Raw genomic sequence first — 53,249 nt, 5'->3', positions numbered from 1 at the left:
CCCCTGCCGCTGCTCCGGCGCCTGCCGCCAGCGCACCCGCTGCTGCCCCTGCCAAGGCTGAAGCCGCGGCTCCTGCCGCCCCTGCCCCCAAGGCAGAAGCGGCACCTGCGCCGGCTGCTCCAGCGGCTCCGGCCAAAGACGGCGCCAAGGTTCATGCAGGCCCGGCCGTTCGTCAGCTGGCCCGCGAATTCGGCGTCGAGCTGAGCGCGGTCAGTTCCACCGGCCCGCACGGCCGTGTGCTGAAAGAAGACGTTCAGGCTTACGTCAAAACCATGATGCAGAAGGCCAAGGAAGCGCCAGCTGGCGGCGCAAGCGGCGGCTCGGGCATCCCGCCAATTCCGGAAGTCGATTTCAGCCGTTTCGGCGAGATCGAAGAGGTGCCGATGACGCGTCTGATGCAACTCGGCGCTTCCGGTCTGCACCGCAGTTGGCTGAACATCCCGCACGTCACGCAATTCGACCAGGCCGACATTACCGACCTGGAAGCTTTCCGTGTGGCGCAGAAAGGCGCTGCCGAGAAAGCTGGCGTCAAGCTGACCGTTCTGCCACTGCTGCTCAAATCCTGCGCCCACCTGCTCAAGGAGCTGCCGGACTTCAACGCTTCGCTGGCACCTAGCGGCAAGGCCGTGATTCGCAAGAAGTACGTGCACATCGGCTTTGCCGTGGACACCCCGGACGGCCTGCTGGTCCCGGTCATCCGCGACGTCGACCAGAAGAGCCTGTTGCAACTGGCTGCCGAAGCCGCCGCACTGGCGGAAAAGGCGCGCAACAAGAAACTGACTGCGAACGACATGCAGGGCGCGTGCTTCACCATCTCCAGCCTCGGCCACATTGGCGGCACCGGCTTCACGCCGATCGTCAACGCGCCGGAAGTGGCGATCCTCGGTGTTTCCAAGGCAACCATCCAGCCCGTCTGGGACGGTAAAGCCTTCCAGCCGAAACTGATGCTGCCGCTGTCGCTGTCCTACGATCACCGCGTGATCAACGGCGCAGCTGCTGCCCGCTTCACCAAGCGCTTGAGCGAATTGCTGGCGGACATCCGCACAATCCTGCTGTAAGCCCTGCAGGCCCGTTCCCGGACGGGCCTTGCTGTACACCTTTGCGAGCTGCCACGCTCGAACCTCAACCCCGCCCTCCAGCGGGGATTTTTTTGTCTGGCTATCGCGCCCATGCTCCGCGCTGATTGCTGGATCCTGTGGGAGTGACCGGGGCGGCGACCCGCATTGCTCACGACCCACCTTCGGGGGTTGTACGGACCCCTTCGCGAGCAAGCTCGCTCCCACGACCTTTATCGCGGTGCCAGGTCTGACTGGCGGGTGATACACTACGCGACATTTTTGTTTTGCAGGTTCACCGTCGTGACTAACACCGCTTTCAATTCTCTGCCCCTGTCTGCTGCCATGCTGGCTAACCTGGAGTCGCTTGGTTATGCCGAAATGACACCGATTCAGGCGCAGAGCCTGCCGGTGATCCTCAAGGGCATGGACCTGATCGCGCAAGCCAAGACCGGCAGCGGCAAGACCGCTGCATTCGGCATCGGCCTGCTCAACCCTATCAACCCGCGTTTCTTCGGTTGCCAGGCATTGGTCATGTGCCCGACCCGCGAACTGGCGGATCAGGTGGCCAAGGAAATTCGCCGTCTGGCGCGTTCCGAGGACAACATCAAGGTCCTGACCCTGTGTGGCGGCGTTTCATTCGGCCCGCAGATCGGCTCGCTGGAACATGGCGCGCACATCATCGTCGGTACTCCGGGTCGCATACAGCAGCACTTGCGCAAGGGCTCGCTGGTCCTGGACGGCCTGAACACGCTGATTCTCGATGAAGCCGACCGCATGCTGGACATGGGTTTTTACGACGCCATCGCCGACATCATCGAGCAGACCCCGCAGCGCCGCCAGACGCTGCTGTTCTCGGCGACCTACCCGGTCGGTATCAAGCAGTTGTCCTCGAAATTCATGCGTGATCCACAAACCGTGAAAGTCGAAGCACTGCACGCCGACAGCCAGATCGAGCAGATTTTCTACGAGATCTCTCCGGAGCAGCGCCTGGAAGCAGTGGTCAAGGTACTCGGCCATTTCCGTCCGACGTCCTGCGTGGCGTTCTGCTTCACCAAGCAGCAGGTGCAGGAAGTGGTCGATCACCTGACCGCCAAGGGCATGTCTGCCGTCGGCCTGCATGGCGATCTCGAACAGCGTGACCGTGATCAGGTACTGGCGATGTTTGCCAACCGCAGCACCTCGGTACTGGTCGCCACTGACGTGGCCGCGCGCGGTCTGGACATCGACGCGCTGGATATGGTGATCAACGTCGAGCTGGCGCGTGATTCGGAAATCCACATTCACCGCGTCGGCCGTACCGGTCGCGCAGGCGAGAAAGGCATCGCGGTCAGCCTGGTGGCTCCGTCGGAAAGCCAACGCGCGCGTGCCATCGAAGAGTTGCAGAAAGCGCCGTTGAACTGGCAGCAATACGACAGACTGAGCATCAAGGAAGGCGGCAAGCTGCTGCCCGCCATGACCACCCTGTGCATCGGCTCGGGTCGCAAGGACAAGCTGCGTCCGGGCGACATCCTCGGCGCACTGACCGGCGAAGCAGGCATTCCGGGCACTCAGGTCGGCAAGATCGCGATTTTCGACTTCCAGGCCTACGTTGCCGTCGAGCGCAGCATGGCCAAACTGGCCCTGGAACGTTTGAACAACGGCAAGATCAAGGGCAAGTCGCTGCGCGTGCGGATTCTCTGAAATAGTCGTCTGCTGGATTATCGTCCCCACGCTCCGCGTGGGAACGCAGTTCTGGACGCTCCGCGTCCGATTTTGAATAGGCACTGCGGCGCAGGTATGTGACGCAGAGCGTCACGAGAGGCATTCCCACGCGAAGCATGGGGACGATCGTGACCTGAAGATCGAGGAACCACGCTGTGCCCGTTACTGACGTTGTAATCATTGGCGCCGGCGCTGCCGGTCTGATGTGTGCGTTCACCGCTGCCGCTCGCGGGCGCAAGGTGATGTTGATCGACCATGCCAACAAACCCGGCAAGAAGATCCTGATGTCCGGTGGCGGGCGGTGCAACTTCACCAATATGTACACCGAGCCGGCCAACTTCCTGTCGCAGAACCCGCATTTCTGCAAATCGGCCCTGGCCCGCTACACCCAATGGGATTTCATCGCGATGGTCGCCAAGCATGGCGTGCCTTATCACGAGAAGAAGCTCGGCCAGCTGTTTTGCGACAACAAGTCCAGCGACATTCTGGAAATGCTTCTGGAAGAGTGCCGCGAGGCCGGTGTCAGCCTGCACATGGACACCTCCTTGCAGCAGATCGAAAAGACCGACGCCGGCTACAGCCTGCAGACCACGCTGGGCCCCCTGAACTGCCAGTCGCTGGTGATTGCCACGGGCGGGCTGTCGATTCCGACGCTGGGCGCTACCGGTTTTGGCTATCAGATTGGCAAGCAGTTCGGCCACACGCTGCTGCCGACCCGCGCCGGGCTGGTGCCGTTCACCATCACCGATCAGCTCAAGGAGCTGTGCACCGAGTTGTCAGGCACCTCGGTGGATTGTCTGGTGAGCTGCAACGACACCAGCTTCCGCGAAAACATCCTGTTCACCCACCGCGGCCTCAGTGGCCCGGCGATCCTGCAGATTTCCTCGTTCTGGCAGCCCGGTGACACGGTGGAAATCAACCTGCTGCCCGATCACGACGTGCCCGCCTGGCTCAACCAGCAGCAGGCCGAGCGCCCCAACAGTGAGCTGAAAACCCTGCTGGGCGAGATGTTCACCAAGAAGATGGCCAACCTGATCGCCGAACACTGGTTCGTTTCCAAACCGATGAAGCAGTACACCCACGCCGAGCTGGCCGATATCGCCGAAAAGCTGGCGAGCTGGCAGGTGGTGCCGGCGGGCACCGAGGGTTATCGCACGGCCGAAGTGACGCTGGGCGGTATAGACACCCGCGAAGTATCGTCCAAGACCATGGAATCGCTGAAATCCCCCGGTCTTTATTTTGTGGGCGAAGTGCTGGACGTGAGCGGTCATCTGGGCGGTTTCAACTTTCAGTGGGCCTGGGCGTCGGCCTATGCTGCCGCACACTACGTGTGACGTAGTCGCTGATACGCAACATCACGACACGACAAACCGGTATAAATTTTGCGAGGCGGATGTACAGCCAGTCATTTGGTCTGTACATATCCTCCTGCACGATCGATCAATTGCGAACAGGGCCGTCAAGCTAACCCATGGCATCGAAATCTCTCCGTCATACATTCCGTCGATTGTGGGCGCTGGATAAATTCAGCTATAGCGTTCGAGTCTTTATCGCACTGACCGGCAGCATGGCGCTGTGCTGGTATCAAAACGAAATGGCATTACTGATCCCGCTGTTTCTGGGGATTATTGCCTGCGCCCTGGCCGAGACTGACGACAGCTGGCAGGGCCGACTCAATGCCCTGGCCGTGACACTGGTGTGTTTCAGCATCGCCGCCCTCGCCGTCGAATTGCTCTTCCCCTACCCCATCCTGTTTGTCTGCTCGCTGGCGCTGGCCAGCTTCTGCCTGACCATGCTGGGCGCGCTGGGTGAGCGGTATGGCGCAATCGCCTACGGCACGTTGATCCTTTCGGTCTACACCATGATCGGCGTCGATCAACGTGGCGGTGAAGTGCTGGACTTCTGGCATGAACCGATGCTGCTGGTGGCGGGCGCGGCCTGGTACGGACTGCTGTCAGTGCTGTGGCAGATGCTGTTTTCCAACCAGCCGGTGCAACAGGCGCTGGCGCGACTGTTTCGTGAGCTGGGCCAGTACCTGAAACTCAAGTCGACCCTGTTTGAACCGATTCGCACGCTCAACGTGGAGGCACGTCGTCTGGAACTGGCGCAGCAGAACGGCAAAGTGGTCGCTGCGCTGAACTCCACCAAGGAAATCATCCTGCACCGCGTCGGCAGCGGCCGGCCCGGCTCCAAAGTCAGCCGCTACCTGAAGCTGTACTTCATCGCTCAGGACATCCACGAGCGCGCCAGCTCGTCGCATTACCCCTACAACTCACTGGCCGATGCGTTTTTCCACAGCGACGTGCTGTTCCGCTGTCAGCGCCTGCTGCGTCAACAGGGCGTTGCCTGCCAGGCGCTGTCAGAATCCATCCAGCTGCGGCAGCCGTTCGTGTATGACCCCAGCTTCGCCGAAGCCATGGAAGACCTGCACGCATCCCTTGAGCATCTGCGCATCCAGAGCAACCCTGCCTGGCGCGGCCTGCTGCGTTCGCTGCGCGCGCTGGCTGCCAACCTCGGCACCCTGGATCGTCTGATCAGCGACGCCAGCAACCCGGACGCCGTAGCCGATGCCACCGACAGCAGCCTGCTGGACCGCTCGCCGCGCAACCTCAAGGATGTCTGGACACGCCTGCGCCTGCAGATGACCCCGACCTCGCTGCTGTTTCGTCACGCCCTGCGCCTGCCGCTGGCATTAACCATCGGTTACGCGATGGTGCACCTGATTCATCCGTCACAGGGCTACTGGATCATCCTCACCACGGTGTTCGTCTGCCAGCCCAGCTACGGCGCCACCCGGCTCAAGCTCGGCCAGCGGATCATCGGCACCGCGATTGGCCTGACCGTCGGCTGGGTGCTGTTCGATCTGGTTACCAGTCCGATTCTGCAATCGATGTGCGCGGTGCTGGCCGGGGTGGTGTTCTTCGTCAACCGGACCACGCGCTACACCCTGTCGACCGCCGCCATCACAGTGATGGTGCTGTTCTGCTTCAATCAGGTCGGCGACGGTTACGGCCTGTTCCTGCCCCGGCTGTTCGATACCCTGCTGGGCAGCCTTATCGCCGGCCTCGCAGTGTTCCTGTTTCTGCCGGACTGGCAGGGGCGGCGCCTGAACAAGGTGCTGGCCAATACCCTGACCTGCAACAGCATCTACCTGCGGCAGATCATGCAACAGTATGCCAAGGGCAAGAGTGACGACCTGGCCTACCGACTGGCGCGGCGCAATGCCCACAACGCCGACGCGGCGCTGTCGACCACGCTGGCGAACATGCTCATGGAGCCCGGCCACTTCCGCAAGGAGGCCGACGTCGGCTTCCGCTTTCTGGTGCTGTCGCACACGCTGCTGAGCTACCTTTCAGGTCTTGGCGCGCACCGTGATACGCAGTTGCCGAGCGATGTCCGCGAACACCTGATCGATAACGTCGGCGCCACGCTGGCCGCCAGCATCGACGAAATCGCCGCAGGGCTGGCCGAGAAGAGGCCGGTTGCGGTACAGAGCGATGTCGAGGAAGGGCTGGCCGCGCAACTGGAGCAACTGCCCGAGGACATGGACGAGAGCCAGCGGCTGGTGCAGGCCCAACTGGCACTGATCTGCCGCCAACTGGCACCGCTGCGCACCCTCGCCGCGCACCTGATCAAAGCTCCGGAGACTGCTGCAACCCATGCAGTCTGAGCAATTCATCGTAGGTGCCGTCCGCTTTCATGGCGGCAATTTCGCGATCGAAGTCAGCGACGATCTTTTCGTGATGCGGATTTTTCAGACTGACCAGAATATGCAGGCTGTTATCGCTTAACGAACCCGGTAGAAACTCGACCCGGTCACGCACCTCGTCCGGTTCCATCGCCAGGTTGTAGCGAGCGACGTATTCGTCTTCCAGGGTCAGGTCGACACGCTCGGCAGCAAGCATGCGTATGGCGGTGGAGAAGTTTTGCACAGGGACTTTCTGCAACTCGGTGTCGTTGTCAAACGCAGGGGCATAAGCGTAACCGCGCACCACCGCGATCATGTACTTGTGCAATTGCTCATGGGTCAGGGTGCCAATGGGCGACTCCTTGCGCTTGATGAAACGCACCCGATTGAGCAGGTACTCCGCAGAAAACTGGCCAATTTTCGTGCGCTCCTCGCTGAACCAGGCATTGATCAGCACGTCATGACGCCCCTGGCTCAAGCCGAGCATCGCCCGCGCCCAGGGCACTTGCTCATACAGTGTGGTGTACCCGGCACGGCGCAGCGCCGTATTGACGATGTCGGTTGCCAACCCGCCGTTGAGCAGCAGCGCGTCGGTAAAAGGCGGCCAGGGGTCAGCGACAAGACGCAACTTTTCAGCTGCATTGGCGGGCGCCATCAGCATGAAGACCAGCAACCCCACCGCTCGAAGCAACTGCGACATGCTCAGGTTCCTGAAAGGGGCGGCGTGCCCGATTTAATCCTATCGGCAGGAAAACGCTCGCGCGTTAGGCTCTGTACAAAAAGTCGGCGAGCGAAGGTCAGGCGAGCCTGTTTTTAACGAAGCATCACCGAGCGCAGCCACTTTTCGTACAGAGCCTAGAGCACCTGCCGTTTTTAATTGAAGACCTGAAGCAGGCAGTAGACAAGCCGGGGGAGCAACATGCTCACACGACGTAGCATTCATATCGTTGACGGCGTTTATTGGGAATGTCGCCGGATACGTTTAGACTTCGCTTCTGGTTTCCCTGCGAGTCTGCAACATGTCTATCAAATGGATCTGCAAACATCACACCGAGCTGAGCATCCAGCAGCTCTATGCCGTGCTGCAACTGCGTGCCGAGGTGTTTGTGGTCGAGCAGCAATGCGTGTATCTGGACGTCGACGGACAGGACCTGACGGGCGACACCTGCCACCTGATGGCCTGGCAGGAAGACAAGCTGGTCGCCTACCTGCGTTTGCTCGACCCCATCCAGCAAGGCGGCGACGTGACCATCGGCCGGGTGGTGACTGCGCCTTCGATTCGCAGTCGGGGTATCGGCCATGAACTGATGGAGCAGGCCCTGGAAAACGCCGAACGCAAATGGCCCGACCAGCCCATCTACCTATCGGCCCAGGCCCATTTGCAGGGCTATTACAGCCGCTATGGCTTCAATCCGGTGGGCGAGGTCTACCTGGAAGACGACATCCCGCATATCGGCATGCGTCGCGATCTGGACTGAAAACCGCTCAGGGATACTCCAGCACAGCCTTGATGCGTGGCAGATTGTCGGCAATCCAGCCCTTGTCAACGGCGCCCCAGTCACGGATCCGGTAGCTGCCGGCGTGATTGCGGCCACCTTCGAGCTGCTCGAAGTCGCACACAATGTCCAGATCGGCAAGCGCACTGATGGTGTCCTGAGCGGTACGACGAGGCATGCCGGTTGCCGTCATCAGCTCAGGGACACTGCTGGCGATCCGTGAATCGATCAGATACGCCACGTACAGGCGGCGATAGAAACTGCTTTTGGTCTTGCTGACCTGCATCGTCGAATCCTTTTTCAGTGCCTGGTTCAGCATGGCGCATGCGCGGCCTGCAGATCGCGGTACGTCAGGTACACGCGCAAATCGAACTCCAGCTGGTGATAACCAGGCAACATGTGCTCGCACAACTGGTAGAACGCCTTGTTATGGTCCGACTCACGAAAGTGGGCCAGCTCGTGCACCACGATCATTTTCAGAAACTCCGGCGGCGCTTCCTTGAACAGCGCTGCTACGCGAATCTCGTTGCTGGCCTTGAGCTTGCCACCCTGCACTCTGGATATCTTGGTATGCAGGCCCAGTGCGCGATGAGTCAGGTCAAGGCGATTATCGAACAGAACCTTCTTGATGGCTGGCGCATTGCGCAGGTGATCCTGCTTGAGCGCCAGCGCATAGGCGTAGAGGGCCTTGTCGCTCTGAATCTGATGCCGCGCGGGGTAGCGCTGCTGCAGGTAATCCGCCAGGCGATCGTCGGCAATCAACTGCTGCACCTGGTCCTGCAGGGCCTGCGGATAGGCCTGCAGGTATTTGAGCGGAGCATGGCTGGATGCAGTCATGGGGCCTTTGCATAAGATCGAAAAACGCCATTCTACAACAATCTCTTCTGTCTCAAGCCTGCCACGTCAAAGTGCCCGGGAAAGCGCAACGCCTCTTCCGGGCCCATCGGGTGAGCGATCAAAAAGCCCTGAATGACCTGACAACCGTTGTCGGCCAGCCATTGATATTGCTCAGCCGTCTCGACGCCTTCGGCGATGACCAGCATATCGAGGTTGCGGCTCAGGTCGATGATACTGCTGGCCATTGCCGCTTCGCGCTTTGATCCTGCGATGCTGGCCACAAAACGCCTGTCCAGCTTCAAAGTGTCGAGCTGAAGATTGCGCAGATGCGACAGCGAGCATTCGCCCGTGCCAAAGTCGTCGAGCGCAATGCGCACACCGACGTCATGCAACAACTTCAGCTGTTTATGGCTGTGCGTAAGGTTATTCACCAGAGCGGTTTCAGTGATTTCCACTTCGATTTGCCCCGGTTTCAACTCGAAGCGATCCATGGCGCGCTTCAATTCCGAAGCCAGATTGGGCAGACAGAATTGCGTGGGGCTGACGCAGACACTCAGCACCATGTCGGGCGCAAAGATACGGCTCCATGCCTGACGCTGCTCGGCGCCCTGATCAAAGATCCAGCCGCCGAGCCGATTGATCAGCCTGGTCTCTTCCAGCAACGGAATGAACAGCGCAGGCGGGACCTCTCCGACCGCAGGATGCTGCCAGCGCAGCAAGGCCTCGAAACCACGCAGGCGACCATCCGCCATGTGAATCTGAGGCTGGTACACCACTGAAAAATCCCGGCCATCGATGGCCGTGCGCACGCTTTCCTCAAGCATCAGTCGCGAGCGGGCGCGCCCGTTCATGTTCTGATCATAGAACCGGTATTGCTGCCGCCCGGCACGCTTGGCCTCGTACATGGCAATATCTGCCGCGCGCAGCAGACCGTCCAGATTCGAGCCGCAGTCCGGGAAGGTTGCAATGCCGACACTGGCACCCAGCGTGATCTCGACACCGTCGACCTGACGTCTTCCGGATACCCGCTCGATGAGCTTTTCGGCGATCTTGGCCGCCTGCTCGGGGTAATCGAGCCCGTCGATCACCACAGTGAATTCGTCGCCGCCGATGCGCGCCAGCACATCATAGGGGCGCATGCTGTCCTTGAACTGTTCGGCGACCCAGAGCAGTACCTGATCCCCCGCTTCATGGCCAAGCGCATCATTGATCTGCTTGAAGCCATCCAGATCCATGAACAGCACGACCAGGTATTTATCAGCCCGCTCGTTACGCAACAGCATGCTTTCAACCGCCTGATAAAGCCCGCGGCGATTGAGCAGGCCAGTCAATGCATCGGTGACGGCCTGTTTTTCAAGCTGCTGATAAAGATCACGGACCACCGACATATCGAGAACCGTCAGTACCATTGCCTTCTGTTCGGCAGGCAGCGCCGCGCAGGACAACGCCACGGGCAGTTGTGTGCCTTGCGCAGTGCGCAGAATGGCGTCATGCACCCGATAGGTATCGGACTTGCGATAGTGCTGATAAAAGCCCGAGTCCAGCCAGTGCCCCTCCTTCGGCTCGATGATGTAGTCCAGCACCTGAGTGCCGCGAAGCTGATCGACGGAGGTGTTCAATAACTGACAGATGGCCGGATTGGCAAAGCTGATGGTGCCTGCTTCGTCAACGACCAGAATGCCTTCGGCGACATTGGCCAGCACCGATGCATTGAACGCACGAGCCGATTCCAGCTCCAGCGACAGCTGTTGTAGCGCACGGCGATTACGCTGCTGTTCAAGCAAAGTCTGTACCTTGGGCTTGAGCACATTCGGGTCGAAAGGTTTGAACAGATAATCCGTCGCACCATTCGCATAACCCTTCTGCACCGCATCCTGAGTCTGCTCATTGGCGGTGAGAAAAATAATCGGCGTAAGGCGGGTACGCTGACTGCCGCGCATCAGTCGCGCGACCTCGAAGCCGTCCATGCCCGGCATTTGCACATCCAGCAAAACCAGGTCGACTTCCTGCTCGAGAAGTACGGTCAATGCTTCGATTCCGGAACTTGCAGTCACAATGTGCCAGTCCGTTCTTTGCAGAACAGCACACATCGTCACCAGATTTTCCGGGTAATCGTCTACAACGAGTAAAACTGAAGAGCCATCATCTGGCTGGGTTGGCACGCGTTCCATGCTGCTTCTCTATGTGGGCATGACGCCTGAGACTCAGGACGACCGTCATACTTTGGAATAACTCTAGCCTCGTCTCGCCAAAAGCAGAAGCAAGGCGCCTGTTCCCTACTGTCAAAGTTCGATCTACCCGACTAACGGTCATTCGCTACACCCCTTACAGACTCTGCCCTGCAGAAGAAGTGACAGCACTTTGACGCCATCCGTTCGACATTTTTTTATTAACAAATTGTCCTACGAGCCGTATAAAACCCGCCTGAAGTCTCGCGCCAGAGGCTTTTTCTATGAGCGATATAAAGACATTTACGGACGGAGACAAAATGGTAGATCTTGGATCGTGGAATCTCAGCATCCCTGTGGGGTCGCCCCCCAAGACCATCGAAACCGCTCAGTTAGTAAAAGGCTATGACGGTAAATATTTCAAATCAAAAACCGACTCCATTGTGTTCTGGTCGCCCGTCACAGGCAGTAAAACCGAGAACGCAAAATATGCCCGCAGCGAACTTCGAGAAACGTGGTCCGATGGCTCGTTGCATAATTGGGTATACCCGGATGCCGACAACTATCTGAATGCCAAACTGGAAGTCGACCAAGTACCTTCCACTGGCAAGGTTGTCATCGGACAAATACACGCATACGAGAGCACAGAGCCGCTCCTGAAAGTCGAGTTTCAATACAAGGAAGACACCAAAACTGGCGATATCGTTGCAAAAGTCCGCAATCGCTATGACGACGATGAAAGCAAGGTTTACACCATCGTAGAAGGTGTGAAGCTGAATGAGACATTCAATTACGTCATTCACCTGAGCAAGGGCGGCAAACTGTCGGTCAGCGCCAAGGATCAGGACTGGAGCACGCGCATCAGTGAGACCTGGCGGGACAAGCCTCTGTACTTCAAGGCGGGGGTGTATACCCAGGACAACACCGGGTACACCTCGGAGGGCGGCAAGGCGACGTTCTACAACCTGGATATCGATCACAACCAGAGCTGAGCGGCACGCGCCTTAAACCCACATACAAAACGGCCCGCGCTTCACGAAGAAGAACGGGCCGTTTCTGTTTCAGTCAGACACTGTCAGCGGTTGGCTTTGAAGTCCTGCTCGGCTGCCAGGAAACGGGTCTGCATGGACGCAGAAGCAGGCTTGCCGATCAGGCTGAACACCACGATGGCGAGGCTGGCGAAGATGAACCCGGGGATGATCTCATACAGCCCCATCGTACTGAATTGCTTCCAGAGCACCACGGTGGCCGCACCAACAATGACTCCGGCAAGTGCGCCGTTACGAGTCATGCCCTTCCACAGCACCGAAATCAGCACCACAGGGCCGAAGGCTGCGCCGAAACCGGCCCAGGCGTAACTCACCAGGCCCAGTACGCGGTTTTCAGGATTGGCCGCCAGCAGAATGGCAATGATCGCGATCAGCAGCACCATTGCCCGACCGACCCAGACCAGCTCGATCTGCGAAGCACCCTTGCGCAGATAAGCCTTGTAGAAGTCCTCGGTCAACGCACTGGAGCACACCAGCAACTGGCAGCTCAGCGTACTCATGACCGCAGCCAGAATGGCCGATAGCAGCACGCCGGCAATCCAGGGGTTGAACAGCAGCTTGGCCAGCTCGATGAACACCCGCTCCGGGTTTTCAGTCACCGGCCCGGCAACATCCGGATGCGCCGAGAAATAGGCAATGCCGAAGAACCCGACCGCCACGGTGCCGCCCAGGCACAGGATCATCCAGGCCATGGAGATGCGTCGGGCGCTGGCAATCGACTTGACCGAATCGGCCGCCATGAAGCGCGCCAGGATGTGTGGCTGACCGAAATAACCCAGGCCCCAGCCGAGCAGGGAGATGATGCCGATGAAAGTCGTGTTCTTGAACATGTCGAAGCTGGTCGGATCTTTCGCTTCAATCGCCAGAAAGGTGGTGTCGACGCCGCCCGTTGCCAGCAGGACGATGATCGGCGTGAGGATCAGCGCGAAAATCATCAGCGTAGCCTGCACGGTGTCTGTCCAGCTCACTGCGAGGAAACCACCGACAAAAGTGTAGGCAATGGTCGCCGCAGCACCGGCCCACAAGGCGGTTTCGTAGGACATGCCGAAGGTGCTTTCAAACAGACGCGCCCCCGCAACGATGCCCGAGGCGCAATAGATGGTGAAAAACACCAGAATCACGATGGCCGAGATGATGCGCAGCAGGCCACTGTTGTCTTCGAAACGGCTGCTGAAGTAATCCGGCAGGGTCAGTGCGTCGCCATTGTGCTCTGTCTGCACACGCAGACGGCCGGCCACGAACAGCCAGTTCAGGTAGGCACCGATGATAAGACCGATGGCGATCCAGCTTTCCGACAGGCCGGACATATAGATGGCACCGGGCAACCCCATCAACAGCCAGCCGCTCATGTCAGAGGCACCCGCTGAAAGAGCGGTCACCACGCTGCCCAGGCTGCGTCCGCCGAGGATGTAATCCGAAAGGTTGTTGGTAGAGCGATAGGCCATCAGGCCGATCAATACCATTGCCGCTATATAGATCACGAACGTGATCAAGGTAGGGTTGCTGACACTCATGAGTTCTGCCTTGGCATTGTTTTTATGTTGGCACCCGATGCCAAAGGGAATAGCGACCGATATTCGGCACATCCCTGCTTTTGCACCCGACACCGCGTTGACTGATCGCTCCGCAAGAATCGGCAATCAATGACTGGCGGTTGCACCGCGGAAACGAATCCTATTAAACAAACCAAACAGGGTGCAACCCATTTCATCGCGCAAGTTGCACCTGTTACAAAAAACCTGACGCAGGTGCATTTACGCGCCATTTTAGGGCGTTTTAAATACTATTTACAAAAAAACGCGCACCAGCATTGCGCATAACGCTGTTTTTATGAGCCGCTCGCCGGGCACCTCACAAAATATTCTCCAAATCGGGTTGCACCCGGTTGCACCTCACCCCGTCCCGACGCTAATCTGCGCCAAAGCCGATGCCACTTCTGCGTGGCTATAAAGAGGACAACACATGGCCACCACCACTCTTGGCGTCAAACTTGACGACCCTACCCGCGAGCGATTGAAAGCCGCAGCCCACTCCATCGACCGCACGCCGCACTGGTTGATCAAGCAGGCGATTTTCAATTACCTGGAAAAGCTCGAGAGTGGTGCAACCCTGTTGGAACTCAACAGTGCCGCCGGCGCAAAGGACAACGAAGACCGCGGTGAGCTGGCAGAAGATGCCGGGCTGCAATGCTTTCTGGATTTTGCCGAAAGCATCCAGCCGCAGTCTGTATTACGAGCGGCCATCACCTCCGCCTACCGCCGCCCCGAGCAGGAAGTGGTGCCGATGCTGCTCGAGCAGGCCCGCCTGAGCGCCCCGGTTGCCGAAGCCACCAACAAGATGGCCGCGTCGATCGCGGAAAAACTGCGTAACCAGAAAAGCGCTGGCGGTCGCGCGGGCATCGTTCAAGGCCTGTTGCAGGAGTTTTCACTGTCCTCTCAGGAGGGCGTTGCGCTGATGTGCCTGGCCGAAGCACTGCTGCGTATTCCCGACAAGGGCACCCGCGATGCGTTGATTCGCGACAAGATCAGCAACGGCAACTGGCAGCCGCACCTGGGCAACAGCCCATCGCTGTTCGTCAACGCCGCCACCTGGGGCCTGCTGCTCACCGGCAGGCTGGTTGCCACTCACAATGAGGCGGGCCTCACGTCCTCGTTGAGCCGCATTATCGGCAAAAGTGGCGAACCGATGATCCGCAAGGGCGTCGACATGGCCATGCGCCTGATGGGCGAGCAGTTCGTGACCGGCGAAACCATCGGTGAAGCCCTCGCCAATGCCAGCCGCTTCGAAGCCAAGGGCTTCCGCTATTCCTACGACATGCTGGGTGAAGCGGCGCTGACCGAACATGACGCGCAGAAGTACCTCGCGTCCTACGAGCAAGCCATCCACTCCATCGGCAAAGCCTCCCACGGCCGCGGCATCTACGAAGGTCCGGGGATTTCCATCAAGCTGTCGGCACTGCATCCACGCTATAGCCGCGCCCAGTACGAGCGAGTGATGGATGAGCTGTACCCGCGCCTGCTGTCGCTGACCCTGCTGGCCAAGCAATACGACATCGGCCTGAACATCGACGCCGAAGAAGCCGATCGCCTGGAGCTGTCGCTGGATCTGCTCGAGCGCCTGTGTTTCGAACCACAGCTCACCGGCTGGAACGGTATCGGTTTCGTGATTCAGGCATACCAGAAGCGCTGCCCTTATGTGATCGATTACGTGATCGATCTGGCGCGCCGCAGCCGCCATCGCCTGATGATCCGTCTGGTCAAGGGCGCTTACTGGGACAGCGAGATCAAGCGCGCCCAGGTCGAAGGCCTGGAAGGCTATCCGGTGTACACGCGCAAGGTGTACACCGACGTGTCCTACATCGCCTGCGCGCGCAAGCTGCTCGCGGCACCGGAAGTCATCTATCCGCAATTCGCCACGCACAACGCCCATACCCTGGCGGCCATCTACCAGATCGCCGGTCAGAATTATTACCCCGGCCAGTATGAATTCCAGTGCCTGCACGGCATGGGCGAGCCGTTGTATGAACAGGTTGTAGGCAAAGTCGCCGACGGCAAACTGAATCGTCCTTGCCGCGTGTACGCCCCGGTCGGCACTCATGAAACACTGCTGGCCTATCTGGTGCGTCGTCTGCTGGAAAACGGCGCCAATACGTCGTTTGTCAACCGGATTGCCGACCACTCGATCTCCATACAGGAACTGGTCGCCGATCCGGTCAGCCAGATCGAACGCATGGCCACCCAGGAAGGCGGTTTCGGCCTGCCGCATCCACGCATTCCGCTGCCGCGAGACCTCTACGGAACCGAACGCGCCAATTCCAGCGGCATCGACATGGCCAACGAGCATCGTCTGGCGTCGCTGTCTTCGGCCCTGCTGGCTACCGCGCACAACGACTGGAAAGCCGCCCCGATGCTGGGCTGTCCGGCCAGCGCAGGCACGTTGAGTGCTGCGTTGAATCCATCGGATCTGCGTGACGTGGTCGGTCATGTGCAGGAAGCGTCCCTGCAAGATGTCGATAACGCCATCCAGTGCGCCTTGAGCGCCGGTCCTATCTGGCAGGCCACTCCGCCTGTCGAGCGCGCCGCGATTCTGGAGCGTGCCGCTGACTTGATGGAGGCTGAAATCCAGCCGTTGATGGGCCTGTTGGTCCGTGAAGCGGGCAAGACCTTCGCCAACGCCATCGCCGAAGTGCGCGAAGCCGTGGACTTCCTGCGTTACTACGCCGTGCAGGCGCGCAACGACTTCACCAACGACGGTCACCGTCCGCTGGGGCCGGTGGTCTGTATCAGCCCGTGGAATTTCCCGCTGGCGATTTTCAGTGGTCAGGTGGCGGCTGCATTGGCCGCAGGTAACCCGGTGCTGGCCAAACCTGCCGAGCAGACACCACTGATCGCCGCGCAGGCCGTACGTCTGCTGCTTGAAGCGGGCATCCCTGAAGGCGTGGTGCAATTGCTGCCCGGTCGTGGCGAAACCGTAGGCGCAGGGCTGGTCGGCGACGAACGCGTCAAAGGTGTCATGTTCACCGGCTCGACCGAGGTCGCCCGCCTGCTGCAGCGCAACGTGGCAGGTCGCCTCGACTCGCAGGGTCGCCCCATTCCGCTGATCGCCGAAACCGGTGGCCAGAACGCAATGATTGTCGACTCTTCGGCGCTGACCGAACAGGTGGTGATCGACGTGGTGTCTTCGGCATTCGACAGCGCCGGTCAACGCTGCTCGGCACTGCGCGTGCTGTGCCTGCAGGAAGACTCTGCCGACCGCGTCATTGAAATGCTCAAGGGCGCGATGGCCGAGAACCGCCTCGGTAATCCGGAGCGCCTGTCCGTGGACATCGGCCCGGTCATCGACGCAGAGGCCAAGGCAGGTATCGAAAAACACATCCAGGCCATGCGCGACAAGGGCCGCACGGTTTACCAGGTGGCCATCGCCGACAGCGCCGAACTCAAGCGCGGCACTTATGTGATGCCGACCCTGATCGAGCTGGAAAGCTTCGATGAGCTGCAACGTGAAATCTTCGGTCCGGTGCTGCACGTGGTGCGCTACAAGCGCAAAGAGCTTGGCCTGCTGATCGATCAGATCAACGCCTCCGGTTATGGCCTGACCCTGGGCGTGCACACCCGTATCGACGAAACCATTGCCAAGGTCATCGACAACGTCAATGCCGGCAACGTCTATGTCAACCGCAACATCGTCGGCGCAGTGGTGGGTGTTCAGCCATTCGGCGGCGAAGGTCTGTCCGGCACCGGTCCCAAAGCAGGTGGCCCGTTGTACCTGTATCGCCTGCTGTCGACGCGCCCGCAGGATGCTATCGAGAAATCGTTCATCCGCAGCGACGCGCTGTCTGCACCGGATACCCGTCTGCGTGAAGTCTTCGGCAAGCCGTTGCAGGCACTGAAAGCCTGGGCTGCCAGCAACCAGCAAAGCGATCTGGATGCCTTGTGCAGTCAATACACCGAGCAATCACAAAGCGGCATCACCCGCCAGTTGGCTGGCCCGACCGGCGAACGCAACAGCTACGCGATCCTGCCGCGTGAGCACGTGCTTTGCCTGGCTGACGACGAGAACGACCTGATGATTCAACTGGCGGCCGTACTGGCGGTCGGCAGCTCTGCCGTGTGGCCGGAGACCGACATCAGCAAGTCACTACGCGCTCGCCTGCCGAAGGATGTTCAGGCGCGCATCAAACTGGTACCTGACTGGGCCAAGGACGACGTCAACTTCGACGCCGTCCTGCACCACGGCGACTCCGACCAGCTACGTGCCGTCTGCCAGCAGATCGCACAACGCAGTGGTGCCATCGTCGGTGTCAACGGCTTGTCCCACGGCGAAACCAACGTGCCGCTGGAACGTCTGGTGATCGAGCGGGCATTGAGCGTCAACACCGCGGCGGCGGGTGGCAATGCGAGCCTGATGACGATCGGCTGATGCCGCTCGGTAACAGATGACGCAGCGCGTCAAGAACGGCATTCCCATGCCGGAGCGTGCGGAACGAGAGGTGTCGGAAAGACACCGACCGTTCCCATGCTCTGGACGCTCCGCGTCCGCTCTCGATACCCCCTGCACACGCTCGACCATCACCCGAATCAATCTTGCTACCCTCCCCCCTCAACCCGACCTAGACTTGAGCCATTCCAAGAACAGGTACGTCATCATGTCCGAGTCGCTGCTCAGTTCCCGAAATCTGGCTTTCGAGCTGTATGAAGTGCTGGACGCCGAAGGTCTGACGCGTCGCGAGCGCTTTGCCGAGCACTCGCGGGAAACCTTTGATGCGGCGCTGGGAACGGCGCGCGCCATTGCAGAAAAGTACTTTGCACCGCACAACCGCAAGGCTGACGAAAACGAGCCGCGCTATGAAAATGGCGAAGCGATCCTGATTCCTGAGGTCAAGCCCGCGATAAACGCGTTTCTCGAGGCCGGCTTTCTCAATGCATCACGCGATTTCGACGCAGGCGGCATGCAGTTGCCTACCCTGCTGTCGCAAGCCTGTTTTGCCCACTTTCAGGCGGCCAATGTCGGCACCACGTCGTATCCGTTTCTGACGATGGGCGCCGCCAATCTGATCGAGAGCTTTGCCGACGACGAGCAGAAGCAGCGTTTTCTGCAACCGATGATCGAAGGACGCTTCTTCGGCACCATGGCGCTCACCGAGCCACATGCCGGCTCGTCGCTGTCAGATATCCGCACACGCGCCGAGCCGGCAGGCGACGGCACTTATCGGCTGCGTGGCAACAAGATATTCATTTCCTGCGGGGATCATTCGCTGTCGGAGAACATTGTGCACATGGTCCTGGCGAAACTGCCGGACGCGCCGGGCGGGGTCAAAGGTATCTCGCTGTTCATCGTGCCCAAGTTTCTGGTCAACGATGACGGCAGCCTCGGCAAGCGCAACGATGTGCTGCTGGCAGGCCTGTTTCACAAGATGGGCTGGAAAGGTACTACCTCCACCGCGCTGAATTTCGGCGATAACGGTGAGTGTGTCGGCTATCTGGTGGGCAAACCTCATCATGGCCTGAATTACATGTTCCAGATGATGAACGAAGCGCGTATTGGCGTCGGGCTCGGTGCGGCAATGTTGGGTTATTCCGGCTACCTGTACTCACTGGAGTATGCCCGCGAGCGGCCGCAAGGACGCCTGCCTGACAGTAAAAGCCCGGACAGCAAGCCAGTATCCATCATTGAACATGCAGACGTGCGGCGCATGCTGCTGACCCAGAAAGCCTACGTGGAAGGCGCGTTTGACCTGTGCCTCTACGCCTCGCGACTGTTCGATGACACGCAGACCGGCGAAACCGAAGACGATCGCAAGCACGCGCACGAACTGCTGGACCTGCTGACCCCGGTGGTCAAGTCGTGGCCGTCGGAGTTCTGCCTTAACGCCAACGAACTGGCGATTCAAGTCCTGGGCGGCCACGGCTACACCCGCGAATACCCGGTCGAGCAGTATTACCGGGATAACCGCCTCAATGCGATCCATGAAGGCACTCACGGCATCCAGTCGCTCGACCTGCTTGGCCGCAAGCTGGCGCAGAATGGCGGCACCGGCCTCAAGCAACTGCTGCGCCTGATCTCGGCGACCTGCGAACGTGCCCAGACCCATCAAGCACTCGACGAATTGCGCCAGCCCCTGCAGCAACTGGTCGCACGCGTGCAGGCCGTCACACTCGGGCTGTTGACCGATCTGGCCCAGGGCAGAATTACCAGCACACTGGCCAATTCAGCGCTGTACCTCAAGGCATTCGGCCACACGGTAGTAGGTTGGCGATGGCTCGAACAGGCGATCCGTGCAGAAGAAGGCTTGATTAGCGGCAATCAGGCCGACAACGACTTTTACCGAGGCAAGCTGCAAGCCGCCCGATACTTCCTGACGTGGGAAGTACCGGGCTGCCATCATGAATTGGCCATTCTGGAAAACCGCGATGACACTTGCCTGGCAATGCGCGACGACTGGTTTTAAATAAACCCGGGCGCACGCTTGATCAATGAAGGCTAAACAGGTCAGTCAGCGGGTTTTGCGGAAAAAAACGGTCGACCAGTACCCTGGCGTCTGCGCCCAGCTTGCGCGCGTACTGCTCCCGACTGAAGGGCTCGCCCGTGCGCATGTCGTAAAGCCCGCGCCCCGGATGAGCGCGATCGACCTCCTGCATCTGGATTTTCATAATGCGGTAAAACTCGCCGCTCACCTCTTCGATGCTGTCGATCTGAAAGTAGCAGCCGGGCAAAAAGATCGATTCGGCCTCTTCGGGAGAGGCTGAAAACGGCGCAATCGGTGTCGCCCGCAGGTATCGGCCCTTGGGCAAAACGAAGACCACCGAGGTGTCATCGAAGGTTACCGGCCCGATCATGGCGTTAGCGGGTGCACCGGCCCGGCTGCTGGCGAAGGCGCTGACCACGTAGGGATTTTCGCTGAACGAGGTGACATCAGTATTCACCAGCACATCACCGACCTTGATCTGACCGCTACGGAACACGGCACCCGAAGTCCCGCGATCACCGCTGCCGCCTCGGTACAACTCGACATCATTGTTGTACCCCACCACCTGAATGTCCTCGGCCAGTCGTTCGATGAGTCGCACCTGATTGGCCTTATTGCTCTCGCCCGTACGCAGGAACCGATTGAATTCAGAATCGTCCTGGGTATAAAGCATGATATTTCTGCCGCAGTAGTCGTCCTCACCAAGCTTGAAAACCCGATGTTTGCCATGCCAAGGGTCCTTGTACACCTCATCGCCTTCGGGTGAAGAATCCGACATGGCCGCATCTTCAGGGCCTGGCTCCCAAATCGTCATCACGTCTTTCTGCCGGGCCAAGGCCATTTCGGCATAGTGTTGCTCATTGAACAGGTCCGTTTGCAGGTACGTGTCCCAAAACGCCGAATGCACGGTCACATAAGGCTTGCCCGTCGCGGCGGATGTACTGCTTGACGGCACCTGCACATCCATCGGGGCACCACCCTGCAGACCAGGCGAGTCAAGTAACGTCCACTCCCCGCTGGTACTCAGGCGCACCGGCTTGCTGCCTGCGAACGCAAAAGGATTGTCCGGGTTGACGATAAACCAGCACTGCTGCAATTCGTTGAACATCACGCGATAAGGCAGTTGTGCAAGCTTGATCCAGGTTTCGCCATTACCCAGCGTGTAGATGCCACGAAACCGGCCCTCTGCAACTGAAGGCGTAAGGCTGTCGAGCAGCAGGTTACCCTCCATATTGTCCAGTGCATGGGCCGGCGCGCTGCTGCCTTCAATTACCTCGCTGGAGACCGGTTGGCCTTCGGTTGCGGCCACCGGCACAGGCTGGGGGACCGCACGTATGGAGATTAAAAGAGGCAGATTGAACAGCAGATAAATGATGTTGATGATCGCGCCCAGCACGCCCGCCTTGCGCTGTGCTACGGTTTTGCCATTGAGCGCCTGATCGATGTTCAAACCGGTATTGGCGAGGCTTGCGCCAACCAGCGTCAAGGCGATCGGCCAACCCAGCGGCGCGAGCCCGCCAAACGCCTGCATGAACGCACCCAGGTAGCCGATCCACATCTGCTTGCGCAGATCAGCATTGGAGGTCAGCAGTTCACGCGCATCGGCGGCCATTCCCTGACGGGCGACGTCTCGCAGATACACGAAGGGGTCGCCCGCAATAGGCGCCTGCACCAGATTGACGAGTCGAACGTCGGGACGCCAATCGTGCGTGAGCAACTGGCTCACCGCACGAAAGAACCGCTCACCGTCCTTTGTCCGCGACGCCTCCCCACGCAGAAACTGGCGGGTTATCGCCTTGTCTGCGTGCTCGTCCATAAACCGGGTCTTGAGCCAGCGGTACACCGCACGCTCACTGTCGAACGCCATGAAAGGCTGCTCGGCATCAGGCCAGTAGATGATCTCTCGGCCAGCGGCGGTGACAATACGCAACATGTCATGGGCCTTGATGCCATCGATATCCAGCGTGTGTACCGTGACACCGGGGGTTGAGGGAAGCGGGCTCTGCAACGCCTTAAGCGTAGGGGTCTGCAAAGGGTCTGCGGTGATAACGCACGTAACGTGCTTGAAATCGTCGGCTGAAAGATGGCCCTTGCGCAGACAGTGACTGGCGGCAACCAGATAGCGTGCCTTGACCAGGGTGCAAAAGTTCTCGCTGTGCAGGCTCCAGAAACGCTCCATACGGCGGGTGTACTGCGCGCTGAAATCAAGCGTCCACATGTCTTTGAGCACGTCCTGAGGGAGCATGGGCACCTCATTGCGCTCGTCGAAAACCCCGTGATCCGGGCCATCGGTATAGAAACCGCCATACAAGGAAAGCTCGTCGCTGGCTTCCTGATCGTGGGCACTGAAGTGCCGCATGAGCAGCTCGATAAAGGTCATCGACTGCTCCGGCGTTCCGGAATGCTGCCAGCCGGTAAACGTGCGCGGACTGCTGCTGGCACTGCTGAAACGATGCCAATACACCTGCTCCGGGGCGAACACGCGCTGGGTGTGCTGAAGAATGATCCTGCTGGCGGCGGTATGGGCCAGATCGTAAAGATCGGGATAATCGAGAACGAACTGCTGCGCACGTGCACGCAGCAGTTGCTGGTCGGTTTTGGATGTTTCCAGGGGGGTAGGTGCCATGACGTCTTCCTGTAAGAGAGAAGTCATGCACGTAATCATTCATAAGCGTGTTGGTGGCGCTAACTATCTATCACCCTCACCTGACGCTGCAAACACTGAAGCCTTACCAACCATTCTCGGAGCCCGGGGAAATTTTCGCCCTGCCCTTGAATGGAAAATAAAAGTCCACGGCCTCGTTCAGGTGTTCGATGTACAACACGGACAAGACCTCATCGACCGGCAAATAGGAACGCTCCAGCAGATCAAAATAGTCAGGTCGCAGCTTTCTCAAGACGTCTGACATGAGTTTGGGACCGGTCAGGTCGGAAATGCGCGTCATGTACGGTGTCATTCGGTCTCTAGAGGCGCTACGCAAGGCTTCGCTGCTGTGGTCGATGAAGGGTCTGCGTGTACTGAAGAACGCCTTGTTGGTCTGTTTTTCATTCTGGAAACGCGTATTTATTTCTTTCAGAATCCTCTTCAGGACCGGGTTGTCCGGGTGGCTGGCGAAATGGCTGTTACCCGGCCCGTTGTAACTTAATTGCGGCGCATCCAGACGCCTGCCCAGCAATACATCATTGGGCCCGGCCTTCAACGGAATGCCTGCAAAAGGGACATCAATGGTGTCATCGCAATCAAGATAAATGCCGCCGTATTCGTTGATCAGTCGATAACGCAGAATGTCCGAAGCGGCCGCATAATTACGATTATCCGAGTGCATGAAATAGTTGAAGGCTTCGCCATTTTCACCACTCAGGAACGTGGGAAAGAACGCTTCTTCCTTGAGCCTGGAAATCCGCATCTGTGGATGTGCGCTGAAGTAATCCAGCAATTGCTGATGCGCCGTCGGGTGGTTGATATCGATATGCAGTTCGAAGCGCAAGTCCGGGCTGGTGCGCATGTTGTCGAGCATCCGTTCCAGCAGGTTATCGCCCGGCATGCGTTCGCCCAGCCATATATGATGAATCACACGGCTGATGGGCTCGGCATCTGCAGGCAACCTGGGCACGCGGGGGAAAGAAAAGATCTCGAAGCGGCGGCTCTGTGGCAGTTTTGCCTCCACCTTCCTGAATGCATCCTCCGACCCGCTGTTCCAGACTCCGTTGCGGTCCAGCCAGACCAGGCCGTTTGAAGACGGATCAGTGCGCCAGCATGGAATATCGGCATCGTAATACACGTTCTTCCTGATCCCTCCGATCTGAATGAAGTACTTCTCTACGACCGTCCCTTTTGCCTGGCTCAGTACTTCCTCGACCATGATCTGATCCAGTGGCACCTCGACCTGCACCTTGGGGCCCCAGCGCTGAATCTCGACGGCTGGCTCTTCAGGCACGACCGCCACCACGGCGCTCTCTGCCTCACTGGCCGGCGGCAATCGCGAGCCGTCAAAGCTTTCCCCGCCACGCAACCCGAGCTTGAGGTCAAGATCCCAATAGCCGGTGTCAATAGTCTTCACGTAGGGTCCCCAGACACGCGGATCAGAATCAGAGCGAATCCGGTACTGTTTTTCCTGTGGCACCCACTCGACCCGAAAAGCCTGATCATGCAGTTCGATGTAACTTTTGCCTTGCAGCGGATAGATACCTGCCACTTCGCCCGACGCCAGTCCCGGCAGGTCTTGAGTCACTTCCAGCGCGCGCAACAGGCGGCGCATTTTGGCATTGAGCGAACGCAAGGCACGCGGCTCTTCCCTGAATACCGGAAGCGGCCCGACTTCTATAGCCGGGTCGGTTGTTGAGGGGTCGAAAACCTCATAATCGCCTCGCGCCTCATCAATCAGTCCGGTTTCAGCGCCAGCCTCGACCGCAGTGCCCTCCTCGGCAAGGATCGGCAACGCGTTCAAAACGCCAAAGGCAATCCGCCCAAGCCCGGCCTGGCGCTCTTCGAGCGTGCGACCATTGACTGCCGCATCGACGCCAAGCCCCACCAGCGCGAGAGACAGTCCCGCAATCACGGGCATAAGCTCAGGAAAGACGATGGCGACGCCGCCGAGAACAGACACACACTCGCTCAAGCCACTGCTGACTTCCTCTTTCCAGTAGTCGTCGTGGTTGCGGATTTTTTGCAGCACATCGGTTTCGGACTTTGCCTTGACCCGATCCTTGAAGTGCGAGAACGGCCAGGGCTGCAGCGGTTCGCCAAACTGCACCAGTCTGCGCGGGTTCCACGCACCGGTCGCGGCGTCCAGCAGCTTCGGGTAGACAGCGAAGCCTCGGAGGGCGGTAGCAACACCACTGTAGAAAAAGCCATCGACGTCATCCGTGGCACTGAAATGCCCCTCTAAAGACCGGCGCTTGCCTGGATCCTTGCACATCAGCGCGACCCAGTCCTTGAGCGCATCGGCGTTGGCGAAGGTATGAATGGGTGACGAGTTGCCGGGGATGTAGAGCAGCACGGTTGGCGAATCGGCACTGCGGATGACCATGATGTCCACGGCGCTGTAGCCATGCACCTGCAATTCGGAAATCGTCACGCGAGTGGAAATCGGCGCGGCGACAAAAGCGTCGAAGCTCAGCTCTTTCCAACCCTGATCGGCGGGCAGCCCGAGCGCCTCCAGCACCATGTCCTTGTGCTCGGCCTTGAGCGTGTTTTCCTCAGCTTGCAGCCAGGCCGCCCTGAACAGACCGGCCTTGAGCATCAGGTTGTAGTCTTTGGCATGCGCCTGCCAGAACTGATTCAGGTAGGCGAGATAACCGGCTTGCAGGTTGTGATCCCAGATGTACTGCTTGAACGCCTCGGCAGTCAGGCGAAGTTGCGTCGTCGAATCGTAATGCTGCGGATCGGATTTGCGGTACACCGCTTCATAAGCGACGCAGTCATAGGGCGGCAGTTTTTTATCCACTATCTGACAGTCGAGACCGTCATCATGATGGGGCTGCAAATGCCCGAGGTGATCAAACCAGTCGCCATTGCCCTTTTGCTGCCAGTTGCGCAGCAGCGCCTCGGTCAGCGTCATCGAGTGAGCGACATTGGCGCGATGAGGGGCGGGATAGAGCTTCGGGTCTTCGATATACAGCGTGACGATCAGGGTGTCGTCCGGATCGATCTCGACACCCCATCTCGACTGGCATGCCTGGGCCACATCCCGCGCAGCAAGGGCGGCAGGTGACTGCAGGGCGATCGGGTTGAGGCGGAAGTAATCGCTGACCGAATAGTCATCGCGCACCCGCGCCCAGAACTCTGCTTCAGGGTCATCACCGTCATCCCTATTGTCATCGTCGAAGTCGTAATGTGCTGCAAACTCATCGTCCATGATGAAAAACCTGCTTGATGGTTGGAGCGCCTACAGTAGGGAGCAAGAAGGCCTGGTCTGCGGTATATAGGTATATGTCAGCCGCTGGACTGCAACCAATCGTGAGCCCGGGAATGCCGGTCTGGGTCAATCGCTCGAAATTGCTCTTTGACAGCCAAGCAATTCAACAGGTTAAATCCCTTGGCACGCGGACTGCACGGTCAGTTTTCGCCCCTCTCGCTTCAATTCAGTTTTCTACGGAGTACCGCCCTTGGACGCCACCACCATCAACAGCCTGTTCCTGATCGGCGCGTTGCTGGTAGCCGCAAGCATCCTGGTCAGTTCTCTTTCGTCGCGCCTCGGCATTCCTATCCTGGTCATCATCCTCGCGGTGGGCATGGTGGCAGGCGTCGATGGCGGCGGGATCATCTTCGACAACTACGCGACCGCTTACCTGGTCGGCAACCTTGCGCTGGCGGTGATCCTGCTCGATGGCGGGCTGCGAACGCGGGTGGCCAGTTTCCGGGTTGCGCTGTGGCCTGCCTTGTCGCTGGCAACGGTGGGCGTGCTGATCACCACCGTACTGACCGGCATGGTGGCTGCCTGGCTGTTCAATCTCAGCGTCATTCAGGGCCTGTTGATCGGCGCGATCGTTGGCTCCACAGACGCTGCGGCGGTGTTCTCCCTGCTGGGCGGCAAAGGTTTGAACGAGCGTGTTACCGCCAGCCTCGAAATCGAGTCGGGCAGCAACGACCCCATGGCGGTGTTCCTGACCGTTACCCTGATCGGCATGCTCGCCAGCGGGCAGACCGGGTTGCACTGGGGGCTGCTGGGGCACCTGATTCAGGAATTCGGTATCGGCAGCTTCATCGGCCTGGGCGGCGGCTGGATCCTGCTGCAACTGGTCAACCGCATCAATCTGGCGGCCGGCCTCTACCCAATTCTGGTGATTGCCGGCGGCCTGGCGATCTTCGCCCTGACCAACGCCATCCACGGCAGCGGTTTTCTCGCGGTCTACCTGTGCGGTCTGGTGCTCGGCAACCGGCCGATTCGCAGCCGCCACGGCATCCTGCATATGCTCGATGGCATGGCTTGGCTGGCGCAGATCGGCATGTTTCTGGTGCTGGGCCTGCTGGTCACGCCACACGATCTGCTGCCGATTGCGATTCCGGCGCTGGGCCTGGCGCTGTGGATGATTCTGGTGGCACGCCCGCTGTCGGTGATGGTCGGCCTGCTGCCGTTCAAGGCCTTCCATGGCCGCGAAAAAGCCTTTATCGCCTGGGTCGGCCTGCGCGGCGCGGTACCGATCATCCTCGCGGTGTTCCCGCTGATGGCCGGCCTGCCCAATGCGCAGCTGTACTTCAACCTGGCGTTCTTTATCGTACTGGTTTCGCTGTTGCTGCAAGGCACCAGCCTGCCGTGGATGGCCAAATTGCTGAAAGTGACGGTTCCGCCTGATCCCGCACCGATTTCCCGGGCCGCGCTGGAGGTACACGTCACCAGCGAATGGGAGCTGTTCGTCTACCGCCTGGGCGCCGAAAAGTGGTGCATCGGTGCAGCATTGCGCGAACTGAAGATGCCGGAAGGCACGCGTATCGCGGCACTGTTCCGCGGCCAGCAACTGCTCCATCCGTCCGGCAGTACGACACTGGAAGTGGGTGATCTGCTGTGTGTGATCGGCCACGAACACGACCTTCCGGCGCTGGGCAAATTGTTCAGCCAGGCACCGCAGCGTGGGCTGGACCTGCGTTTCTTCGGCGACTTCGTGCTCGAAGGCGACGCAAGGCTGGGTGAAGTGGCGGCCCTTTATGGCCTGAAACTCGACGGCATCGACCCAGGAATGCCGCTCAGCCAGTTCATCGTGCAGAAGAACCGTGGCGAGCCGGTGGTCGGCGACCAGGTTGAATGGAATGGAACTATTTGGACCGTTGCCGTCATGGACGGGAACAAGATCCAGAAAGTGGGCGTCAAATTCCCCGAAGGAACCCGCCCGGGCCCCGGACTGTTCCTTTAAACTGCCAACCCACACGTATCATCATGCGACCGGTGTCTATGTTTTCCCTGCGTTCCTTTTGTGCTGCCGCACTGTTTGCGCTCTGCCTGTCTTCTTTCCCGGCGCTCGCCGCCGACCCGCCCAGCAGCGACGCTGTTCAGCAAAGCCTCGACAAGATTGCCGACCGCAAGCTGCCTGACGCCGAGCAAAAGGCACTGCAGCAGGTCCTCGAGCAGACACTGGCGTTTCTGAACAGCAAGCAGGACAGCGAGCAGAAGCTCGAAGCGCTCAAACAGCAGCTCGCCCAGGCGCCAAAACAGACTTCGGAAAACCAGCGTGAACTGGCCCGCCTGAAAGAAAGCAAAGTGGTGCCCGTGGCCCAGCGCTATGGCGGCCTCGACGTGCCGCAGCTGGAGCAACTGCTCAGTCAGCGCAGCACCCAGCAGAGTGATCTGCAGAGCGAACTCAACGACGCCAACAGTCTGGCCATTACCGCGCAGACCCGGCCTGAGCGCGCCCAGACTGAAATCAGCGCCAATCAGACGCGCATTCAGCAGATCAACGCCATCCTCAAGAATGGCAAGGACAACGGCAAGACCCTGAGCGCCGACCAGCGCAACCTGCTCAATGCAGAGCTGGCCTCGATCAACGCCCTCAACCTGCTGCGCCGTCAGGAACTGGCCGGCAACAGCCAGTTGCAGGACCTGGGCAACAGCCAGCACGACTTGCTGACCGAGAAGGTGGCGCGTCAGGAGCAGGAAATTCAGGACCTGCAGACCCTGATCAACGACAAGCGTCGTGCCCAGTCGCAAAAAACGGTCGCCGATCTGTCTCTGGAAGCGCAAAAGTCCGGTGGCAGCAGCCTGCTGGCGACCGAAAGCGCCGCCAACCTCAAGCTGTCGGACTACCTGTTGCGCGGCACCGATCGCCTCAACGAGCTGACCCAGCAGAACCTCAAGACCAAGCAGCAACTGGACAACCTGACCCAGACCGATCAAGCCCTCAGCGAGCAGATCAACGTGCTGAGCGGCAGCCTGCTGCTGTCCAAGATTCTCTACAAGCAGAAGCAGGCGTTGCCGCATCTGGAGCTGGACAAGGGGCTGGCCGACGAAATCGCCAACATTCGTCTGTATCAGTTCGACATCAACCAGCAACGCGAACAGATGAGCACGCCAACCGCTTACGTCGAAAAGCTCCTGGCTACCCAGCCGCCTGAAAACGTCACCCCGCAACTGCGCCGGACGCTGCTGGACCTGGCCATCACTCGCAGTGACTTGCTTGAGCGCCTCAATCGCGAGCTGAGCGCGTTGCTCAACGAGTCCATCACGCTACAGCTGAACCAGAAGCAGCTGACCAGTACCGCTCAGGGGCTGCGCGCCACACTCGACGAGCAGATGTTCTGGATCCCCAGCAACAAGCCGCTGGACGTGGAATGGTTTCAGAATATCTGGCCGCGCCTGCAAAAGCAGGTCGCCACCCTGCCCTGGACGTCCAGCCTCAGCGAACTGTCAGACGGCCTGACCCAGCGACCGCTGCTGTTCCTCCCCTTGCTGCTGTTGATCGGCATACTGACCTGGAGGCGCAAGGCGCTGTATCAGAAGCTCAATCGCCTGCACGCCGACATCGGTCACTTCAAACGTGACAGTCAATGGAAGACGCCGCTGGCACTGCTGATCAACGTGCTGCTGGCCATGCCCGTCGCGCTGGGGCTGGCGCTGTGCGGCTACGCGCTGCAGATCGACGCCCGCGGTCAAAACGCCAACCTCGGCGAGGCCTTGCTGCAGATCGCCCTCGCCTGGCTGGTGTTCTACACCGCCTACCGCGTGCTCGCCCCGTCAGGTGTTGCGCAACTGCACTTCCGCTGGGAAACGGCGCAGGTCGAATTCCTGCGTGGCTGGGTGCGACGCCTGGGGCTGGTCGTTCTGGCCCTGGTGGCGGTGGTGGCCGTTGCTGAACACCAGCCTGCCGCACTGGCCGACGACGTGCTGGGGATCGGCGTGGTGCTGACCTGTTACGCCCTGATGACCTGGCTGCTCGGTCGCCTGCTGATCTCAAGCCCCACGCATCACAATGCCTCACTGTTCCGCAAAACCGTCGGCGTGGTGTTCACGGCATTGCCGGTCGCGCTCTTCCTGGCGGTTTGCTTTGGCTACTACTACACCGCGCTCAAGCTCAGCGACCGTCTGATCGACACTCTGTACCTGATGATGATCTGGCTGATGGTCGAGGCGACGTTCGTCCGCGGCCTGAGCGTGGCCGCCCGGCGTCTGGCCTATCAGCGCGCGCTGGCCAAGCGTCAGGCAGCCAGAGAAAACGGCGACAGCGACATTCCGGTCGAAGAACCCAAGCTGGACATCGAACAGGTCAACCAGCAGTCGCTGCGCCTGATTCGCCTGGCCCTGCTGGCCGGATTCGTCGGCGCGCTGTACCTGGTCTGGGCCGAGCTGATCACTGTGTTCGCCTATCTCGATAACATCATTCTCTACGAATACACCAGCGGCACCGGTGCCAACATGAGCATGGTGCCGATCAGCCTGAGCGACTTCCTCGGCGCTGGGGTGATCATCGTCATCACCTTCGTGCTCGCCGGCAACCTGCCCGGCCTGCTGGAAGTGCTGGTGCTGTCACGCATGAACCTCGCGCAAGGCAGTGCCTACGCGACAACCACGCTGCTGTCGTACACCATCGCCGGTGTCGGCTTCGTGACCACGCTGTCGACGCTGGGCGTGAGCTGGGACAAATTGCAGTGGCTGGTCGCAGCGCTGTCGGTGGGTCTGGGCTTCGGCATGCAGGAAATCTTCGCCAACTTCATCTCCGGCATCATGATCCTCTTCGAACGTCCGGTGCGGATCGGCGACACCATCACCATCGGCGCTCTGTCGGGGACGGTCAGCAAGATCCGCATCCGTGCCACGACCATCACCGACTTCGACCGCAAGGACATCATCGTCCCGAACAAGACTTTCATCACCGGCCAGCTCATCAACTGGTCGCTGACCGACACCGTTACCCGCGTAACCCTCAAGCTGGGCGTGGATTACGGCTCGGACCTGGACCTGGTACGCTCCCTGCTGCTGCAAGCCGCCCGGGAAAACCCTCGGGTGCTCAAGGAACCAGAGCCGATCGTCTACTTCCTGAACTTCGGCGAAAGTACCCTCGACCACGAACTGCGCATGCACGTACGCGACCTGGGCGACCGCAACCCGGTACTCGACGAGATCAACCGCTTCATCAATCGCGAGTTCAAGAAGCAGCACATCAACATCTCGTTCCGCCAGATGGAGATCTACCTCAAGAACACCCAGGGCCTGGAATACAAACTGGTGCCCGCAGAGCCAAGCGACAAGGGCAATGCGCCGACCGGAAAAACCACCCTGCAGCCGGTGAACACTACCGTAACCCCGGCGACCAAGGATGCGCCCGAGCCGCCGGAGTTGCGGCTGGATTGAGAATACTGACAGTGGGTGTCGACCGCGGTCGACACCCACCAGCAATCAAATCAGGCCTCAACCCGCCCAATCACCACCTTCGCCTCCAGATACCCCCCAGGCTCCTTGCTGATCTGCACAGTTCCGGCACACGGTGCCAGTATCGATGTTTCCATCTTCATCGCCTCCATGATGGCGATCACCTGTCCCTTCTCTACCGTCGCACCGTCTTCAACCGCCCAGGCATGCAGGTTGCCCGCGACCGGCGTCAGTACTGCGTGCGGGTCCGGGGCGTCGGCAGCTGGCTGGCTGGCGTCAGCCGGTGCGGCAGCGTTCAGGCTCATGCCGGCCAGCAGCGCAGCAGGCAGGCCCAGTTCGTGGCGTTTGCCGTCGATTTCAACGAAGGTGCGCAGCACGCCCGGGTCGGCCGGTTCTGCGTTGCGCGGGGCGATGGTGACGTGCTCGGCGAAGTCGGTTTCGATCCAGCGGGTGTGGACGGCAAAGGTATTGGCCGCCGTGAAGTCGTCATGGTCCATGACCGCCCGATGGAACGGCAGCACGGTGGCCACGCCTTCCACCTTGAACTCGGCCAACGCACGGCGGGCGCGGCTGATGGCCTGTTCGCGGGTTGCGCCGGTGACGATCAGCTTGGCGATCATCGAGTCGAAGTTCGGTGAGACCCGTGAGCCTTCCGTCACGCCGGTGTCCAGACGCACGCCCGGGCCGGATGGCGGCTGGAATACCGCGATAGACCCCGGCGTCGGCAGAAAGCCGTTGCCCGCGTCTTCGGCATTGATGCGGAATTCAAAGCTGTGGCCGCGCGGCACAGGTGTACCGTCGAACGACAGCGGCAGGCCGTCGGCGACGCGAAGTTGTTCGATGACCAGATCCACACCGCTGGTTTCTTCCGTCACCGGGTGTTCGACCTGCAAGCGCGTGTTGACCTCCAGGAACGACAGGGTGCCATCACCGCTGAGCAGGAACTCCACTGTACCGGCACCGACATAGCCCGCTTCGGCGCAGACCGCGCGGGCCGACTCATGAATGCGCTGACGCAGCTCGTCGGTCAGGTAAGGGGCCGGGGCTTCCTCGATCAGCTTCTGGTTGCGACGCTGCAACGAGCAATCCCGGGTGCCGACCACAACCACCCGGCCATGCCGGTCGGCGATGATCTGCGCTTCAATGTGCCGTGGGCGGTCCAGAAAGCGTTCGACGAAGCACTCGCCACGACCGAACGCGGTCACCGCTTCACGCACCGCAGACTCGTACAACTCGCTGACTTCATCGAGCTTCCAGGCGACTTTCAGGCCGCGACCACCGCCGCCAAAGGCTGCCTTGATGGCAATCGGCAGGCCGTGCTGCTCGGCAAACGCGACCACCTCGGAGGCATCGTTCACCGGGTCTTCAGTACCGGCCACCAGCGGTGCGCCGACTTTCAGGGCTATACGCCGCGCCTGGACCTTGTCACCCAGTGCGTCGATGGTCGCAGGATCGGGGCCGATCCAGATCAGACCGGCATCGATCACAGCGCGGGCGAATTCGGCGCGCTCCGAGAGAAAGCCGTAGCCGGGGTGAACCGCGTCGGCACCGGCACGAGCGGCAACCGCCAGCAGCTTTTCGATATTCAGGTAGGTGTCGGTCGGGCGCTCGCCCTGCAACCCATAGGCTTCATCGGCCTGACGCACGTGCAGCGCGTCGATATCGGCATCGGCGTACACCGCCACCGAGGCGACTCCATAGTCACGGCAGGCACGGGCAATACGAACGGCAATTTCGCCACGATTGGCAATCAGAACCTTTTTCATCTGTTCTTGGTCTCGTCTGAAGTGGCGGGGCGCACTGGCTCGAAGGCGCTCAGCGGATTGAAGCGAATGCGGGCATTGACCGGAATCTGCCCGGCCTTGTCGAGGTGGTAAGTGGCGACTGCGCCGATGACCGGGTAACCGCCGGTCAACGGGTGATCGGCCAGAAACAGCACCGGCTGGCCACTGGGCGGCACCTGAATGGCGCCGACCGTGGTGCCCTCACTGGGCAACTCGCCATCGACGGCACGTTGCAGCGATTGCTCGCCCGCCAGGCGAATACCGATACGGTTGGATTGCGGCGTGACCCGCCAGGTCTGTTGCGCCAGCAGTTGCTGGGCTTCGGCGCTGAACCAGTCACTGCGCGGGCCCATGACCACATCCAGGGTGATGACCTCATCGCTACGCGGCATCTCGAAGGCCGGTTGTTCGGCAGTCGATACTGAAAGGCCGCCAGTTCTGCGCGTGAAGCCCAGCCGGTCACCCGCTGCCAGCGCGGCGGGCCCAACCTGGGCCAGCGTGTCAGTGGACAGGCTGCCAAGCACCGGCTCATGAATGAAACCGCCACGAACCGCCAGATAATTGCGCAGACCGGCGCTGGGCGAACCGATGCTCACCTGATCGCCGCTCTGCAAAGCCAGCGGTGCATACAACGGCGCCTGCAGCTTTTGTCCTTCGGCGGTCAGCACCTCGACGCTGACCTGGGCCCCGGTAATCGCCACAACAGTCTGCCCCTGACAGGTGAAGGTCAGCCCGCCCATGAGAATTTCCAGGCACGCCGTCGCCGGATCGTTGCCCACCGCGCGGTTGGCAGCACGCAAGGCGCCGCGATCCAGCGCGCCCGATGCGGACACACCCTGCCCTGCCCGACCTGGACGACCCAGGTCCTGAAACAGGGTCTGCAGACCTGGCGTTACGATCTGCAGATAGTCCTCGTTGACCGTCGTCGCCTGCGGCCGGACAGGTGCGGCAACCTGCACACGGGTCTCCGGGAGCGGACCGGCATCCTGGAAACGCACGCGGTAGCCGGGCTGAAGCAAGGCGGGCTCGTCGCGGCCCAGATCCCACATGGTTGAGGGGGTCACCCCGATGATCTGCCAGCCGCCGGGGCTGGCCTGTGGATAAATGCCACTGAAACCACCGGCCAGCGCCACTGCGCCAGCCGGAATACGCGTGCGCGGCGTGCTGCGTCGTGGGACCACGAAGCCGGCGCCGCCGCTGAGGTAGGCAAAACCGGGCGCAAAGCCGCAGAACGCAACGTTGTAGTCGCTGCCGGTGTGGCGCTTGATCACTTCCTCGACGCTGATGCCCAGCTCTCGGGCGACATCGGCCAGGTCTTCGCCGTTGTAATGCACAGGTATTTCGATCAGTTTGCCCGCCTCGCGTGCCTTGCCACGAATGTCCCGCGAGGCGATCTGTGTGGCGAGGGCTTCGAAGCCGATGGCGGCTGGTCGAAAATGCACCAGCAACGTCCGGGCAGCCGGAACGATTTCCTCCACGCCAGCGATGGGCATCTGCTGTAACGATTCGAACAGGGCCAGGGTCTCGTCCAGATTCGACAGTTCAACCAGGAGTGCATCCAGGTTGGCCGGGTAGAAACGCATGAGCCTCTCCTATACGTGGTAGTAGCTGTCCGGAATATCGGTAATGAACATGTGGCCCGGCGCATGAGAAATCGCAAACGGCACACGGGACGCCATGACCACCGCCTGCGGGGTCACACCGCAGGCCCAGAACACCGGAATCTCGCCGGGCCTGATCGTCACCGCATCACCAAAGTCAGGGTTCGCCAGGTCGTCGATGCCGAGCAGTCCAGGCTCGCCGACGTGTACCGGCGCGCCGTGCACACCGGGATAGCGCCCGGTGATGCGCGCCGCTTCGGCCACCCGGTCCGCCGCGATCGGGCGCATCGACACCACCATGTTGCCCTGCAGGCGGCCGGCCGGGCGGCAGATCCGGTTGCTGCGGTACATCGGCACATTGCAGCCTTCGCTGATGTGGCGCACATCGATGCCGGCGTGCATCAGGTCGGTTTCGAAGGTGAAACTGCAGCCGATCAGAAAGCTGACCAGATCAGTGTGCTGCGCCCAGATGTGGCTCACATCACTCAGCTCTTCGGCCAGTTGCCCATCGCGCCAGACCCGGTACAGCGGCAGGTCGGTGCGCAGATCAGCCTGTTCGGCCAACAGCGTGGTGTGGCTGCCGGGCTCGGTCACATCCAGCACCGGGCAGGCTTGCGGGTTGCGCTGCGCGAACAGCAGAAAGTCATACGCCCATTCACGCGGCAGCGTGATCATGTTGCACTGGGTCAGACCGGGCGCTTCGCCGGCGGTCGGCGCGACGAATCCCTGGCGATAACGGGCACGGGCGGCGCTGGCTGCCTCGCGGGCGAGTTGCAGTGAATTCATGATCAACCTCGATTGAATGCGCGGACAGTGACGCCTGCATCGTGCAAACGGTTTTTCAGGATGCGGGCGATGTTCACCGCGCCCGGGCTGTCGCCATGCACGCAGATCGAATCGGCCTGCAGGCTGATTTCGCGGCCGTCTTCAGCCTCAATGATGCCTTCGCGCACCAGGCGCAGCATGCGTTCGGCGATCAGTTCGGCGTCGTGCAGCACGGCACCGGGCCGCGAGCGCGAGACCAGCGTGCCTTCAGCGGTATAGGCGCGGTCGGCGAACGCTTCGGCGACGCAGGAAAGCCCGGCGTCGCGTGCCCAGTCGAGCAGCGGGGAATTAGCCAGGCACACCAGCTTCAACGCGGGGTCAATACGCAGCAGCGCCTGAATGACTGCCGCGGCCTGACGCTGATCACCGGCAATGGTGTTGTACAGCGCGCCGTGAGGCTTGACGTAGCTCACGCGGGTCCCGGCGCTGCGGGCCAGGCCCTGAAGCGCGCCGATCTGATAAATGACGTCGGCGGTCAGTTGGTCGCTCGGGATGTCCATGTTGCGGCGGCCAAACCCTACCAGGTCCGGGTAGGCCACATGCGCGCCGATGGCAACGCCCCGGGCCGCAGCGGCCTCAAGGGTGCGCAGGATTCCGGCCGGGTCACCGGCATGGAAGCCGCAGGCCACATTGGCGCTGCTGACCACATCGAGAATCGCCTCGTCGTCGCCCATGCTCCAGGCGCCGAAGCTTTCACCGAGATCACTGTTGAGGTCTATTGCAGGCATTTTTATTCTCCGAAATCAGGCTGCATTGATGAAGGCAAAGATGGCTCCCGCCGATTTGAACGCCATGTACCACGACAGCAGACAGGTCAGCACGCCCAGCACCAATAGCCAGCGCGGGTAGTGGTAGCCGTCCATCATGTCGGACCGGCGCCAGCCGACGTACATGAAAATGCTCAGGCCCAGTGGCAGGATCAAACCGTTGAAGCCCCCGGCAAAGACCAGCAGCGCGGCCGGTGGTTTGCCCCACATGACGTATACGACCACGGTGATCAGGATAAAGCCGACAGTTGCCAGGTTGCGCACGCGCTCGGTGATGCGTTTGGAAAATACCGTGATGAACGACATCGAAGTATAGGACGCGCCGATCACGCTGCTGATGCCGGCCGCCCAGAGCACCAGGCCGAACATGATCAGGCCGAAGTTGCCAGCGGCAGCGGTGAACGCCTGGGCCGCAGGGTTTGCGCCCTGGCCGGATACATCGATGACGACGCCGCTGGCGACCACGCCGAGGATCGCCAGAAACAGTATGTAACGGACAACCCCGGTGACCAGAATACCGGTCAGCGCCGCCTTGGACACGACATCGATGTTCTCGACCCCGACGGTGCCGCGATCCAGCAAGCGGTGAGCACCGGCGTAAGTGATATAGCCACCGACCGTGCCGCCGACAATGGTGGTGATGGCCGCGAAATCGACCATGTCCGGCAGGATCGTCTGGCGCAGGGCCTCGCCCAGCGGCGGATGCGAGGCAAAGGCGGCGAAGAGGATCAGGCAGACCTTCAGAGTGCCCAGCACCATCATGATGCGGTCCATGGCAATGCCGGCGCGGTGCGATGAGAAAATCGCGATGGCGATCAGCGCGCTCAAGGCGCCCCCCCATTTGGGGTCAAGACCGGTCAACGCATTCAAGCCCAGGCCCGCACCGGCGATGTTGCCCAGACTGAACACCAGGCCGCCGAAGATGACCAGTACGGCGAGCAGATAACCGCTGCCCGGGATCGCTGCGTTGGCCAGATCGGCCGCGCGCATTCTGGTCAGCGTCACGATGCGCCAGACATTCAACTGCACCACGAAGTCGATCAGGATCGAGGCCAGAATGCCGAAGGCGAACGCCGCTCCCAGAGTCGCGGTGAACGTGGCTGTCTGGGTCAGAAAACCAGGACCGATGGCAGACGTCGCCATCATGAAGATCGCAGCGATCAAAGAGGCGCGGCGCGCCTTGGTGAACTCATTGGCAGTCTGTGTCACGGCGGCATTCCTGAGATGAGGGGTATTCTGCCAGAGCAATGACCATGCCAAAGGTCATTCAAACGCGCCAAGTTGTAGATCCATAAAGATAATATTGTTGAACAATGTAGGTGATATGAATCAACCATGTGCACCATGTTGTTACGCGAGGACTCAGATGTGCTACCTGATGAAGCATATTCTGACCTTCGTCCTTGCCAGCCAATGAGCTGTCGTGGAATATCGACCTGGCTTTTCTTTCTCTGGACCCTTTATGAACGACGCTGCTTCTGCCCTCCCTCGTACCCTCGGAGAATCGATCACCACTGAGCTTCGCAGAATGCTGGTCGAGGGCGAGCTGGTACCCGGTCAGCGCCTCTCGGAAGCCGCGCTGGCCGAGAGTCTGGATATTTCCCGTAACACCCTCAGAGAAGCCTTCAGAGTGCTGACCCGCGAAGGACTGCTGACCCACGAACCCAATCGAGGGGTCACCGTGGCCAAGCCTGATATGGCTTCAATCATCGATATCTACCGAATTCGGCGCTTCATCGAATGCGGGGCGATTGCCCAGGCTTATCCACAGCATCCCGGTGTGCTGCACATGCGCAATGCGGTCGAGGCCGGCGTGCAGGCGCGTGAGGCCAAGGACTGGATTGCCGTGGGCACCGCCAACATGATGTTTCACAAGGCCATCGTCGAGCTGTCCGACAGCCCGCGACTGGCGGCGTTTTATGCGCAGATATCAGCAGAGTTGCGCCTGGCCTTCGGGCTGCTCAACGACCCGGAGCTGCTGCATTCGCCCTATCTGGACATGAATGCAGCGGTACTCGGGCGCCTTGACGCAGGCAAGACCGATGAGGCGACGCGCATGCTCGAGGATTATCTGGTGCAATCGGAACGAACGATTCTGGCCGCCTTCGAGCGAAGCCGGAACCGGTAGTCCGGGCGCAGGCCCGATCACCAGAACTACCACCCAGGGACCCGGTCTACGTGTTCTGACCGTTGCAACACGCCCGACGAGCCAGGCAGGCCGCCGCTTCGTTGAAAGCCTGAAATTCCCCTCTGGAGGCGATACGCTTTGAAAGCACTCGACGAACTCACTTTCGACAACCGCTTTGCCCGCCTGGGCGATGCGTTCTCCACTTCCGTGCTGCCTGAACCCATCGATGCGCCGCAGCTTGTGGTTGCCAGCCAGTCAGCGCTGGCACTGCTGGACCTGGCGCCTGAACAGGCCGATCTGCCGCTGTTCGCGGAAATCTTCAGCGGCCACAAGCTGTGGTCCGAGGCAGAGCCGCGGGCAATGGTGTATTCCGGGCATCAGTTTGGCTCCTACAACCCGCGCCTGGGCGACGGTCGCGGGCTGTTGCTAGGCGAGGTGTACAGCGACGCTGGCGAGCACTGGGACCTGCACCTCAAGGGCGCAGGCCGCACACCGTATTCACGGATGGGTGACGGGCGCGCCGTACTGCGCTCGTCGATCCGCGAGTTTCTGGCCTCCGAAGCCCTGCACGCGCTGGGCATCCCCAGCAGCCGCGCGGGGTGTGTGGTCAGCTCCAGCACGCCGGTGTGGCGCGAAACCCAGGAACATGCAGCCATGGTGCTGCGTCTGGCGCAGAGCCATGTGCGCTTCGGCAGTCTGGAATACTTTTTCTACACCAAACAGCCAGAGCAGTTGAAGACCCTCGCCGAGCATGTGCTGACGATGCATTACCCGCACTGCCAGGAGCAGCCTGAGCCGTATCTGGCGATGTTCCGGGAAATCGTCGAGCGCAACGCCGAGCTGATTGCCAAGTGGCAGGCCTACGGCTTCTGTCATGGCGTGATGAACACCGACAACATGTCGATTCTGGGCATTACCTTCGATTTCGGACCGTTCGCGTTTCTGGACGATTTCGATGAGCACTTCATCTGCAACCATTCCGATCACGAAGGTCGCTACTCCTTCAGCAATCAGGTGCCTATCGCGCAATGGAACCTCAGCGCGCTGGCACAGGCGCTGACCCCGTTCATCAGCGTGGAAGCGTTGCGCGAGGCCATCAGTTTGTTCCTGCCGCTGTATCAGGCGCACTACCTGGACCTGATGCGCCGCCGACTGGGCCTGACCGTTGCCCAGGAGCAGGACGAACAACTGGTCAGTCAGTTGCTGAAGCTGATGCAGAACAGTGGCGTGGATTACACCCTGTTCTTCCGCCGCCTGGGTGACCAGCCAGCCGCCGGGGCGTTGCGCACGTTGCGTGACGACTTTGTCGATATCAAGGGCTTCGATGCCTGGGCAGAAGCGTATCAGACGCGTATTGCCGTCGAGGACAACGGCACCGAGCAGGAGCGTCAAACCCGCATGCATGCGGTCAATCCGCTGTACATCCTGCGCAACTACCTGGCGCAGAACGCCATCGCCGCAGCGGAAAAAGGCGACTACGAAGAAGTCCGCCGCCTGCATCAGGTGCTCTGCACACCCTTCACCGAACAGCCCGGCATGCAAGGCTACGCCCAACGCCCGCCGGACTGGGGCAAGCACCTGGAAATCAGCTGTTCGTCGTGAGGCGTTTGTCCTCTATCGTGCCCATGCTGGAGCGTGAGGAACGACCATCCTGTAACTATCGAGCGGCGCTCCGCGTCGCATGCCGTTCTGGACGCTCCGCGTCCTATCCGGAATGTGCGGTGCGGCACAGATCTGTGACGCGGAGCGTCACGCACGGCATTCCCACGCTGGAGCGTGCGGAACGATCATCACACTATCGTGCGGCGCTCCGCGTCGCATGCCGTTCTGGACGCTCCGCGTCCTATCCGGAATGTGCGGTGCGGCACAGATCTGTGACGCGGAGCGTCACGCACGGCATTCCCACGCTGGAGCGTGCGGAACGATCATCACACTATCGTGCGGCGCTCCGCGTCGCATGCCGTTCTGGACGCTCCGCGTCCTCTTTACCTATGACAGCCCTGCATCCACCAGCCATTGCTCCAGGCCTTCGAGGTCGGGAATGCGGGCTACGGTTTCGCCGATCTGTACGGCGGCCAGCTCCAGTTCGGCCAGCGGAACGTCGACGTAGCTCAACTGGCTGTCGACCTTGCACGAGCGCGGGATGCCCTGGGTCAGCAGGGCGATGAACCTGACATCGTTGCGTCCGCCCAGTGCGTTGAGCACCACGATCCGGGCTCGACCGCCGACACGGGTGCGGCCTCCGCAGGCGGCTTCGAAGCTGAGCAGTGGCAAGGTCAGTTCGCGCCAGCTGATCGGTCCCAGGTACCACTCAGGGGCGCCCGGCTCTGCGCTGCAATCCTGGTAATCGATCAACTCGGCGACCGCGACGTTAGGCAGCAGCAGATGCCGGTCACTCAACGGCAGCAGCAGGCCGGTCAGACTGGTCAGCCGGCTGGTCTGGAACGTGCCTTCAGACATGCGCCTGGCTCCAGTAAGCGATGCTCTCCAGCAACACGGTTTCCTGATAGGGCTTGCTCAGGTACTCGTTGACGCCCACCGCCATCGCCCGATCGCGATGCTTCTGGCCCGAGCGAGAGGTGATCATGATGATAGGCAGTTCCTTGAGCTGTTCGTCCTGGCGGATCTGGCTGGCCACTTCAAAGCCGTCCATACGCGGCATTTCGATATCGAGCAGCATGATGTCAGGCGTGTGCTCCTGCAACAGGGTCATGGCATCGACACCGTCCTTGGCAGTCAGTACGTGCATGCCGTGGCGCTCCAGCAAGCGGCTGGTGACTTTGCGCACCGTCACCGAATCGTCCACCACCATCACCAGCAACGGTCTGGCGTGCTCGGCTTCGTGGTAGGCAGGTGCCAACCCTCTGAAAGGCAAGCCCTGCAAGGTACGGATCTGCGCCATCAGATCGAGAATCAGCACCACGCGGCCGTCACCCAGAATGGTCGCACCGGAAATGCCCTGCACCCTTGAGAACTGCGTACCAAGGCTCTTGACCACGATCTCGCGCGAGCCTGCCAGCGCATCGACCTGCACCGCCACCCACTGATCCTGCAGATGCACCAGCAACACCGGCAGCGGCTGCAATTGCCCGGCCAGTCTGGGCGGGCTGCTGCCCAGCAACTCGCCCAGATAGCGCAACTCGTAACTGCGTCCGCCATATTGATAGCGCGGCGGGGTGGTCTGGTAATAGCCGTCCAGCTCATTGGCCATGACACGCACGATGCCATCGACTGTATTGAGCGGTACCGCATACTGTTCTTCGCCGCACGTCACCATCAACGCCCGGTTGACCGACACCGAAATCGGCAGCCGGATACGGAAGCGCGTGCCCTTGCCCGGCACCGAGTCGATGACCATGGAACCGCCCAGTTGCTTGACCTCGGCGTGCACCACATCCATGCCCACACCACGGCCGGAAATCTGGGTGATGATCTCGCTGGTGGAAAACCCCGCCTGCAGAATGAACGGCAACACTTCATGGTCGGACAGATCGGCATCCGGGTGGATCATGCCGCGCTTGATGGCCTTGCGACGTACTGCAGCGAGGTCAACGCCAGAGCCATCATCGCTCAGTTCGATGACCATATCGCCGCCTTCGTACATCAGTTCCAGACTGATATGGCCCTGCTCCGGCTTGCCGGCGGCGATGCGTTTTTCGGTGCTTTCAAGCCCGTGATCGACGGCGTTGCGCAGCATGTGCTCAAGAGGCGCGACCATTCGCTCCAGCACGTTGCGGTCCATTTCACCGTCGGCATTGCCCACTTCGAAATGGACTTTCTTGTGCAGTTCCGACGCCACTTGGCGCACCACACGACGCAGGCGTGGCACCAATCGCTCGAACGGCACCATGCGCGTACGCATCAGGCCTTCCTGGAGCTGGGTGTTGACCCTGGCCTGTTGCGACAGCAGCGTTTCTGCGTCGCGGGCGCGCGCACCGAGGGTTTCCTTGAGGTCCATCAGGTCGGACGCCGATTCGAACAAAGCGCGCGACAGTTGCTGTAACTGCGAATGACGGTCCATTTCCAGCGGGTCGAACTCTTCGTAACCCAGCCGCTCGGCCTGGACCTGCTCCCGGCTAAGGATGCGCCCCTGGGTTTCCATATCGAGACGACGCAATTGGTCGCGCATCCGCTCGATGGTGGTTTCCATCTCGACCAGAGCGATCTGAGAATCAATGATCTGCTGTTCGATGCGTCCACGGAAGATGGATGTTTCGCCGGCCAGGTTGACCAGGTCTTCCAGTTGCTCGGCAGGCACCTTGACCATTTCCGGGCCGCTGCGCTCGGCCTCCCCTTCGGCGACCGGGGCCACGGCGACGACTGACTCCGGACTGACTTCCGGGTCCTGCGCAGCCAGCGGTGCGCCCACCGGCTCATCGGTGGCCAGCCTGCGAATGCTCTCAATCAGCAAGGTGGCATCAGGCAACGGTTTTTCATTGCGCACGGCATCGAGCATGTCGGCCAGCACATCCTGACCGCTCTGCAACAGGCCGATCATCAACGGCGCGGGCTGCAGACTTCCGGTGGAAAGCCCCTCGTAAAGCGTCTCCAGCTCGTGAGCGAGGTCGCCTATCGGAGCGATTTCCACCATCCGCGCGCCGCCCTTGAGGGTGTGCAGGTCGCGCAGCAGGTTTTCGACTTCCAGCATGTTATGCGGATCGGCCTGCCAGCGGGCCAATGCCGCGCCGGAGCTTTCCATGATGTCGAAACCTTCCTCGAGGAAGACTTCACGCAGCTCGGTGTCATGTTCGGGAAGATCTTCATTGGCCAGCGGCGAGGCCTGCACCTCGGGCCCGGTGCTCTCGAGCGTGCGGCAGCTGCGCAGTGCTTCGATCAAGGCCGAAGGGTCGCTGAGCGCTTCCTGCCGATACAGTTGCTCGAGCAGAATCGCCAGATGGTCGTGGCTCTCGTGCAGCAGCTCGGCCAGCGTCGGCGAATGGTTGAAGCGCCGGTCGATCAAGCCTTCGTAGAGGTTTTCCAGTTCGTGGGCCAGATCGCCCACCTCGCCCACCTCAGCCATCCGCGCACCGCCCTTGAGGGTGTGCAGGTCACGCTGCAACGAGGCCAGCGGCGCAGGGTTTTCTGGGTCGGCCAGCCAGCGCTGCAACGCTTGACCGGCACTGTCGAGGATATCGACGGCTTCCTCCAGAAATATCTCGACGATTTCGTCGTCCGGACCGGCAACGTCAGTGTCAGTGTGCCCGGCCTCGTTGGCCAGTTGCTCGGTGGCGGCGTTGAGCTCGGTAACGCTCAACGTGCGATGGCCGTCGCTCTTGACCAGCCCGGTCGCCGACGGGTCAAGCGCCTGATCCAGCAACTGGTTCAAGGCACGCACGCATTCGGGACGCGGCTCGACATCCTGGCCGGCAGCCACCTGATCAAGCATGTTGATCAGCGCTTCGTGAGCATTTTCTGCCACATCGAAAAACCGTTCGCTGACCGCCAGACTGCTTTCTTCGACCGCCCCGTAGAGGTCGAGCAAGGCTTCGCACAGTTCATCGACCTGCGGCAGGTCGGCCAGATGCGCGCCGTGACCGAGGGTGGTCAGCTCATCGAGCAGCGCGCTCAGTTCCTGACGTTCGCCGGGGTGCTGCCGCCAGCGCCGCAGGAGGTTTTCCGCATCCAGCACGATGTCCATGCCTTCAGCCAGAAAACTGGCGAGCAGCGTGGGGTTGCGCTTGATCCGCAGGCCGCTGTCCGACTCGCGCAGCACCACGGTGAGGCGCTCGTTGAGCATCGCCAGGGCGGCCTCGATCAGCGGCGCGGCACCCGGAATATCGGCCAGCGGCGTGCTGTCGAGTTGCTCGAGGCCCTTGTGCAGCAACGGCTCGGCGCGGCGCAGCAGGACGAGTTCCGGTGAGCCGATATCGATGAGGTTGGCCTTGTATTCACGCACCAGTTGATCGAGCGGGCTGGCCAGTTCGGCAATCGGCAGCACCCCGGCCATGTGCGCGCTGCCCTTGAGCGTATGCAGCGCACGCAGCACCGCGTCGCTGATCGCCGGCGACGCTGATTGTTCGGCGTTGTCGAGGAAGCGACCGAGGGTGTTCAGATGGCCGAGCGCTTCCTGACGGAAAATCTCCAGCAACTGTGGATCGAGCGCTTCGGCGGCAACAGGCTCGCCTGCCTCATGATCATCCGCGACCGGCAGCGTCGGCAGCTCCAGCCCATTGGCCAACGCATGGGCACGGGCCGCCAACAGGTCGACATCGTTACGCTGGCACTGTGCATCTTCGGCAAAGTCGCGGATGACCGACGGCAGCAGCGCCTGCACTTCGCTCATCAATTGCTGCACTTCGAGGCCCGGCAGTACGTCGCCTTCCAGCACCCGGTTGAGCAGGTTTTCCACCGCCCAGGCCAGTTCGCTGAGGATCAGTGCACGCACCATCCGGCCGCTGCCCTTGAGCGTATGAAACGCACGGCGTACCTCGGTCAGCGCCGTGCTGTCCCAATGGCCGTCGCTGCCAAGCGAGGTGAACCAGCGCGGCAGGTACTCGCGCAGCGCGTCGAGCACCTCGTCAGCCTCTTCGAGAAACACATCGCGCAACTCGTCGTCCACCGCCTCTTCTCCGGCCGCGGGCGGCAACAGGCTGGTGGGTACGTTACGGGCGGGAGGGTTGACGGCCGAGACCGGGCTGGCGAGGACCTGGGCAATGGTCTGCGTGGGGCTGACCAGCGCCTTGCGGTCATCCAGCTCCAGCAACTCGTCCTGAGTGATGATCTCTTCGAGCAACGGTACTTCGAGAGTGTCCGCAGCGGGCGTATAGCCCAGCCGTGCCAGGCTTTGCTGGGCCATGTCGAGCACCTGGTCGCCCGGCGCCTGATGGTCTTCGAGCATGCGCTCCAGGTAATACTCGATGCCGGTGATGGTGTCGGCCAGGCAATCGAGCTGAACCCAGGTGGGACGGGTTTCGTCCACCAGCAGGTGTTCCTGAATGTATTCGTTACAAGCGGCCAACAGGCTGGCAGCACGGGCCAGCGGGATCATCGCCAGCGCACCCCGTACCTGCACGATCAGCGCGCACAGCGGATCGAGCCGCTGCCGGTCCCACTCGCCGTCGATGTAATCGAGGATCACGTCCTTGGCCTGCTGCAACACCGTGCGGGCTTCGCGAATCACCAGTTGATGAATCTGCGTCAGGTCGGTAGTCGGCAGGCGGCTTTCCTCGCGGCTGACCTGCTCGTGACTGCCGGCCATGCCGGCAAGGGTCGATTCGACGTAGAGCAAGGCACCCGCGACATCCATCAGCGCAGCGTCGCTGGGCTCGCGCTGCCCCTGCGCCAGACCGAGCACCACAGACAACTGATCGATGATCACCTTGCGCGGCTGGCCGAAACCCAGCACCGCCAGGGTATCGGCAATCTGCCGCAACGGCGGCAGCAACGCGTTGAGCTCGCTGACATGCTGACGGTCGCCGCGCACGAACACGTCGAGCCGCTCCTTGACCCTGACCAGCCCTTCACACAAGGCCACGATCACCGAACGCATGGCGTCACGGTCCGGACCGGCCATGCGGGCGCGCTCTTCATTGACCACATCGTTGCCGGGCAAGGCATCGGCCAGCGCGTACTGGTCCTTGAGGTCGAGCATCTTCGGCGCCAGGCTGTCGGACTTGGCGATATAGAACAGCAGGCTTTTCAACAGCTCTTCGGGGGCGGGCTGGTTGATGCCGGTGACGCCCTGCTCGGCCAGACGCTTGAGTTCCTTGTCGGCGTCCTTCAGCAGACTGCGCAGCGCCGGGCTGTTGGTGAAGTTGCCGTTGAGCATGGTTTCGACCAGTGCCGAGGCGATCCGCCAGAGCGCACCGAGCGGCGCGTCTTCGCACAACTGTTCAAGCCGGGCAAACACCTTGGCCATGTAGCCGAGCTGGGTCTGCACACCCTGCTCACGCATCAGGCCGGCCAGCGCCGCCTGCAGGGTCTGGCGCAACTTGCGCAGCAGGTTGGGCAATTCCGGGGTATTGCGCCGCGCCAGCTCCTCGTCATCAAGCGGCGGCACGACGACCAGTTGCGGGGCGAACAGGCTGGTTTCCGAGAGCAGACTTTCGCCCCGCGCACTGCGCAGGTCATTGAGCAATGGCAAGACCACCAGCGGCAGGTCGCGGCGCGCGGAATGAATGCGCTCCAGGTAAACCGGCAACTGGCTCATGGCCTGGATCAACAGTTGCTCGGACTCGATCGGATGGCTGACGCGGTTCTGCTGGACCGCCAGCGCCAGTTGCTCGATTTCCTCGGCCAGCAACGCGGCGCCGTAGAACTCGATCATCTGCAGGCTGCCGTGAACCTGATGCACCAGGTTCAGGCACTCGGCCATCGCTGCAGCGTTGGTCGGGTCTTCGATGAACGGGTCCAGCGCCTGTCGGGCCTGGCGCAGCGTTTCGGCGATCTCGCCCTTCAGCCACTCAAGAGCTACGTAATCGTGACGATCAGCCATGACGAGTACCGTCCGTTACCCAATCAAGGTTGTTCATGTGCGGTACATCATCCGGCTTTCTTCGATGACGGCAGGGCAAAGCCCGATACCGAGCGCCGCATTTCGCTGGCCATTTTCGCCAGGTTGCCGATGCTTTCGGCGGTGGCCGATGTGCCCGAGGTGGTCTGCGAAGTGGTCTGCTGAATGACGGTCATGATCTGCGAAATCTGCCCGGCAGACTCGGCCTGTTGGTGGGCGGCATCGGTGATACTTTCGATCAGCTCGGCCAGCACTCTGGACACCCCTTCGATTTCGCCCAGCGCCACCCCGGCGTCCTGCGCCAGCCGGGCACCGCGCACCACTTCGCTGGTGGTCTGCTCCATGGAGATAACCGCCTCGTTGGTGTCGTTCTGGATGGCCCGGACCAGCGTTTCGATCTGCTTGGTCGCAGACGACGAACGCTCGGCCAGCCGTTGTACTTCGTCGGCTACCACGGCAAACCCTCGTCCGGCATCGCCGGCCATCGACGCCTGAATGGCGGCGTTGAGGGCCAGAATATTGGTCTGGTCGGCAATGTCGTCGATCAGGCTGACGATGTCGCCAATCTCCTGTGACGACTCGCCCAGACGCTTGATGCGCTTGGAGGTGTCCTGAATCTGCTCGCGAATGTTGTCCATGCCATGAATGGTGTTTTGCACCACCTCGTTGCCTTTATTGGCTATCGTCACGGAGCGCTCCGCCACGGCCGAGGACTCCGAGGCATTGGTCGAAACCTGATCGATGGACGCCGCCATGTCGTTGATCGCTGTCGACGCCGCACTGATCTGCAACGCCTGGTGCTCTGAAGCAGCCGACAATTGCATGGCCGTCGCCTGGGTTTCGGTCACCGCAGCCGCCACCTGCTCGGCAGTCAGGTTGATGGTCACCACCAGCTCGCGCAACTGGTCGATGGAGTAATTGATGGAGTCGGCAATCGCCCCGGTGAAGTCCTCGGTCACCGAGGCCGTGACCGTCAGGTCGCCATCGGCGAGGTTCTCGATCTCGTCCAGCAGACGCATGATCGCCGTCTGGTTGCGTTCGCTCTTCTGCGCAGTTTCGCGCAACTGGCGATTGGTCTCGCGCACCATGACCAGACCGATGAGGATGATCGACGCCAGCGCCAGCAAGCCCAGCACATAGCCGCCGACGGTGTTCATGGTGCGGCGCTTGGCAAGGTTTTCCAGGCTGTTGGCGAGTACCGAGGTTTCATCCAGCAGGGTCTGTGAGGTGTTGAAGATGTTGCCCGAGGCCTCGCGCACCTGATACAGCTCGGGCGAGGTTTCGAGAATCTCGTCCACCGAGCCGGAGACGAATTCGAACAGCTCGGCGATCTCTGCCAGCCGCGCGCGCGCATCGCGGTCCTCGACCTGGGATATGCGCAGCGTGGCGTTGCCCTCCAGCATGCCGTTGAGCACACGACCAAACTGGCTGGCATCGCGACCAAAGGCGTCGGCGGCCTGCACAGCCGTTTCATCACCGGCCAGCACGGTGTTGACCGAGCCGAGAATTCGTTCTGCGAGCAGCGCCTGGCGTTGCGCAACCACCACCTGTGCGGCGGGCGCACGGCTTTGCAGCAGGCTCTCGACGACTTTCTCGTATTCGGCCTGCAATTGCGGAATGGTTTCGGCCAGCGTTGCCGCCACCTGATGCAGCGACAGAACGGTCTGTTCGCTGGCCAGAATCACGTCGGTGCTCTTGCGCAGCCCTTCCCAGTCACGTTGCACGGTGCGCAATTCGTCGCGTATCAGGTCGGGGGCCGCAGGCAAGCCGGTGGCCGGGTCGCCCTTTCTCAGATAGCCCCAGCGCACGTCGAAATCATTGCGCGCATCGGCCAGCAACTTGAACGCCTGGGTTTTGCCGGCAGCCGCTTCGGTGGCGTTTTTCGCGATGCGTTGCGACAGGACGCGCAGCTCACCGGCATGCCCGATGTACTGTTTGTCGTAGTTGGACTGAGTGTTGAGGTAAGCGAAGTTGGCGAACAGCAACATGATGAAAACGATAAGCGCCACGAACAGCAGAATAATCTGCGTCCGGCTTCTTGCGCCTTCCCTTGACCGGTCTGTACTACTCATTAATCAGGCCCCCGCCTGGATCAATTGTGAAACACACCAGGCCCGACATGCTAGGAAGCCAGGTCCATGAACTCCGCAGACTGCACCAGCGCCCACGGGCTGAAGATCTGCCACGCCTGTTCGCGGATAAACTGCCCGCGCAGGAACGGCACCATACGCTGATCCATGTCCTGCGGGGTCTGGGGTATGAGGCTCAACTGACTGAAACGTTGCATGCCGAACACTTCATCGACCAGCAGACCGGCAAATACATCATGGTGCTCGACCACCAGCACGCGTCGCTGTTTGCGCACCGGCACCAGTTCGTGGCCGAAAAACCCGCACAGATCCATGAGTGGCAACAAGCGACCGCGCAGGTTGGCGATACCGGCCACCCAGAACTTCACACCGGGCATTACCGCATGATGGGGTTCGTGAAGGATTTCGGCGATCTCGCCGATCGGCGCTACAAACCGTTGCTCGCCCATGCGAAAGCCGATACCGACCCAGTCCTGCTGATGGGCTTCCTGCAGCGGCAGGCCCGCCGCCAGCGAACGACAGCGTCGATCCATATCCAGAAGCAGTTCAAAAGCGGTGCGCGGCTCGGCCATGGCGATTCCGGCAATCAGCCGGCCAACACCGCATTCAGGGTTTTCATCAGGGTTTCTTCGTCCACCGGCTTGGTCAGGTAATCGCGTGCGCCCTGACGTTTGCCCCAGACCTTGTCGGTCTCCTGATCCTTGGTGGTAATCATGATCACCGGGATCATGCTGGTGTCGGCATCCTTGGTCAGCTGACGCGTGGCCTGAAAGCCGTTGAGCCCCGGCATGACGATGTCCATCAGCACGGCATCGGGCTTTTCCTGACGGGCCAGGGCCACGCCATCAGCGCCGTTTTCGGCCTTGAGCACTTCATGACCGTGCTTTTCCAGCATGCCGGTGAGTTTGTACATTTCAGTCGGCGAGTCATCGACGATCAATATTCGAGCCATGGGTGTTCCCCGTCAGATTACGAGCGCGCTACATCAGGCGCGGGCGTCATGGTATGTGTTGTTCTGCTGCAACGAAGCCCGGCACATGAGCCTTGATCGCGCTGAGCAGTTCTTCCTTGCTGAAAGGCTTGGTCAAAAACTGATCGGAACCGACAATCCGCCCCTTGGCCTTGTCGAACAGGCCGTCCTTGGAGGACAGCATGATGACCGGCGTCGACTTGAATGCCCGGTTGTTCTTGATCAGCGCGCAGGTCTGATAACCGTCCAGACGCGGCATCATGATATCGACGAATATGATTCGCGGGTGGTTATCGGCAATCTTGGCCAGCGCGTCGAAACCGTCTATCGCAGTGATGACTTCACAGCCTGCGTTCTTGAGCAGTGTTTCGGCGGTGCGGCGGATGGTCTTCGAATCATCGATGACCATGACTTTCAGGGCGGAGGCGTGTTGTTCCATAGCTGCTCTTCCATCGCCGCAGCGAATTTTTGCGCATTCTGCGAGGCACTGGGAGCCTGACGGTATCGCTTCGTTGACCCACTGGGACCGAAGACCGGATGCCGAGCCTTTTTAGCACACTCTCCAGACGCAATCCATAAAGTGCACCTTGGCGCATCGCGGCAGGCCTGCCCCTTGACCGGGAGCAATCGGAGCGCCACCCTGATGCCAATTTTACGGCCGTTGCGGCCCTTACCGATCAGAGGATATTGCCCATGAGCGTTCGCCTAGGGATTGTCATGGACCCCATTGAGCGCATTTCCTATAAAAAGGACAGCTCGCTGGCCATGCTGCTTGCCGCCCAGGAACGCGGCTGGTCACTGTTCTATATGGAACAGAAAGACCTGTATCAGAACGCCGGCCAAGCCCGCGCACGCATGAAGCCGCTCAAGGTGTTTGCCGATCCGGCCAAGTGGTTCGAGTTCGAAGCCGAAGTCGACGCAGGTCTTGACGATCTGGACGTGATCCTGATGCGCAAGGATCCGCCGTTCGACATGGAGTTCGTCTACGCCACCTACCTGCTGGAGCAGGCCGAGCGTGCCGGCGTCCTGGTGGTCAACAAGCCGCAGAGCCTGCGTGACTGCAACGAGAAGCTGTTCGCCACGCTGTTCCCGCAGTGCACACCGCCGACACTGGTCAGTCGCCGCGCGGACATCATCCGTGAATTCGCCGAACAGCACGGCGACGTGATCCTCAAGCCGCTGGACGGCATGGGCGGTGCGTCGATCTTCCGCCATCGTGCGGGCGATCCGAACCTGTCAGTGATCCTCGAAACCCTGACCGCCCACGGCACGCAGCAAATCATGGCGCAGGGCTACCTGCCCGCCATCAAGGACGGCGACAAACGCATTCTGATGGTCGATGGCGAACCGGTCCCGTATTGCCTGGCGCGCATCCCGGCAGCCGGCGAAACGCGTGGCAATCTGGCGGCAGGCGGGCGTGGCGAGGCCCGTCCGTTGAGCGACAAGGACCGCTGGATCGCCGAACAGATCGGCCCGACCCTGCGTGAAAAAGGCCTGCTGTTCGTCGGCCTCGACGTGATCGGTGAGCACCTGACCGAAATCAACGTCACCAGCCCGACCTGCATCCGCGAGATCGACAACGCCTTCGGCACCAACATTGGTGGCCTGCTGATGGACGCGATCGAGAAGAAGCTGCAAGCACGCAAGGGCTGATCAGCCACTGACGCCGCCGGCCACGGTCAACACCGTGCGCCACGGCGTCAGATCGATTCCCTTCGTCCGATCCGCAGCAGAGCGGCGCGGCACATTGCGTTATCATGCGCCACCTGTAACACGACACGGATTTTGACATGCAGGCTGACGAGATGCTGAACCGCCAATGACATCCATGGCCAAAAACGACCTCCCCCTGGAACTCGCCAACGCCGGTGTGCGTCCTGCCGATCGCCTGGGCTTTACCATGATGATCGCGGCGCTGATTCACCTCGCGGTGATCCTTGGCGTGGGGTTCACCTATGTAAAGCCGGAGCAGATCTCGCAGACGCTGGAAATCACCCTGGCCACCTTCAAAAGCGAAGAAAAGCCCAAGCAGGCTGACTTTCTGGCGCAAGACGATCAGCAGGGCAGCGGCACCCTGGACAAGGCCGAAACGCTCAAGACCACTGAACTGGCGCCCTATCAAGACACCAAGGTCAACAAGGTCACGCCGCCCCCGGCCAGCAAGCCGGTGGTCAAACAGGAAGCGCCGAAGACCGCCGTCGCGACTACCGCGCCCAGCCAGCAGAAAACCGTTGCCAAACGCGATGAGGTCAAGCCCGAGCCCGCCACCAAGGCTGCACCGACCTTCGACAGCTCGGAACTGAGCAACGAAATCGCCAGCCTGGAAGCCGAACTGTCGACCGAACAGCAGCTTTACGCCAAGCGCCCGAAGATCCACCGTCTCAATGCGGCGTCGACCATGCGCGACAAAGGCGCCTGGTACAAGGATGACTGGCGCAAGAAGGTCGAGCGGGTCGGAAACCTGAACTATCCTGAGGAAGCACGACGCAAGCAGATCTACGGTAATTTGCGACTTCTTGTGTCAATCAATCGGGACGGCTCGTTGTATGAAGTGCTGGTGCTTGAATCTTCAGGGCAGCCTTTGCTGGATCAGGCCGCACAACGAATCGTGCGTCTGGCGGCGCCTTTTGCGCCGTTCACCGGCGATCTGGCGGATATTGATCGACTGGAGATCATCCGCACCTGGAAATTTGCACGCGGAGACAAGCTGTCAAGCAACTGAACTTTTTGCCCGCTGACGCTCGACACCCACACGTGTCAGTTGTCAGCCGCGCAAGGCAACGCCAAACTAGGGCTCATGAAAAAAGTCTCTCCGAGTTATCTCAAGCATCAGTTCCTCATCGCCATGCCTCACATGCACGATGAGAACTTTGCTCAGACCTTGACCTACATTGTCGAGCACAACGCCAATGGCGCCATGGGGCTGGTGATCAACCGCCCGCAAAGCCTGACCCTGGCCGATGTACTCGAACAACTGCGACCGGAGCTTCCGGCACCGAGACACTGCCAGGACATCGTCATTCATACCGGCGGGCCGGTGCAGACCGATCGCGGCTTTGTCCTGCATCCCAGCGGCCAGACCTTTCAGGCGACGGTCAATCTTCCGGGCGGAATTTCCTTGTCGACTTCTCAGGATGTGCTGTTCTCCATCGCCGATGGCTACGGACCTGATCAAAATGTGATCACCCTGGGTTATGCGGGATGGGATGCCGGTCAACTGGATGCTGAAATGGCCGACAATGCCTGGCTGACCTGTTCGTTCGACCCGGCCATCCTGTTCGATGTGGACAGCGAGCAGCGTCTGGACGCCGCCGCCAGACGTCTGGGCATCAATCTCAACCTGATCTCGACCCAGGCAGGGCACGCTTGATG

The 53,249-nt window shown here is 60.8% G+C and carries 33 protein-coding genes; 15 read left to right on the top strand and 18 right to left on the bottom strand.

What is annotated here, in order from left to right; all coding sequences use genetic code 11:
* The 4 genes from aceF to yccS all read left to right on the top strand — a co-directional run.
* A partial coding sequence (gene aceF, locus AO388_RS17540) for a dihydrolipoyllysine-residue acetyltransferase (RefSeq protein WP_063613810.1) occupies positions 1 to 1,058 on the top strand: 1,058 nt, incomplete at its 5' end.
* 300 nt (positions 1,059 to 1,358) lie between these two features.
* On the top strand, positions 1,359 to 2,738 hold the full coding sequence (dbpA, locus tag AO388_RS17535; protein ID WP_058416816.1) for an ATP-dependent RNA helicase DbpA: 1,380 nt from the start codon (positions 1,359 to 1,361) through the stop codon (positions 2,736 to 2,738).
* Positions 2,739 to 2,914: 176 nt separating this feature from the next.
* The gene (locus AO388_RS17530) at positions 2,915 to 4,093 is read left to right on the top strand and encodes an NAD(P)/FAD-dependent oxidoreductase (protein WP_058416815.1); all 1,179 of its coding nucleotides are present in this window, start codon (positions 2,915 to 2,917) and stop codon (positions 4,091 to 4,093) included.
* A gap of 137 nt (positions 4,094 to 4,230) precedes the next feature.
* Positions 4,231 to 6,429 (top strand): YccS family putative transporter, encoded by a 2,199-nt coding sequence (gene yccS / locus AO388_RS17525; protein ID WP_032609246.1) that lies wholly within the window; start codon positions 4,231 to 4,233, stop codon positions 6,427 to 6,429.
* Here yccS and AO388_RS17520 read toward each other — a convergent pair.
* Positions 6,392 to 7,147: a substrate-binding periplasmic protein gene (locus AO388_RS17520; RefSeq protein ID WP_058397739.1), complete on the bottom strand. Its 756-nt coding sequence runs from the start codon at positions 7,145 to 7,147 to the stop codon at positions 6,392 to 6,394. The genes yccS and AO388_RS17520 overlap by 38 nt on opposite strands.
* A 319-nt stretch (positions 7,148 to 7,466) precedes the next feature.
* Between AO388_RS17520 and AO388_RS17515 the strand changes: the two genes are divergently transcribed.
* Positions 7,467 to 7,925: a GNAT family N-acetyltransferase gene (locus AO388_RS17515; RefSeq protein WP_002551760.1), complete on the top strand. Its 459-nt coding sequence runs from the start codon at positions 7,467 to 7,469 to the stop codon at positions 7,923 to 7,925.
* Positions 7,926 to 7,932: 7 nt separating this feature from the next.
* Here AO388_RS17515 and AO388_RS17510 read toward each other — a convergent pair whose 3' ends face one another.
* From AO388_RS17510 to AO388_RS17500, 3 genes are read right to left on the bottom strand one after another with little or no spacing between them, the layout of a single operon-like run.
* Positions 7,933 to 8,229 carry a winged helix-turn-helix domain-containing protein gene (locus tag AO388_RS17510; protein ID WP_044309330.1) on the bottom strand — a complete coding sequence of 99 codons (297 nt, stop codon included), beginning with the start codon at positions 8,227 to 8,229 and terminating at the stop codon, positions 7,933 to 7,935.
* Between the two features lie 26 nt (positions 8,230 to 8,255).
* Positions 8,256 to 8,780 (bottom strand): M48 metallopeptidase family protein, encoded by a 525-nt coding sequence (locus tag AO388_RS17505; protein WP_003366203.1) that lies wholly within the window; start codon positions 8,778 to 8,780, stop codon positions 8,256 to 8,258.
* A gap of 32 nt (positions 8,781 to 8,812) precedes the next feature.
* Positions 8,813 to 10,951, bottom strand: coding sequence for a putative bifunctional diguanylate cyclase/phosphodiesterase (locus AO388_RS17500; protein ID WP_003366201.1), 2,139 nt, complete (start codon positions 10,949 to 10,951; stop codon positions 8,813 to 8,815).
* A 317-nt stretch (positions 10,952 to 11,268) separates the two neighbouring features.
* Here AO388_RS17500 and AO388_RS17495 point away from each other — a divergent pair, with 317 nt between their 5' ends.
* Positions 11,269 to 11,940 (top strand): polysaccharide lyase family 7 protein, encoded by a 672-nt coding sequence (locus AO388_RS17495; RefSeq protein WP_003366199.1) that lies wholly within the window; start codon positions 11,269 to 11,271, stop codon positions 11,938 to 11,940.
* Positions 11,941 to 12,023: 83 nt separating this feature from the next.
* On the opposite strand, the gene putP is transcribed toward AO388_RS17495, so the two are convergent.
* On the bottom strand, positions 12,024 to 13,511 hold the full coding sequence (gene putP, locus AO388_RS17490; RefSeq protein ID WP_003366196.1) for a sodium/proline symporter PutP: 1,488 nt from the start codon (positions 13,509 to 13,511) through the stop codon (positions 12,024 to 12,026).
* A gap of 448 nt (positions 13,512 to 13,959) precedes the next feature.
* Between putP and putA the strand changes: the two genes are divergently transcribed.
* Complete coding sequence (putA, locus tag AO388_RS17485; RefSeq protein WP_058416814.1) at positions 13,960 to 17,916, top strand: trifunctional transcriptional regulator/proline dehydrogenase/L-glutamate gamma-semialdehyde dehydrogenase; 3,957 nt, start codon at positions 13,960 to 13,962, stop codon at positions 17,914 to 17,916.
* 226 nt (positions 17,917 to 18,142) lie between these two features.
* A complete protein-coding gene (locus AO388_RS17480; protein ID WP_058416813.1) occupies positions 18,143 to 19,945 on the top strand; it encodes an acyl-CoA dehydrogenase in 1,803 nt (600 codons plus the stop codon).
* A 22-nt stretch (positions 19,946 to 19,967) separates the two neighbouring features.
* Here AO388_RS17480 and AO388_RS17475 read toward each other — a convergent pair whose 3' ends face one another.
* Positions 19,968 to 22,589, bottom strand: coding sequence for a dermonecrotic toxin domain-containing protein (locus AO388_RS17475; RefSeq protein WP_058416812.1), 2,622 nt, complete (start codon positions 22,587 to 22,589; stop codon positions 19,968 to 19,970).
* A gap of 103 nt (positions 22,590 to 22,692) precedes the next feature.
* A complete protein-coding gene (locus AO388_RS17470) occupies positions 22,693 to 25,821 on the bottom strand; it encodes a dermonecrotic toxin domain-containing protein (protein WP_058416811.1) in 3,129 nt (1,042 codons plus the stop codon).
* A gap of 250 nt (positions 25,822 to 26,071) precedes the next feature.
* Between AO388_RS17470 and AO388_RS17465 the strand changes: the two genes are divergently transcribed.
* Entirely contained in the window at positions 26,072 to 27,814 is a 1,743-nt protein-coding gene (locus AO388_RS17465; RefSeq protein ID WP_003432036.1) for a potassium/proton antiporter, read from the top strand.
* A 38-nt stretch (positions 27,815 to 27,852) separates the two neighbouring features.
* Positions 27,853 to 31,242: a mechanosensitive channel MscK gene (gene mscK / locus AO388_RS17460; RefSeq protein WP_003432039.1), complete on the top strand. Its 3,390-nt coding sequence runs from the start codon at positions 27,853 to 27,855 to the stop codon at positions 31,240 to 31,242.
* A 50-nt stretch (positions 31,243 to 31,292) separates the two neighbouring features.
* On the opposite strand, the gene AO388_RS17455 is transcribed toward mscK, so the two are convergent.
* Genes AO388_RS17455 through AO388_RS17435 form a run of 5 tightly spaced genes read right to left on the bottom strand, consistent with a single transcriptional unit; the run spans position 31,293 to position 37,446 of the window.
* Positions 31,293 to 33,026 carry an acetyl/propionyl/methylcrotonyl-CoA carboxylase subunit alpha gene (locus AO388_RS17455; RefSeq protein ID WP_058416810.1) on the bottom strand — a complete coding sequence of 578 codons (1,734 nt, stop codon included), beginning with the start codon at positions 33,024 to 33,026 and terminating at the stop codon, positions 31,293 to 31,295.
* The gene (locus AO388_RS17450; protein ID WP_054081282.1) at positions 33,023 to 34,627 is read right to left on the bottom strand and encodes a 5-oxoprolinase/urea amidolyase family protein; all 1,605 of its coding nucleotides are present in this window, start codon (positions 34,625 to 34,627) and stop codon (positions 33,023 to 33,025) included. Before AO388_RS17450 ends, AO388_RS17455 begins: the two co-directional genes overlap by 4 nt.
* A 9-nt stretch (positions 34,628 to 34,636) precedes the next feature.
* Positions 34,637 to 35,431, bottom strand: a complete 795-nt coding sequence (locus AO388_RS17445; protein ID WP_003366165.1) for a putative hydro-lyase — start codon at positions 35,429 to 35,431, stop codon at positions 34,637 to 34,639.
* A gap of 2 nt (positions 35,432 to 35,433) precedes the next feature.
* Complete coding sequence (locus AO388_RS17440) at positions 35,434 to 36,198, bottom strand: LamB/YcsF family protein (RefSeq protein ID WP_003366163.1); 765 nt, start codon at positions 36,196 to 36,198, stop codon at positions 35,434 to 35,436.
* A 15-nt stretch (positions 36,199 to 36,213) separates the two neighbouring features.
* Positions 36,214 to 37,446, bottom strand: a complete 1,233-nt coding sequence (locus AO388_RS17435) for an NRAMP family divalent metal transporter (protein WP_002551747.1) — start codon at positions 37,444 to 37,446, stop codon at positions 36,214 to 36,216.
* 253 nt (positions 37,447 to 37,699) lie between these two features.
* Here AO388_RS17435 and AO388_RS17430 point away from each other — a divergent pair, with 253 nt between their 5' ends.
* Positions 37,700 to 38,365, top strand: a complete 666-nt coding sequence (locus AO388_RS17430; RefSeq protein ID WP_005778794.1) for a GntR family transcriptional regulator — start codon at positions 37,700 to 37,702, stop codon at positions 38,363 to 38,365.
* A 138-nt stretch (positions 38,366 to 38,503) separates the two neighbouring features.
* Positions 38,504 to 39,967, top strand: coding sequence for a protein adenylyltransferase SelO (selO, locus tag AO388_RS17425; RefSeq protein WP_058416809.1), 1,464 nt, complete (start codon positions 38,504 to 38,506; stop codon positions 39,965 to 39,967).
* 387 nt (positions 39,968 to 40,354) lie between these two features.
* Here the strand turns inward: selO and AO388_RS17420 are convergent, their stop codons facing one another.
* From AO388_RS17420 to pilG, 6 genes are read right to left on the bottom strand one after another with little or no spacing between them, the layout of a single operon-like run.
* Entirely contained in the window at positions 40,355 to 40,825 is a 471-nt protein-coding gene (locus AO388_RS17420) for a chemotaxis protein CheW (RefSeq protein ID WP_002551743.1), read from the bottom strand.
* Positions 40,818 to 46,799, bottom strand: a complete 5,982-nt coding sequence (locus AO388_RS17415) for an Hpt domain-containing protein (protein ID WP_058416808.1) — start codon at positions 46,797 to 46,799, stop codon at positions 40,818 to 40,820. Before AO388_RS17415 ends, AO388_RS17420 begins: the two co-directional genes overlap by 8 nt.
* A 47-nt stretch (positions 46,800 to 46,846) precedes the next feature.
* A complete protein-coding gene (locus AO388_RS17410; protein ID WP_032609251.1) occupies positions 46,847 to 48,889 on the bottom strand; it encodes a methyl-accepting chemotaxis protein in 2,043 nt (680 codons plus the stop codon).
* A 50-nt stretch (positions 48,890 to 48,939) separates the two neighbouring features.
* Entirely contained in the window at positions 48,940 to 49,479 is a 540-nt protein-coding gene (locus AO388_RS17405) for a chemotaxis protein CheW (RefSeq protein ID WP_003432055.1), read from the bottom strand.
* A 14-nt stretch (positions 49,480 to 49,493) separates the two neighbouring features.
* Complete coding sequence (gene pilH, locus AO388_RS17400) at positions 49,494 to 49,859, bottom strand: twitching motility response regulator PilH (RefSeq protein ID WP_003316741.1); 366 nt, start codon at positions 49,857 to 49,859, stop codon at positions 49,494 to 49,496.
* Between the two features lie 46 nt (positions 49,860 to 49,905).
* Complete coding sequence (pilG, locus tag AO388_RS17395) at positions 49,906 to 50,316, bottom strand: twitching motility response regulator PilG (protein ID WP_003366149.1); 411 nt, start codon at positions 50,314 to 50,316, stop codon at positions 49,906 to 49,908.
* Between the two features lie 254 nt (positions 50,317 to 50,570).
* On the opposite strand from pilG, the gene gshB reads away from it, so the two are divergent.
* The 3 genes from gshB to AO388_RS17380 all read left to right on the top strand — a co-directional run bounded on the left by gshB (position 50,571) and on the right by AO388_RS17380 (position 53,247).
* A complete protein-coding gene (gene gshB / locus AO388_RS17390; RefSeq protein WP_003316740.1) occupies positions 50,571 to 51,530 on the top strand; it encodes a glutathione synthase in 960 nt (319 codons plus the stop codon).
* 166 nt (positions 51,531 to 51,696) lie between these two features.
* Entirely contained in the window at positions 51,697 to 52,599 is a 903-nt protein-coding gene (locus AO388_RS17385) for an energy transducer TonB (protein WP_032609252.1), read from the top strand.
* Positions 52,600 to 52,674: 75 nt separating this feature from the next.
* A complete protein-coding gene (locus AO388_RS17380; protein ID WP_003366147.1) occupies positions 52,675 to 53,247 on the top strand; it encodes a YqgE/AlgH family protein in 573 nt (190 codons plus the stop codon).
* The last annotated feature ends 2 nt before the right edge of the window (positions 53,248 to 53,249 follow it).

It is taken from the genome of Pseudomonas sp. ICMP 10191 (genome assembly GCF_001467335.1).
GTDB lineage: Bacteria > Pseudomonadota > Gammaproteobacteria > Pseudomonadales > Pseudomonadaceae > Aquipseudomonas > Aquipseudomonas cerasi.
The sequence above is the reverse complement of the archived record's forward strand: the minus strand, read 5'-3'. Positions and strand labels throughout refer to the sequence as shown.

Bases quoted from the DNA above. Each gene is read 5' to 3' on its own strand.
- AO388_RS17480 (WP_058416813.1), top strand. From the start codon at position 18,143: ATGTCCGAGTCGCTGCTCAGTTCCCGAAATCTGGCTTTCGAGCTGTAT.
- pilH (WP_003316741.1), bottom strand. From the start codon at position 49,859: ATGGCTCGAATATTGATCGTCGATGACTCGCCGACTGAAATGTACAAA.
- gshB (WP_003316740.1), top strand. From the start codon at position 50,571: ATGAGCGTTCGCCTAGGGATTGTCATGGACCCCATTGAGCGCATTTCC.
- putP (WP_003366196.1), bottom strand. From the start codon at position 13,511: ATGAGTGTCAGCAACCCTACCTTGATCACGTTCGTGATCTATATAGCG.
- AO388_RS17445 (WP_003366165.1), bottom strand. From the start codon at position 35,431: ATGAATTCACTGCAACTCGCCCGCGAGGCAGCCAGCGCCGCCCGTGCC.
- AO388_RS17495 (WP_003366199.1), top strand. From the start codon at position 11,269: ATGGTAGATCTTGGATCGTGGAATCTCAGCATCCCTGTGGGGTCGCCC.
- AO388_RS17440 (WP_003366163.1), bottom strand. From the start codon at position 36,198: ATGCCTGCAATAGACCTCAACAGTGATCTCGGTGAAAGCTTCGGCGCC.
- AO388_RS17415 (WP_058416808.1), bottom strand. From the start codon at position 46,799: ATGGCTGATCGTCACGATTACGTAGCTCTTGAGTGGCTGAAGGGCGAG.
- AO388_RS17510 (WP_044309330.1), bottom strand. From the start codon at position 8,229: ATGCAGGTCAGCAAGACCAAAAGCAGTTTCTATCGCCGCCTGTACGTG.
- AO388_RS17405 (WP_003432055.1), bottom strand. From the start codon at position 49,479: ATGGCCGAGCCGCGCACCGCTTTTGAACTGCTTCTGGATATGGATCGA.
- mscK (WP_003432039.1), top strand. From the start codon at position 27,853: ATGTTTTCCCTGCGTTCCTTTTGTGCTGCCGCACTGTTTGCGCTCTGC.
- AO388_RS17420 (WP_002551743.1), bottom strand. From the start codon at position 40,825: ATGTCTGAAGGCACGTTCCAGACCAGCCGGCTGACCAGTCTGACCGGC.
- AO388_RS17500 (WP_003366201.1), bottom strand. From the start codon at position 10,951: ATGGAACGCGTGCCAACCCAGCCAGATGATGGCTCTTCAGTTTTACTC.
- pilG (WP_003366149.1), bottom strand. From the start codon at position 50,316: ATGGAACAACACGCCTCCGCCCTGAAAGTCATGGTCATCGATGATTCG.
- yccS (WP_032609246.1), top strand. From the start codon at position 4,231: ATGGCATCGAAATCTCTCCGTCATACATTCCGTCGATTGTGGGCGCTG.
- AO388_RS17430 (WP_005778794.1), top strand. From the start codon at position 37,700: ATGAACGACGCTGCTTCTGCCCTCCCTCGTACCCTCGGAGAATCGATC.
- putA (WP_058416814.1), top strand. From the start codon at position 13,960: ATGGCCACCACCACTCTTGGCGTCAAACTTGACGACCCTACCCGCGAG.
- AO388_RS17520 (WP_058397739.1), bottom strand. From the start codon at position 7,147: ATGTCGCAGTTGCTTCGAGCGGTGGGGTTGCTGGTCTTCATGCTGATG.
- AO388_RS17380 (WP_003366147.1), top strand. From the start codon at position 52,675: ATGAAAAAAGTCTCTCCGAGTTATCTCAAGCATCAGTTCCTCATCGCC.
- AO388_RS17475 (WP_058416812.1), bottom strand. From the start codon at position 22,589: ATGGCACCTACCCCCCTGGAAACATCCAAAACCGACCAGCAACTGCTG.
- AO388_RS17470 (WP_058416811.1), bottom strand. From the start codon at position 25,821: ATGGACGATGAGTTTGCAGCACATTACGACTTCGACGATGACAATAGG.
- AO388_RS17505 (WP_003366203.1), bottom strand. From the start codon at position 8,780: ATGACTGCATCCAGCCATGCTCCGCTCAAATACCTGCAGGCCTATCCG.
- AO388_RS17410 (WP_032609251.1), bottom strand. From the start codon at position 48,889: ATGAGTAGTACAGACCGGTCAAGGGAAGGCGCAAGAAGCCGGACGCAG.
- AO388_RS17385 (WP_032609252.1), top strand. From the start codon at position 51,697: ATGACATCCATGGCCAAAAACGACCTCCCCCTGGAACTCGCCAACGCC.
- AO388_RS17515 (WP_002551760.1), top strand. From the start codon at position 7,467: ATGTCTATCAAATGGATCTGCAAACATCACACCGAGCTGAGCATCCAG.
- AO388_RS17455 (WP_058416810.1), bottom strand. From the start codon at position 33,026: ATGAAAAAGGTTCTGATTGCCAATCGTGGCGAAATTGCCGTTCGTATT.
- AO388_RS17450 (WP_054081282.1), bottom strand. From the start codon at position 34,627: ATGCGTTTCTACCCGGCCAACCTGGATGCACTCCTGGTTGAACTGTCG.